The sequence below is a fragment of the Vibrio aerogenes genome (assembly GCF_024346755.1).
Taxonomy (GTDB): Bacteria; Pseudomonadota; Gammaproteobacteria; order Enterobacterales; family Vibrionaceae; genus Vibrio; species Vibrio aerogenes.
Genome location: NZ_AP024861.1, coordinates 2,306,361 through 2,364,031 on the forward strand (window position 1 = coordinate 2,306,361; position 57,671 = coordinate 2,364,031).

Annotated in this window: 50 protein-coding genes, 1 tRNA gene and 1 pseudogene (2 of these 52 cut by a window edge); 17 read left to right on the top strand and 35 right to left on the bottom strand. The window is 48.1% G+C overall.

Going from position 1 to position 57,671, the window contains the following annotated elements:
• Nucleotides 1–189 carry the 5' portion of a hypothetical protein gene (locus tag OCV29_RS10225; RefSeq protein ID WP_073603930.1) on the bottom strand. The gene continues 147 nt to the left of window position 1, outside the view, so only the first 189 of its 336 coding nucleotides appear in the window; its start codon is at nucleotides 187–189; the stop codon falls past the left edge of the window.
• Nucleotides 186–1,649: a type VI secretion system tube protein TssD gene (gene tssD, locus OCV29_RS10230; RefSeq protein ID WP_245796852.1), complete on the bottom strand. Its 1,464-nt coding sequence runs from the start codon at nucleotides 1,647–1,649 to the stop codon at nucleotides 186–188. Before tssD ends, OCV29_RS10225 begins: the two co-directional genes overlap by 4 nt.
• A gap of 836 nt (nucleotides 1,650–2,485) precedes the next feature.
• On the opposite strand from tssD, the gene OCV29_RS10235 reads away from it, so the two are divergent.
• The gene (locus tag OCV29_RS10235; RefSeq protein WP_073603979.1) at nucleotides 2,486–2,902 is read left to right on the top strand and encodes a BLUF domain-containing protein; all 417 of its coding nucleotides are present in this window, start codon (nucleotides 2,486–2,488) and stop codon (nucleotides 2,900–2,902) included.
• Between the two features lie 61 nt (nucleotides 2,903–2,963).
• Here OCV29_RS10235 and OCV29_RS10240 read toward each other — a convergent pair whose 3' ends face one another.
• The 17 genes from OCV29_RS10240 to OCV29_RS10320 form a co-directional block, all read right to left on the bottom strand.
• Entirely contained in the window at nucleotides 2,964–4,214 is a 1,251-nt protein-coding gene (locus OCV29_RS10240) for an allantoate amidohydrolase (RefSeq protein WP_073603927.1), read from the bottom strand.
• 27 nt (nucleotides 4,215–4,241) lie between these two features.
• Nucleotides 4,242–5,534, bottom strand: a complete 1,293-nt coding sequence (locus OCV29_RS10245; protein WP_084193320.1) for a pyridoxal-phosphate-dependent aminotransferase family protein — start codon at nucleotides 5,532–5,534, stop codon at nucleotides 4,242–4,244.
• Complete coding sequence (locus OCV29_RS10250; protein ID WP_073603926.1) at nucleotides 5,531–7,132, bottom strand: gamma-glutamyltransferase family protein; 1,602 nt, start codon at nucleotides 7,130–7,132, stop codon at nucleotides 5,531–5,533. The genes OCV29_RS10245 and OCV29_RS10250 overlap by 4 nt, the downstream gene beginning before the upstream one ends.
• Nucleotides 7,129–8,358: an amidase gene (locus OCV29_RS10255; protein ID WP_073603925.1), complete on the bottom strand. Its 1,230-nt coding sequence runs from the start codon at nucleotides 8,356–8,358 to the stop codon at nucleotides 7,129–7,131. Before OCV29_RS10255 ends, OCV29_RS10250 begins: the two co-directional genes overlap by 4 nt.
• A gap of 2 nt (nucleotides 8,359–8,360) precedes the next feature.
• On the bottom strand, nucleotides 8,361–9,377 hold the full coding sequence (locus OCV29_RS10260; RefSeq protein ID WP_073603924.1) for a bile acid:sodium symporter family protein: 1,017 nt from the start codon (nucleotides 9,375–9,377) through the stop codon (nucleotides 8,361–8,363).
• A gap of 46 nt (nucleotides 9,378–9,423) precedes the next feature.
• Entirely contained in the window at nucleotides 9,424–10,245 is an 822-nt protein-coding gene (locus OCV29_RS10265) for a MurR/RpiR family transcriptional regulator (protein ID WP_073603923.1), read from the bottom strand.
• Between the two features lie 79 nt (nucleotides 10,246–10,324).
• Nucleotides 10,325–11,053 (bottom strand): amino acid ABC transporter ATP-binding protein, encoded by a 729-nt coding sequence (locus tag OCV29_RS10270; RefSeq protein ID WP_073603922.1) that lies wholly within the window; start codon nucleotides 11,051–11,053, stop codon nucleotides 10,325–10,327.
• Entirely contained in the window at nucleotides 11,040–11,690 is a 651-nt protein-coding gene (locus OCV29_RS10275) for an amino acid ABC transporter permease (protein WP_073603921.1), read from the bottom strand. Before OCV29_RS10275 ends, OCV29_RS10270 begins: the two co-directional genes overlap by 14 nt.
• A gap of 11 nt (nucleotides 11,691–11,701) precedes the next feature.
• Nucleotides 11,702–12,370, bottom strand: a complete 669-nt coding sequence (locus OCV29_RS10280) for an amino acid ABC transporter permease (protein WP_073603920.1) — start codon at nucleotides 12,368–12,370, stop codon at nucleotides 11,702–11,704.
• A 15-nt stretch (nucleotides 12,371–12,385) separates the two neighbouring features.
• On the bottom strand, nucleotides 12,386–13,177 hold the full coding sequence (locus OCV29_RS10285; RefSeq protein ID WP_073603919.1) for a transporter substrate-binding domain-containing protein: 792 nt from the start codon (nucleotides 13,175–13,177) through the stop codon (nucleotides 12,386–12,388).
• Between the two features lie 488 nt (nucleotides 13,178–13,665).
• Nucleotides 13,666–15,192 (bottom strand): M28 family metallopeptidase, encoded by a 1,527-nt coding sequence (locus OCV29_RS10290; protein ID WP_073603977.1) that lies wholly within the window; start codon nucleotides 15,190–15,192, stop codon nucleotides 13,666–13,668.
• Nucleotides 15,193–15,348: 156 nt separating this feature from the next.
• Nucleotides 15,349–17,706: a methyl-accepting chemotaxis protein gene (locus OCV29_RS10295; protein ID WP_261887318.1), complete on the bottom strand. Its 2,358-nt coding sequence runs from the start codon at nucleotides 17,704–17,706 to the stop codon at nucleotides 15,349–15,351.
• A 117-nt stretch (nucleotides 17,707–17,823) separates the two neighbouring features.
• Nucleotides 17,824–19,755 (bottom strand): M14 family metallopeptidase, encoded by a 1,932-nt coding sequence (locus OCV29_RS10300; protein WP_073605447.1) that lies wholly within the window; start codon nucleotides 19,753–19,755, stop codon nucleotides 17,824–17,826.
• Nucleotides 19,752–20,600: an ABC transporter permease gene (locus tag OCV29_RS10305; RefSeq protein ID WP_073605448.1), complete on the bottom strand. Its 849-nt coding sequence runs from the start codon at nucleotides 20,598–20,600 to the stop codon at nucleotides 19,752–19,754. Before OCV29_RS10305 ends, OCV29_RS10300 begins: the two co-directional genes overlap by 4 nt.
• Before the next feature lie 5 nt (nucleotides 20,601–20,605).
• Nucleotides 20,606–21,529, bottom strand: coding sequence for an ABC transporter permease (locus OCV29_RS10310; RefSeq protein ID WP_073605449.1), 924 nt, complete (start codon nucleotides 21,527–21,529; stop codon nucleotides 20,606–20,608).
• Nucleotides 21,530–21,575: 46 nt separating this feature from the next.
• Nucleotides 21,576–23,120: an ABC transporter substrate-binding protein gene (locus OCV29_RS10315; RefSeq protein WP_245796965.1), complete on the bottom strand. Its 1,545-nt coding sequence runs from the start codon at nucleotides 23,118–23,120 to the stop codon at nucleotides 21,576–21,578.
• Nucleotides 23,121–23,162: 42 nt separating this feature from the next.
• Complete coding sequence (locus OCV29_RS10320) at nucleotides 23,163–24,998, bottom strand: ABC transporter ATP-binding protein (RefSeq protein ID WP_217653337.1); 1,836 nt, start codon at nucleotides 24,996–24,998, stop codon at nucleotides 23,163–23,165.
• A 221-nt stretch (nucleotides 24,999–25,219) separates the two neighbouring features.
• Between OCV29_RS10320 and OCV29_RS10325 the strand changes: the two genes are divergently transcribed.
• Nucleotides 25,220–26,122: a LysR family transcriptional regulator gene (locus OCV29_RS10325; RefSeq protein ID WP_073605451.1), complete on the top strand. Its 903-nt coding sequence runs from the start codon at nucleotides 25,220–25,222 to the stop codon at nucleotides 26,120–26,122.
• 363 nt (nucleotides 26,123–26,485) lie between these two features.
• Here OCV29_RS10325 and OCV29_RS10330 read toward each other — a convergent pair.
• Nucleotides 26,486–26,562, bottom strand: a tRNA-Arg gene (locus tag OCV29_RS10330).
• A 274-nt stretch (nucleotides 26,563–26,836) separates the two neighbouring features.
• Between OCV29_RS10330 and folD the strand changes: the two genes are divergently transcribed.
• Complete coding sequence (gene folD / locus OCV29_RS10335) at nucleotides 26,837–27,697, top strand: bifunctional methylenetetrahydrofolate dehydrogenase/methenyltetrahydrofolate cyclohydrolase FolD (RefSeq protein ID WP_073605453.1); 861 nt, start codon at nucleotides 26,837–26,839, stop codon at nucleotides 27,695–27,697.
• An 865-nt stretch (nucleotides 27,698–28,562) separates the two neighbouring features.
• Here the strand turns inward: folD and OCV29_RS10340 are convergent.
• Nucleotides 28,563–29,537, bottom strand: a complete 975-nt coding sequence (locus tag OCV29_RS10340; RefSeq protein ID WP_073605455.1) for a lytic murein transglycosylase — start codon at nucleotides 29,535–29,537, stop codon at nucleotides 28,563–28,565.
• Between the two features lie 9 nt (nucleotides 29,538–29,546).
• Nucleotides 29,547–29,837, bottom strand: a complete 291-nt coding sequence (locus OCV29_RS10345) for a YcgL domain-containing protein (protein WP_073605456.1) — start codon at nucleotides 29,835–29,837, stop codon at nucleotides 29,547–29,549.
• Between the two features lie 253 nt (nucleotides 29,838–30,090).
• Between OCV29_RS10345 and minC the strand changes: the two genes are divergently transcribed.
• Genes minC through minE form a run of 3 tightly spaced genes read left to right on the top strand, consistent with a single transcriptional unit; the run spans nucleotide 30,091 to nucleotide 31,869 of the window.
• Nucleotides 30,091–30,753, top strand: a complete 663-nt coding sequence (gene minC / locus OCV29_RS10350) for a septum site-determining protein MinC (protein WP_073605457.1) — start codon at nucleotides 30,091–30,093, stop codon at nucleotides 30,751–30,753.
• Nucleotides 30,754–30,783: 30 nt separating this feature from the next.
• Nucleotides 30,784–31,596: a septum site-determining protein MinD gene (minD, locus tag OCV29_RS10355; protein ID WP_073585769.1), complete on the top strand. Its 813-nt coding sequence runs from the start codon at nucleotides 30,784–30,786 to the stop codon at nucleotides 31,594–31,596.
• Nucleotides 31,597–31,602: 6 nt separating this feature from the next.
• Entirely contained in the window at nucleotides 31,603–31,869 is a 267-nt protein-coding gene (gene minE / locus OCV29_RS10360; RefSeq protein WP_073605458.1) for a cell division topological specificity factor MinE, read from the top strand.
• A gap of 147 nt (nucleotides 31,870–32,016) precedes the next feature.
• Here minE and rnd read toward each other — a convergent pair whose 3' ends face one another.
• The 7 genes and pseudogenes from rnd to OCV29_RS10395 all read right to left on the bottom strand — a co-directional run bounded on the left by rnd (nucleotide 32,017) and on the right by OCV29_RS10395 (nucleotide 39,701).
• Complete coding sequence (gene rnd, locus OCV29_RS10365; protein ID WP_073605534.1) at nucleotides 32,017–33,138, bottom strand: ribonuclease D; 1,122 nt, start codon at nucleotides 33,136–33,138, stop codon at nucleotides 32,017–32,019.
• Nucleotides 33,139–33,235: 97 nt separating this feature from the next.
• Nucleotides 33,236–34,936 carry a long-chain-fatty-acid--CoA ligase FadD gene (gene fadD / locus OCV29_RS10370; protein WP_073605459.1) on the bottom strand — a complete coding sequence of 567 codons (1,701 nt, stop codon included), beginning with the start codon at nucleotides 34,934–34,936 and terminating at the stop codon, nucleotides 33,236–33,238.
• Between the two features lie 135 nt (nucleotides 34,937–35,071).
• Entirely contained in the window at nucleotides 35,072–35,953 is an 882-nt protein-coding gene (locus OCV29_RS10375; protein ID WP_073605535.1) for an alpha/beta fold hydrolase, read from the bottom strand.
• A 140-nt stretch (nucleotides 35,954–36,093) separates the two neighbouring features.
• Nucleotides 36,094–36,411, bottom strand: a complete 318-nt coding sequence (locus tag OCV29_RS10380; protein WP_073605460.1) for a chromosome partitioning protein ParA — start codon at nucleotides 36,409–36,411, stop codon at nucleotides 36,094–36,096.
• A 61-nt stretch (nucleotides 36,412–36,472) separates the two neighbouring features.
• Nucleotides 36,473–37,174, bottom strand: coding sequence for a tRNA (adenosine(37)-N6)-threonylcarbamoyltransferase complex dimerization subunit type 1 TsaB (gene tsaB / locus OCV29_RS10385; protein ID WP_073605461.1), 702 nt, complete (start codon nucleotides 37,172–37,174; stop codon nucleotides 36,473–36,475).
• A 212-nt stretch (nucleotides 37,175–37,386) separates the two neighbouring features.
• Nucleotides 37,387–39,294 (bottom strand): annotated as a pseudogene (locus tag OCV29_RS10390) (ATP-dependent DNA helicase); the annotation flags it as partial.
• 206 nt (nucleotides 39,295–39,500) lie between these two features.
• Nucleotides 39,501–39,701: a hypothetical protein gene (locus tag OCV29_RS10395; protein WP_073605462.1), complete on the bottom strand. Its 201-nt coding sequence runs from the start codon at nucleotides 39,699–39,701 to the stop codon at nucleotides 39,501–39,503.
• 384 nt (nucleotides 39,702–40,085) lie between these two features.
• On the opposite strand from OCV29_RS10395, the gene purU reads away from it, so the two are divergent.
• The 3 genes from purU to ansA all read left to right on the top strand — a co-directional run bounded on the left by purU (nucleotide 40,086) and on the right by ansA (nucleotide 44,098).
• Complete coding sequence (purU, locus tag OCV29_RS10400; RefSeq protein ID WP_073605463.1) at nucleotides 40,086–40,919, top strand: formyltetrahydrofolate deformylase; 834 nt, start codon at nucleotides 40,086–40,088, stop codon at nucleotides 40,917–40,919.
• Between the two features lie 180 nt (nucleotides 40,920–41,099).
• Nucleotides 41,100–42,965 carry a signal peptide peptidase SppA gene (gene sppA, locus OCV29_RS10405; protein WP_073605464.1) on the top strand — a complete coding sequence of 622 codons (1,866 nt, stop codon included), beginning with the start codon at nucleotides 41,100–41,102 and terminating at the stop codon, nucleotides 42,963–42,965.
• A 119-nt stretch (nucleotides 42,966–43,084) separates the two neighbouring features.
• The gene (gene ansA, locus OCV29_RS10410; RefSeq protein WP_073605465.1) at nucleotides 43,085–44,098 is read left to right on the top strand and encodes an asparaginase; all 1,014 of its coding nucleotides are present in this window, start codon (nucleotides 43,085–43,087) and stop codon (nucleotides 44,096–44,098) included.
• A gap of 82 nt (nucleotides 44,099–44,180) precedes the next feature.
• Here the strand turns inward: ansA and OCV29_RS10415 are convergent, their stop codons facing one another.
• Nucleotides 44,181–44,486 carry a YeaC family protein gene (locus OCV29_RS10415; protein ID WP_073605466.1) on the bottom strand — a complete coding sequence of 102 codons (306 nt, stop codon included), beginning with the start codon at nucleotides 44,484–44,486 and terminating at the stop codon, nucleotides 44,181–44,183.
• 101 nt (nucleotides 44,487–44,587) lie between these two features.
• Between OCV29_RS10415 and OCV29_RS10420 the strand changes: the two genes are divergently transcribed.
• Complete coding sequence (locus OCV29_RS10420) at nucleotides 44,588–45,436, top strand: DUF2989 domain-containing protein (protein ID WP_073605467.1); 849 nt, start codon at nucleotides 44,588–44,590, stop codon at nucleotides 45,434–45,436.
• Between the two features lie 82 nt (nucleotides 45,437–45,518).
• Here OCV29_RS10420 and msrB read toward each other — a convergent pair whose 3' ends face one another.
• The gene (gene msrB / locus OCV29_RS10425; protein WP_073605468.1) at nucleotides 45,519–45,923 is read right to left on the bottom strand and encodes a peptide-methionine (R)-S-oxide reductase MsrB; all 405 of its coding nucleotides are present in this window, start codon (nucleotides 45,921–45,923) and stop codon (nucleotides 45,519–45,521) included.
• Between the two features lie 402 nt (nucleotides 45,924–46,325).
• Here msrB and gap point away from each other — a divergent pair, with 402 nt between their 5' ends.
• The 4 genes from gap to OCV29_RS10445 all read left to right on the top strand — a co-directional run bounded on the left by gap (nucleotide 46,326) and on the right by OCV29_RS10445 (nucleotide 49,827).
• Entirely contained in the window at nucleotides 46,326–47,321 is a 996-nt protein-coding gene (gene gap, locus OCV29_RS10430) for a type I glyceraldehyde-3-phosphate dehydrogenase (protein ID WP_073605469.1), read from the top strand.
• 175 nt (nucleotides 47,322–47,496) lie between these two features.
• A complete protein-coding gene (locus tag OCV29_RS10435) occupies nucleotides 47,497–48,387 on the top strand; it encodes a D-hexose-6-phosphate mutarotase (RefSeq protein WP_073605470.1) in 891 nt (296 codons plus the stop codon).
• Between the two features lie 96 nt (nucleotides 48,388–48,483).
• Entirely contained in the window at nucleotides 48,484–49,332 is an 849-nt protein-coding gene (rlmA, locus tag OCV29_RS10440; RefSeq protein WP_073605471.1) for a 23S rRNA (guanine(745)-N(1))-methyltransferase, read from the top strand.
• A gap of 138 nt (nucleotides 49,333–49,470) precedes the next feature.
• On the top strand, nucleotides 49,471–49,827 hold the full coding sequence (locus OCV29_RS10445) for a hypothetical protein (RefSeq protein WP_073605472.1): 357 nt from the start codon (nucleotides 49,471–49,473) through the stop codon (nucleotides 49,825–49,827).
• An 81-nt stretch (nucleotides 49,828–49,908) separates the two neighbouring features.
• On the opposite strand, the gene OCV29_RS10450 is transcribed toward OCV29_RS10445, so the two are convergent.
• The 3 genes from OCV29_RS10450 to OCV29_RS10460 form a co-directional block, all read right to left on the bottom strand.
• Nucleotides 49,909–51,489, bottom strand: coding sequence for a bacteriohemerythrin (locus OCV29_RS10450; RefSeq protein WP_073605473.1), 1,581 nt, complete (start codon nucleotides 51,487–51,489; stop codon nucleotides 49,909–49,911).
• A 148-nt stretch (nucleotides 51,490–51,637) separates the two neighbouring features.
• Nucleotides 51,638–52,252, bottom strand: a complete 615-nt coding sequence (locus OCV29_RS10455) for a Yip1 family protein (RefSeq protein WP_073605474.1) — start codon at nucleotides 52,250–52,252, stop codon at nucleotides 51,638–51,640.
• A 179-nt stretch (nucleotides 52,253–52,431) separates the two neighbouring features.
• Nucleotides 52,432–54,498, bottom strand: coding sequence for a starch-binding protein (locus OCV29_RS10460; RefSeq protein WP_073605475.1), 2,067 nt, complete (start codon nucleotides 54,496–54,498; stop codon nucleotides 52,432–52,434).
• 554 nt (nucleotides 54,499–55,052) lie between these two features.
• On the opposite strand from OCV29_RS10460, the gene OCV29_RS10465 reads away from it, so the two are divergent.
• From OCV29_RS10465 to OCV29_RS10475, 3 genes are all read left to right on the top strand, one after another.
• The gene (locus tag OCV29_RS10465; protein ID WP_073605476.1) at nucleotides 55,053–55,532 is read left to right on the top strand and encodes a hypothetical protein; all 480 of its coding nucleotides are present in this window, start codon (nucleotides 55,053–55,055) and stop codon (nucleotides 55,530–55,532) included.
• A 61-nt stretch (nucleotides 55,533–55,593) separates the two neighbouring features.
• Nucleotides 55,594–56,097, top strand: coding sequence for a hypothetical protein (locus OCV29_RS10470; RefSeq protein ID WP_073605477.1), 504 nt, complete (start codon nucleotides 55,594–55,596; stop codon nucleotides 56,095–56,097).
• A gap of 313 nt (nucleotides 56,098–56,410) precedes the next feature.
• Nucleotides 56,411–56,893, top strand: coding sequence for a hypothetical protein (locus tag OCV29_RS10475; RefSeq protein ID WP_073605478.1), 483 nt, complete (start codon nucleotides 56,411–56,413; stop codon nucleotides 56,891–56,893).
• Nucleotides 56,894–56,966: 73 nt separating this feature from the next.
• Here the strand turns inward: OCV29_RS10475 and OCV29_RS10480 are convergent, their stop codons facing one another.
• A protein-coding gene (locus OCV29_RS10480; protein WP_084193477.1) for a LysR family transcriptional regulator crosses the window boundary here: on the bottom strand, nucleotides 56,967–57,671 show its 3' portion. 180 nt of this gene lie beyond the right edge of the window; 705 of the gene's 885 nt are visible here — the last part of the coding sequence; its start codon lies off the right edge, out of view — the gene reads right to left on this strand; the stop codon is at nucleotides 56,967–56,969.

Here is a 57,671-nt window from a genome sequence, read left to right on the forward strand (position 1 = left end):
TAAAAACAGCATGAACAAAGCAAGACCAATAGGTATTATTCCTCCAGATGAGTTTGCTGGCGTATTATCTGGATTATCTGCAACATCAACGATTAAACCTAAATCAATGCCAAATATAAAATGACACCATACGTATACAAACCAGATAAGAGGAAGTATCAAAATCAAGTTTTTTGCGGCACTCCTCATAGAGTAAATCCTATTTTAGTAATAAATGTTTGATAATTATAATCTTTATAATGCTGTAACAAATACCATGAACGAAAACCATCCAGTAGTTCAAATGGTTTACTGGATAAACTCAGGCCTTGATGATTAATATCTTTTGGATCTAACCCAAAGTGATCCTGAATCTTATACTGGAATTTCCCCCTGATTTGATTGCCTTTATATTCTAATTTTGTTGCGTAAACCTGCATAGACCAGATTCCGTGAACCGTTAACACTGTTCCATCCAATAAAGAATCAAATTGAGGAAGTTTCGTACCTTTACTTGATTGCATATACTGACTTGAAATCTGAACAATATCACTGTCCAATGTGCCGTTTTTTACATGCTCACCAAGACAGTTCATTAATACCTGATGGAAATTTTTTGTCGTTTCATGGTTTTTCAGTGCATTATCGAGCGAGGTATTGGCATATTCTCCACCTTCATTCTGTTCAAATTTGTCGACCATTTCAGAAAAAATACCAGACGTTTGGCTACCAATGCGCTGATCGATATTCATCCATTGCGGTGAAAATAGGTTAGCCAGCGATCGCATTCGCTTAAAATGTTCTGCTGCTGGTAATGAGAACTGATCTTCACCGTACATCGTATACCCTTCTCTATGAGAGGTGTATTGAGACTGTTTAAACGGTTTCATGAATCCGTAACCTTCAATAGTTTCTTTGGATTCATCACCATGAATCATGTCTGGTGCGTTAAAGTCGTCCATCTGGTTTTGAGTCTCATAGATCAAAATCGGATAACTGCCGGGTACAGGCTTCCAGTCTTCTTCTTCCTTCGCATCAGATTGTTTACGCTGCTGCTTACTTTGTTTTTCTTTTTCTGCCTGTTTTTCGGCGGCTTTTTCAGCCTGCATATTTTCCTGAATCTGTTTTGCATATCGTTCCGCGCTGGTGAGTGGCGGTGCCGTTTCGGTAAGGATGGCTGCAATGCTGTTTGCATCACTCCAGCCATCATAAGCCAGCGTTCCACATGGAAAATGCTCCCACTGCACGCCTTTATAGCTGAAAGTAATCATTTCGTGCATTTCCTCAACGGGGCTGTGAATCACATGGGGTGTGACATCACTGACACCGGAAATCACCGCTTGCTGAAACGCGATCGAATAGAATTTTTGATAATGGCCTTGCTCGTTCGTCCGGTAAAAGTCGATTGTTCCTTCTAAGTGCTCCTGTTTTGCAAAAGCGGTTGCTAACAATGGGGATGATTTATCTTTTAGTTTCGTAATTTGAATCCCATCGTGATTGATACCGTGTTGATGTGGCAGTTTTGACAGTGAATACTGACAAGCCAGTACAGTGATTTGATCGGTATGTGTTTCCTGATAGCGGTTTCCCATTGAATCTTTGGTATTGCAGCCACCGGAAATTAAACCTTGTGTTTCTCCTTTGAGTGTCAGATAGGCTAAATGAGCCATGTTGATTCCCTTTAATCAAGATGCATAATGAAATGCACTTTATATCATACTTTTAATTAACTCAGATGCATATTTTTAATATTTCTTTTTGCTATATGTCTGTGCTTACAATCCCGACAATCAATAACTTACAGAGAAGCAGTTTTAATGTGGGAGCTGATACAATCAAGTGGTATCTGAAACCTGAAAACAAGCCATATCAAATGCAATATTTCAAATCCGGATTTCTAATCATTTACAATCCAAGTGGTTTCGATATGGAATCTGACATGCAATCAAGCGGTATCGGAAGCCTGAAAATCAGGTGAATCTTAAATCAGACATGTTTTTGGTGTTCATGTAAGTTCATGATTATTCAAAATAATTGCGTGTAGCAATGTGTGTCTAATTTTGGTTTAATTTGAAGTGAAATATTGATTAAATCATTTAAAATCATGTAGTTATATAATTATCATATAATTTCAGGGAAGAATTTTTAGATTTTTCAGCACAGGATGTGTGTAAAAATCGTTCCTGACCAACGCCCGCAAGAGCCAAAGAAAAAGGAGTTTTGGTTACTTTTCCTCCGTGAAAAGTGACTGGGGCGCGTGCACCAAATGCCGCTTGAACCCACAAAACTAACCCGCGCACCAAACCCGCCACGAAAGCCGGAATCTTCCGGGAAAAGTTTCAACAAATCACTGGTTTTAAGCCTCGTATGCATGACCACGCAGGAGCATGGTCACGAGAAGAAATAGAGATTAGACAGAAGCCCCCCGGAAACAAGGAATTTGTCTATTCCCCAATCACTCGTCTACATTAAAAACTACAGCCCAAAAAGGAAAATGGATAAAACAATGGCAACAATCAGACTGGTTTACTACAGCCAAACCTCCGACGACATGTCGCAGAGCGAACTGAAACATATTCTGGAACAGGCCCGGACGAATAATCAGCAGCATGATATTTGTGGCATGCTCTGCTACGACAATCATTACTTTTTGCAAATACTGGAAGGTGACGCCGCTGAAGTGACGGCGCTGTTCCTGACCATCGCCGCAGACAAACGCCACCACTCTGTGGTGATTACCGGCGTACAGGAAACAGAAAAGCGCATTTTTCCCCACTGGAGTATGGGTTACGCCGGTGGTGGCGATGAGTTACTTGCCATGATGAAAGAACTGGGGTGTGACAACTTTGACCCGACCCAAATGAGCTTTATTGAAGCCGCAACGCTGCTGCATCAGTTGTCGAAATCACAAACAAGACTGTAACGACCCGTGCCCGGAATGAACTTGCTTCAGCTCATTCCGGCACATCAGAAAATAGCCGGTCTCAATGACCGGCATCAAACCCGGTAACCATTTCAGCCAAACACGCAAGTGCAACCTCAACATCTTCAGCGGTGACCTGCTCTGCCGGATGATGGCTGATACCTTTTTCACAGCGCACAAACAGCATCCCGACACTGGTCAGTTCTGCCATTGCCAGCGCATCATGCCCGGCACCGCTGGGCAGAAACCGGGGCGGCTTGCGGGTGACCGTCTCGACCGCAGAGGCCCACTGCTGCTGAAGGGTTTCATCACAGAGGACTGCCGGTGCCTGATAGAGATTTTCATAGTCCAGCTCCAGCTGACGCTGATGGGCAATGTTCTCAAGCCGGGAGAAAAGCTGCTGTGTACACTGCTCCAGCTGCGACTGAGACAAGCTGCGGATATCAATGGTGAAGCGCACATCATCGGGAATCACATTGACCGCCCCCGGCAGCACATCGCATTTTCCCACTGTGGCAACGATCTCATGCTCACGGGCAAATGCTTCAATGCAGCTGATCATTTCCGCCGCACCACACAAGGCATCATGGCGATAAGAGACCGGAACCGTGCCTGCATGTCCGGCTTCCCCCCGAACCTGACACTGAAACCGCTTTGCTCCGGCAATACCGGTGACCACACCGACCGGCAGATTTTCCGCTTCCAGCACTGGTCCCTGCTCGATATGTACTTCCAGATAGGCCAGTGTATCTTCCGGCTTACGGGCATCTGAGCCGGCTTTGTCCGGATCAAGACCAAACTCCCGCATTGCCTGTGCCATGGTCACCCCATCGGCATCTTTCACATCCAACCATCCGGACTGAAAACAACCCGCAACAGCCGCTGAACCAATCAGCGTGGTATCAAACCGGGTGCCTTCTTCATCAGCAAAAGCAACCACATCAATGTGAAACGGAAATACCTGTTCACGCAGCAAGGCCAGCGTTTCAATCGCCAGCAATACTCCCAGATTACCATCATACTTTCCGGCATTGATCACGGTATCACTGTGAGAGCCAAGAATTAACACCGGCGCGTGTGGATCGGCAGCCGGTTTTCTTCCCCACTGATTTCCTGCACTGTCTTCCCATGTATCCAGCCCGGCGCTCTGCATCCATTTTGCCAGTTGATCATGCGCAGCCCGGTGCTGCGGGGTTAAATAAGCACGGGTCAGTTCAGTCTGACTTTCACTGTAACCCGCCAGAATATCAGCCTGTTCCATCAGGCGTGTCGCCCGGTTCTTCATCGTCACCCGGCTTTGTGTTGTTATCATTGGCGTTCCTTCCTGCTTAGCCAAAACTTAGCCAAAATAGTCCATCGCAGCGGCTACCGCGACGCCCGGTTCAATCCGGGCTTTATGCTTGATCAGCATCGCTTCCAGCGCGGCTAAGGTCGCTAATACACATTCCTGACGGGCGTTGTAACCCATGGTGCCAATCCGCCAGATTTTACCGTGCAACGGCCCGAACGAAGTGCCGATCTCAATACCGAAACGTTTTAGCAGTTCAAGGCGAACCGTGTCGCCATCGACTGTCTCCGGAATATAGACCCCAACCACATTATTCATCCGGTATGCCTGATTACCAAACAGTTTCAGACCCATTGCCTGTAATCCGGCTGCCATCGCACCACCAGCCTGTTTGTGGCGGGCGATCACCTGCGCTGCACCTTCTTCAAGGAAAATCCGGGCACATTCGCGCGCCGCGTATAACATGCTGGTCGCCTCGGTATGATGGTTCAGACGCTCCGGCCCCCAATAATCCATCACCATCGCCAGATCAAAGTAGTTCGACTGAATCATCGTGTCTTCGCCCTGCGTATGGTGATCGGCACGAATCCCGGCTTCCACATGTTTACGACGGTTGATCACCTCTGCACACTGGTCGCTGAGCGTGATCGGTGCTGAACCGGAAGGCCCGCCCAGACACTTCTGTAATCCGACAGAAACCGCATCTAAATGCCATGCGTCTGTCTTCAATTCATTCCCTGCTACCGAGGCCGTTGCATCACAGTAAAACAACACACCATGCTGATGACAAATCTCACCCAGTTCAGCCAGTGGCTGGTTCATGGTGGTGGATGTATCGCCCTGCACCGTCGCCAGCAGTTTAGGCTGAAAGGCTTTCATCTCAGCGGCTACTTTTTCCGGCGGACAAACTTCCCCCCATGGGATATCAATAGTTCTGACTTCCGCGCCGACCCGCCGGGCAATTTCACACAGCAAGTGCCCGAAGCGACCAATAACGGGGATCAGTACTTTGTCACCGGGCTTGAGCACCGAAACCAGTACCGCTTCAATCCCTGATCGGGCCGTACCATCGATCAGCATTGTCTGCTGATTTCGCGTCTCAAACACGCCCCGATACAGCGACTGCACCTGATTCATATACCCGGTCATCACCGGATCGTACTGACCAATCAGTGACTGGGAAATCGCCTGATGCACACGTGGATACGCATTAATCGGTCCCGGTCCCATCAACATCCGTTGTGGTGGGTTCAGTGTTTCAAATAGCTGGGTTTCAACTGACTGATTTTCAACTAACCCAGTTTTAATTAACCCGGTCTTAATAAGCTTAGCCTGACTGGTCATTGGTTCTCTCCGTTTAAACTGACTCCGGTATCCTCAGAACCGGAAAAGCTGGTCCCGTCACTGCGCGGGTCACTGGTTGCTGTCACCGCGCCCTGCGCATCCAGTACAATGGCACCGGCGTGTCCCATGAGTTCATTGCGATCGGCCACAGCAATCACATCGTGGCCCCGTTGTTTGAGTGCGTCAGCACACTGGTCATACAACGCCTGCTCGAGACGCAGATGATGTGTGTCATCGCCCCAGGTTCTGCCCAGCAGCCAGCGGGGGGCTGCCACGGCATCCCGGAGCGGATAATTCTGATATAAATAGCGGCTGAACAGGCAGGACTGCGTCTGCGGCTGTCCTTCTCCGCCCATAGTGCCATAAACCATCCGCCGTCCGTCAGCCAGCTCAGCATAGGCCGGATTCAGGGTATGAAATGGCTTTTTACCCGGAGCCAGAACATTGTGATGTGCAGCGGAAAGTGAAAAGCTTTTGGCGCGGTTGTTCCACACGATCCCGGTTTCCGGCAGCAGCACACCGGACCCGAATTCCCAGTACACACTTTGAATAAAGCTCACCATAGTGCCATCTTTATCTGTCGCCCCCATCCAGACGGTATCGCCGGGCTGTGCCTGATGCGGCCATGGCAGCGCGCGGGTCAGGGAAACCTGATCAGTACATTGTTCAACCACGCTATCATCCAGCCAGTGTTGCAGCGGTCGGGTCAGGCAGCTTTCATCACCCGCTTCACGATCACGAATGATAAATGCCTGCTTGGTGGCTTCCACCAGCAGATGAACGTGGTCGGTTTCCGTTTTGGCCTGCGCTGCCAGACGATCATAAATTGCCAGAATCAGCAGCGATGCGATCCCCTGCGTCGGAGCGCCCAGATTATATAATTGACCTTTGGACGTCTGTACCGTCAGTGGCTGCATCACACGGGCCTGATGATGATGAAAATCCGCCAGTGTGATCGGGCTGCCAGCCGCTGCCAGATCCTGCGCCATACGTTGTGCCAGTCCACCGCGGTAAAAATCATCCAGCCCTTGCTCTGCCAGCGTGTTGAGCGTTTTGGCCAGCGCCGGGTTCACCACAGTATCACCGGGCTGAAGCAGATGACCCGAAGGTAAAAAAGTGTGTGCGAATGCATCCAGTCCGCGAAAACGGGGCCGGGTTTTCTCACTGGCCGCCGCCAGACTTTGTGTCACTTCAATGCCCTGCGCTGCCGCAACAGCCGCCGGAGACAATAACTCCCCCAGTGTCTTCCGGCCGGGATTGATCGCCAGTGCTTTTTGCCACGCAGAGACTGTCCCCGCCATAGTAATTGCAGCACTGCCGCCAGACTCAGGCAGCGCATCACCACCGGCGCGATACGCATCGACATCGATTGCCAGTGCCGCCGCGCCACAGCCATCAATCGCCACCGGAGGCTGGCCAGGTTTGGCAATCAGCCAGAAGCTGTCGCCGCCAAGACCGTTCATATGCGGATATTGCACCGCAATCATCGCCGCCGCAGCCACCATCGCTTCACAGGCCGTTCCGCCCGAATCAAGGATCTGTTGTCCGGTTTGGGCCGCCAAATGATGGGGTGCGGTGAATGCTGTCTGATAACTCATGAGACCTCTCCCTGGCGCTGTGCTTCTTCAGCAGTCAGTTTGACTCCGGTTGCGATTAAATCTTCTTCCTGACCCGCCTGTCCCAGTAAAGACATTCCACACGGTCCTTCAGGTAAATCATGCATCGGTAAATGCAGCTGAGGCATACCACTGAGTCCGGCAAGGCTGGTCAGCCCCATCAGCTGACTGCGATACACCGCTAATTCATCCACAGGCATGGTTAATGCCGGTGGCCCGGAAGGTGTGGTCGGTAATACCCACAATGCATTGACCTGTTTCAGATGATCGGTCAGCTGAAGTTTGAAAATCGCCTGCTTTTGCAATGCAAAACCGAGTTGTTCCTGTGTCACGGAACGGGCCCATATCACCCGCTCCCAGATAGCCGGATCCAGGCTTGCGCCATGCCGGGTCAGCCAGGGGTCGTGTTTCTGAATAATTTCGTGTCCCTGTATGGTGCGAAACAGCAGACTGAGTTCACTCAGCGTCCAGCCCTGTGCGGTCAGAAAATCCCCATGCACCAGTGAAACTCCGGCCGCACGACACCACTGTTGCAAGCGCTGAAACCGTGGTTCGCTCAGATATTCAGCACATTGATTGTCCAGATAAAGCGCCGAACAAGTGACAGTGTCACCACTCTTTTGCTTCTCAGCTAATGGCAATGTTGTGGCAGATAACACTTGCCATACCTGACGTAATAGCGACAGATCACGGCTGAGAATGCCCGCTGTATCAAAACTTTTTGCCAGTTCAAAGCAAGCGTTCAGATTCAGGCTGCCCAGCGCAGGCCGCAACCCGAACAACCCACAATAACTCGCCGGTACCCGTACCGAGCCGCCGGTGTCTGTCCCGATGGCAAAGTCGCAGTCTCCGGCCGCCACAGCGACAGCGCAGCCGCTGGATGAACCACCGGGCAGACAATCGGGTGCTGCCGGGTTGACCGGCGTTCCGTAGTGAACATTCTGCCCGTTCAGGCTGTAAGCCAGTTCATCGGTCTGCACCCGCCCGACGCACTCAGCGCCATGGCGAAGCAGAGCAGAAATCAGCGGAGATGTTGCGTCTGCCTGCGGGTGTGTCGCCAGCCACTGCGGATTCCCGGCACCGGTGGTATAACCGGCAACATCAAACAGATCTTTGAAGACAAACCCGGTACCGGACAACTCACCGCCCTGCATTGAGGGCAGATAATCGGGTCCCTGATGGCAATATATCCGGCTATCTCTTTTCATCACTATCCCCTTACGGACGTATCCGCTGATGCACCCTCAGATATTTCACTCTGCCGCGCATAGCGGTTCGCTAAAATCGCACAATAAAAAATCTGCAGCGGGTGATACAGCATAATCGGCAGCAATATCATTCCCAGCGAAGGGTCAGCCCCAAAGATAACTTTAGCCATCGGAATTCCGGCTGCCAGCGTTTTTTTCGTACCACAGAACACGGCGGCAACTTCGTCGGGTAAATCAAAAGGTAATCGACGGGCCCCCCACTGAATCAGGTGCACCATCAGAAGCAGCGTGACAATACAAACCCCGACCGACAGCGCCAGCAGGCTCACCGAAAATTCATGCCAGATGCCTTTTTCCACTGAGTCGCAGAATGCGTTGTACACAATCAGCAGAATGACAATTTTATCCACTTTATTGACGACTTTTTTGTGTCGTTCGGTGAATTTCACCAGATATGGCCGCAGTAACTGACCGGCAATCATCGGCAACAGCAGCAGTTTGGAAATCGAAATCACGGATGCAAGTAAGTCCAGATGAACCCCGGCAAAGCCCATAAAAAACTGAATCAGGAACGGCGTGATGAACACCCCGAGAATACTCGACAACGACGCATTAAAGATCGCTCCGGGCACGTTGCCTTTGCCGACACTCGTCATCGCAACAGAAGAAGAAATCGTGCTTGGCAGCACCAGCAGATAACAGAAGCCAAACGCCAGTGCAGAGGGCATTGCACTCAAAAACGCTTTGCCGAAAATGACCCAGATCAGCGGATAAACCACAAAGGTCGCCATCTGGATGTAAATATGTAAACGCCAGTTGGTTACACCGGCTTTAATCGCTTTGGGAGAGAGACCTAATCCATGAAGGAAAAAGACAATCGCAACCCCGATACCGGTGAGTTTATCGAGATAAATGACGCCTCCGGTCCGGCCAATATCAGAAGTGACTGTGGCCAGCAAAATTGCAGCGACCATCCCCGCCAGAAACCATTCTTTTTTTATTTTTGCCAATATATTCATTGTATTATTTATTTCCTGCTGTGATACACCCGTCTCGTCCGGGAATTTATGAAGACTCCAGTTCGTCCAGTTCCGAATAACTCCGGGCAATATTCCGGCTTAGTTTCGCCGCCTCCGGCCCAACATGGCGGTAGACCTGATTGACCAGATAAGAGATCAGGCTCATTGGTACGGCATAGCTGTCCAGAGGCGCCTGATTATTCATATGGCAGAAGATAACATGTGTCACCCGGTCTGCGTACTTTTGCCCGGACTGATCGGTAATGAGCAGACACGGTTTGCCCTGCAGCTGCGCAATCAGCTGCTCAAAATGGCTGATCCGGCGGCGAATACCAAACAGCACCACGAAGTCATCTTCCGTGACAGAAACCAGATCTTCTCCGATGGTCTGCCCCGGCAGTGGCAGTAAATCAACATCTGTTCTGCACTGCATCAGTTGCTGGCGAAAGTGCATCGCCAGCGGATAGCTGTTGCGGTAACCAATCACTTTGACCCGTCTGGCACGAACCATTTGCTCAATCAGCTCAGATATCTCCATCGCCGCCAGTTGTGCTGACAGTTGTTCCAGTGCCTGTATCTCATGCTGGATACCCGGATCATCCACACCAGAAGTCAAAACCGGCACGCCTTGCTCTCTTTCCTGCATCAGCTCTCTGCGCAGGGCTGGATGATCATCATACCCCATTTGCCGGATGAAACGGCTGACGCTGGTCTTGGAAACGGCACAGGCTTCTGCAATTTCAGCCGTTGAAAGCATCAGTATTTTTTCCGGGTTAAACTGGAGAAAATCGGCCACCCGGCGGCTGCTTTCCGTCAAACGGGAATAATGTTGAGTGATTCGTTCACTTAATGAATGATGATTTGTCATCAGAACTCCGTTACCAATTCCATTTGTTTTCTAATCAGGTATTCAATACGGTTGGTATCAATCCAGACGAAAGCCAGGCTTAACGTACCGCCGAAAGAAAACTTTGCAGCTCAGGTGTTTGCGGCGCAGCAAACACGTCTTCGCTGACGCCGGTTTCCCAGACTTTGCCCTGATTCATAAACACCACGCGATCACCGACATCACGGGCAAAGTTCATTTCATGGGTAACCAGAATCAGAGTCATCCCTTCTGCTTTGAGCTGCTCCAGCACTTTCAACACCTCCCCGACCAGCTCCGGGTCAAGTGCGGAAGTGATTTCATCACACAGCAGAACCTTCGGGTTCATCGCCAGTGACCGGGCAATCGCAACCCGCTGTTGCTGTCCGCCCGATAAATTGGCCGGATATGCATCAAACTTATCTCCCAGCCCGACTTTTTCCAGCAGCGCTTTGGCCTGCGTTTCACAAGCTTCCCGGCTCTGTTTCAGCACCAGCTCCGGTGCCAGCATAATATTTTCACCGACCGTCATATGCGGAAATAAGTTAAAACTCTGAAACACCATCCCCACGCTGCGGCTGAGCAGGCGTAATTTATAGTCGTCATTTTCAACCGCCTGATTATCAACAATAATCACGCCGTCCTGATAATCTTCCAGCCCGTTCATACAACGCAACAAGGTACTTTTACCGGACCCGCTGCGGCCAATAATCGAGACCACTTCACCCTGATTGATTTTCAGATCAACCCCTTTTAATACATGATTTTCGCCATAAAATTTATGGACTTTTTCAACACTAACGACTGACATGATTGCGGGCCTCCAGATAACGGGCGAATGCAGAAAGCGGAAAACAGATAGCAAAATAGATCACCGCCACCAGAGCGAAGACTTTAAAGGGCTGAAATGTGGCGTTATTGAGCATGGTTCCGGCCTTGGTTAACTCCACAAAACCAATAATTGAGGCTAAAGCCGTCCCTTTGACGATCTGAACGGAGAAGCCAACAGTTGGCGCAATCGCCGTTCTCGCAGCTTGCGGGGCAATGACATAACGCATGGTTTGCAGGTAAGTCAGCCCGAGTGTCCGGCAGGCTTCCCACTGTCCTTTGGGCAGTGATTCAATACAACCCCGCCAGATATCGTGAAAAAATGCACTGCTGAATAACGTCAGAGATAATCCGGCAGCCGTCCAGGCACTGACTTCAATGCCCATCAGCGACAACCCGAAAAAGGCCAGAAACAGTTGCATCAGCAGCGGCGTGCCCTGAAACAGTTCAACATAGCATTGAATGATGAAAGTGAACGCCGGATTGCGGGTACTGCGCAGCAGGGTCAGCACCAACCCCAGCAAACCGCCACCGATAAATGCGATCAGTGACAACGCCAGTGTCCAGCGTGCGGCCATCAGTAAACTGGTCACAATATCCCAGTCCGTAAATTGCATCATAATCGGCGCTCCTAAAGCGAGGGATTTTTAAATATCATACGTTTGACCAGTGCAAAGACCTGACGCATGACAATCGCTAACAGCAGATAAATCACAGCGGTCAGCATGTAAGATTCAAAGCTCAGAAAGCTTCTTGACTGCACAAAGTTCGCGGCAAAGGTCAGATCTTCCACAGAAATCTGTGAGACAACGGCCGAACCAAGCATCACAATGATGCACTGACTGACAATCGCCGGATACACCCGCTGATAAGCCGGTGGCAACACAATCCGGGTAAAAATCTGCAACCGGGTCAGGCCGAGCGTTTTACCGGCTTCCCACTGGCCTTTGGGCGTGGCATCAATCCCGGCGCGGATAATCTCGGCAGAATAAGCCCCCAGATTGATGACCATTGCCAGCAGCCCGGCCTGCCATGCCGTCAGCTTGAGCCCGATGGCCGGCAGACCGAAAAAGATAAAAAACAGCTGTACGATAAACGGAGTATTCCGAATCACCTCCACGTAACAGGTACAGAGAAAACGCAGCCATTGCACCCGGCTGGTTTTTGCTGCGGCACAAAGCGTGCCGAGTAGCAGGCCGCTGACCGTTGAAATCACAGTCAATCCAATGGTGGTTTCCAGCCCTGCCACAAACTGTGGCAGGTAAGGGGTTAATCCGCTAAAGTCCAGCTGATAACTCATCGTTCATCCTTCCGCTTATGCGCCTAAATCAGCCGGGAAAGGTGCTTTCAGCCATTTCTGGGAAAAACCTTCCAGCACACCGTCTTTTTTCGCTTCGGTGATCAAAGCGTTCACTTTCTCCAGCAGCGCTTTTTCTCCTTTCATCACCCCAACGTAGCAAGGTGAGTTTTTCAGCATAAACTTGGTTTGTGGTGCTTTGCCCGGATAACGGGTCGCGATTTCAGTCACCACCAGATTACCGGTTGCAATCAGGCTCACCTGTCCGGACAAAAATGATGACAAGGTTGCGTTATTATCTTCAAAACGTTTGATTGTGGTATCTGAAGGAGCCAGTTTGCTCAGCTCCAGATCTTCAACCGAACCACGGGTCACACCGACCGTTTTACCGCTCAGGTCCGCAGCTTTGGTCACTTGCTCACCCGCCGAGCCAAATACGCCTAAATAGAAAGGTGCGTATGCCTGCGTGAAGTCGACGACTTTTTCACGCTGTGGGTTTTTCCCCATACTGGAGATCACCAAATCCACTTTACCGGTTTGCAGATATGGAATCCGGTTAGCACTGGTTACCGGCACCAGCTTCAGTTTCACATTCAGTTTTTTCGCCAGATAAGCGGCCATGTCGATATCATATCCGTGAGGTTTGAGATCAGTACCAACTGAACCAAATGGCGGGAAGTCCTGTGGCACCGCCACTTTAAGCACACCGCTTTTTTGTACCGAGTCGAGTTGGTCGGCCTGCGCAGCAGAAATACCTGTCAGCAGACTGACAGACATCAGCATCCCTGTAATTGCAGCAAATAATTTCATCTGTATCTCCTTATCAGCAATGAAATATAAAACAATGAAACGCATGAAACACTGATATAACTATCTGCAACGAATGTGCCAAAGATAAAAATAAAAATAACTCATTGAAAAATATGAGTTATCTATCTTTCTTACTATCACCTTACTCAGGGAAAAGCGCTGATCGTGAAACTTTTGGTGCACAGATCGATCATTATGGTGCAATCGTTACAAAGCGCTCTGATTGAATGCGCTCCGTGATTAAGCTGTATTTTAGAAACATCGTCTGTCCGGGAACCCGGTTGAAAGGCATCGTAAAAAACCAGCGGCAATCACCTGAAGGCAATCACCTGAAGGCAATTACCTGAAAAAGGAGCGCGAACGCTCCTTCTCTTGAACTAAAAGACACATGATGTCAGAGGCTGTTCTGAATGCCTGTTTCTCATCATGGGCCACTCAGGCAGATATCAAACCGAGACACGCATGACCCCATCCCGGGGCTCTGCCGCTCAGTTTGTCGCCTTTAATGTCACGCCAGCGTAAGACGAGTAACCCCGCAGCATGATGGAGTAAGTCCCGGCTTCTGCCTGACTGATAGTACAGGTTTCATTGTTCCCGCTGCGATAAGGACGGCAATCATAGTTACTGGTACTGGCTTTGCTGCCATATTTAACATACAGGTCTGCATCACCAGAGCCACCGGAAATCGAAATGGTGACGGAGCCGGATGATGGCAGCTCCAGATTATACCAGCTCATCCCCGATGAACTGCCACTCAGGCCGGTCAACGGTGTGCCTACTTTCAACACCGGCGTTTGATCCGCTTTTACGGCTGAATTCGCCATCTCAATGATATAAGCGAGCCCGAGCCGGGCGAATTTCTGCGCGTGTTTTCCCTCTTGGTCTGAATTTGACAACGTGTCATTTGAGGTGTGAATTCTTGGGTTATCCTGATTAAATTTCGCCTCAAACGGCATCGTTGCTGCATACCCTGACTGATGCCATGAAGCATGATCCGAACAACCGTAACCACACTGATCAAAGCCATACTTCAAATCCGGCAGATATTCATCCAGTAAGGTCGTCATGAATGTATTCAGGTTGCTGTCCGTATAGTCGGACATAAAGACGATATCTTCATCCGAACCATGATAGTTGGTCATATCCAGCTGCATCACAGACAGTACATTTTTCCCGTCTGACTGATATTGACTGGCAATATCCTGCGACCCTCTCAAGCCCACTTCTTCAGCAGCATAGGCCATAAATGCAATAGTTCGCCTGGGTTGAAAGTTGTTTTCTGACAACACCCGGATAATTTCTGTCACGCTGGCAATACCCGACGCATCATCGTCGGCTCCGGGCGCAACACTCTGCTCATTGGTCCGGGATCCGACCGTGGAATCCAGATGCCCCCCAATCACAATGATTTCATCTGGTTTTTCAGACCCTTCCACGGTCAGAATGACCGATTTCTGATCATAGCCTGAGTGACTGAACTGAGTAACAGACGCGGCTTTCCAGCCGGAAGTCAGCGATTTCCAGTCATTCATAATCCAGTCAGAGGCTTGTTTGCCGGATGTGGTGGTATAAAACCGGTTGGTGAAGCCTGATAAGCTGCGAATCGTATCGGTAATCTGATCGGCACTCACCATGGGTAATAACGGTTTAACCGTGGCCTGCTGACTCAGTTCAACACCGCTGAATGAGCTGCTGGTCAGTGCCATCCTGCTGGCCGCCACAGCGCTTTGCTCCGAGTCATGCACCATATACCCGCCACACCGGTGATGATCTTCGTGCATGTTATGAGATAATTCAGCCAAATCCTGTGTATCAACCTGTCCGACCCAAACCAGCGGATTGTCCACGGCAGATTGTGTTTTCACCGGCTGGCTGAGTGATTTCAGTAATGTCTCTTTTGCATCAGTCCCAATCGAAATCCAGACTTTGTCATTTTCTGCTGCTTTCATTTTCTGCGGTGCCGGCGAGGCTGATGATGGTGAACTCAGCAAAGCCAGTATCACCGCCAGACTGATGTGATTTAATTTCATAGGATCTCCCTGTCGATGTGTTTTTATCGGTTATCAGAACGCCTAACCTATCAGAACACATTCAAAATAGGGATCGATGTAACAAAATTAATTCATATGCCAAATGTAAGAAACAATTGGCACAATATTGTTAATAAAGTGTTAACCTTTATCCGTCCGGACCGATTCTCTTCTGCCAGTCAAAAATTCCTTCTGCGACACGGTAAAGGTCTTGGTCAGGTCGTGAAGTTTATCTCCGAGCATAGTAATGTCCTGGCTAATCACACCATTGAGTTTGATCGATTCACTGGTGGCTTCAAAGCTTTGATCCATATGACGGAAATTGTCGGAAACACCATCGAGCTGGGCGATCTGCTCCCGGATCACCGAATCAATTTGTTGCACGTTCTTGCCAATCGCATGCATGACCTGTTCGATATCTTTCCAGCTTTCTTCTGTTTTCATCACATCACCGGTACAGGCCTTCGTCGTCACCAGACTTTTCTCCATAATCTCGACCACATGAGACGTACTCTGGCTGATCGTCTGCACAATTGAGGTCACATCTTCGGTGGAATCATGGGTACGTGCGGCAAGCTGGCGCACTTCATCCGCGACGACGGCAAAACCACGTCCCATATCCCCGGCTCTTGCGGCTTCAATGGATGCATTCAAAGCGAGCAAATTGGTCTGTTCAGCGATGCCGTTAATGACATCGACGACACGAACAATTTCGTCAGTATCATGTTTCAGTTTACCAATCGCACCCGATACCGCTTCAATTTCCCCGGCCAGTGACTGAATCCGATCCACCGTGGTTTTCACCGTGGTCCGGCCGGTCCCCAGCTCTCTTGCCGATTCTTCCGCTGAAATTTTAATCTCGCTCAGCACATCTTCCACTGACTGGCTGGTTGCCACAGAGCGCTCGAGTTGCTCACGCACCAGATGCGACTGACGTTGTGTTTCCTGCGCATGATGATCCAGCTGATGGTTGATGTCTCTGACATCGTCCGATAACGGCTTCATCCGGAAAATCGAACCCAGCAGGTTGGCAAAGGTGCCATCTAAATAATTAACAAAATAGTTGATGCCTTTTGCCAGTACTGTTAATTCATCATTGCCTCTTTCTTTCAGGCGGATGGTCAGATCACCGTTGCCGGATGAGAGTTGTTGAATCGTATCCAGCATATAGGTAACCGGACGGGTAACCGACCGGGCAAGCACCCAGCCAATCAGGATACTGGCCAGAACGGCAAGAACTGTAATCTGCCATAACGTCGTCATGGTTTTACTTTCCAGCCGTTGCGCCAGGATTAACGCTTCCTCCGTCTCAATTTCGCTGATAATGGCCCAGTGCAATCCCAGAATATTCAGCGGCCTGTAAGACGAAAACACATCTTTCATCTGGTAACCTTTCGACTGCATAAAACCGTCCTGATTATTTAACGCCGCGCGGCTTACCTGTGTCTTCACCGGTTGCAGGCCAATGGTCGTGTGGTGAGCCTGTATTTGTGTTAATACGCTCTCCGGAAGACCGTTCTGCCGCATGATGTCAATATAGTGCGTCTCATCTTCGACAAACATCCGGGCATCGGAACGCATCAAGCCATCGTCACCAACCAGATAAGTTTCTCCGGTCCGGCCCAGCCCCTGATTGGCCCAGTCTTTGTCATGGGTCATAATTTTATCCAGTTTGTCGATGGGCATCTGATAAATCAGTACCCCCAGTAACTGGCCGTTTTCAGTCAGGGGGGCGCCGATAAATGCCGCCTGATTGTCGTAAGACGGCAAATAAGGTGAAAAATCTCCCATTTCTATCTGACGGCTTTGCATCACACGCTGAAAGACCTGACCGATCCCCGTATTGGCATAAGGGCCATCTGTCAGTGATGTTGCGAAATCGAGTTCTTTAAAGACCGAATACACAATATGCCCCTGCTTTGGTTCAACCAGAAAGATGTCATAAAAGCCAAAGTCATTCAGATACTGGCGAATCGCCGGATGATATTTGCTGTGCATGCGGGCATAAGCGGATGACTCATTCAGGCTGACCAGATTATCTTTTTCTCCAAGCGCGGCCGGGTTGTCAGCAATAAACGTCTGCTGAAATGCATTGGTCCGCGCCGATAAGCCAGACAGCATTTCCGTGACCGGAGGCGCTTTACCGGCATTGTGTTTGCTGTATTCCTGAGCGAAATCCTGCTGATAATATTGCCCGAGGGATGAACGCGGCACCGAAGGCACAGGTCTTTCGAAAAAAGCCTGCGTAAAATCTTTCATGGCCTGAATATACATCAGATTCTTTGAGGCACTGTTTATCTGGCCACGAATGGTAAGAAAATAATTTTCCACCTGCTTGGCGGTTTGATTCCGGCTGGCAACCAGTTGATTTTCAACATTAGCCAGCAGCAGCTGTTTTGCTTCAGTGGTAGTCAGCCATCCCAGCGTTAAACAACTGGCAACCACACACGTGACAGAAAGCGCGATGGAGCTGACTAATAGCTTTGTCTGTAATCTCATATCATCCCTAACCGATTTGTTGCGTAATGAGGGAAGTATAGACAAAGATAACAGGATACGGGGTTGAGGTGGGCGCTTCGGGGTGGTATCACACCACTCCGAAGCAAACATCGCTCATCACTTCCACACAAAAAGCGACTGATGCACCTCATAAGCCGCCAGCACTGTCGCCATCTGAATCTCATGGGCAGCAATAAATTCGCTGTCATAAATCGTCTCATCCGGATATTCGGTGATCAGCTGTAGCGGTACATCCGGGTCACTGACCGCAGAAATCAGGCAGGGATATTGATTGACCATCCGGAAGCCATGCTCTCCGGCATGCTGCTCATATAACGTGATCTGACGCTGGTTGATTGCCATCACAGCGGGATAGTCGTTGAGCTTCAGGGTCAGCGCCTGAATAAAGCGCTCTGCATACGCAGCCCATTGTGGTGAATCCTGATGGCGAATGATTAAAAAGAACCCTTTCGGAATCGTCCACATGTCAAATCCCTGCGGAACATAACCTGATAGCGGGCGGATCCATTCATGGGACGGGTAACCATGTAAATTGATATGCAGCTGCGCCTGACTGACTGCCAGCGCCTGCCGGCGAATCGCTTTTTCATACCACGGCGCTTTGGTCCGGTATTCGAGGTCATCACCAAGCGCTGTATATCTCGCGGCATGATGCATGTGGTGTGGATTGTCCTGAATCAAGCGCTGATGGAGCGCATAACCATCAGGGTTTTCCAGTGGTGAAATCACAAAATGGGCATCCGGCTTCGCCGCCAGCACGTGGGCAGCCCGCAGTGCACCGACCACACCAGACGTTTCATTGGCATGCTGTCCCCCGCTGATCAACACCGGCTGATCAGAGCCCTGAATGTACCGGGCACAAACCTTCCGGCCGGTACGGGTTTCTGCCTGCAGTGGCTGACCGGCAAATGATGCCAGCTCCTGTGTGACCTGAAACAGGGTCAATGGTCGTTCAGCTGCTGATAAAACCTGAGTGGTTTGATCCCAGTCTGCGACCGCATAAGAACCCGTTGCCACTTCCAGATAATAGTTCCCGGTGACTGAATGGGTAATATCCGGCACAATCTGTCCCGGCTGACTATTACGTGCAGACTCAGATTTTCCTTCCCGGTGCTTAAACCATGCCTGAAGCGAGAGGTACAGATCTTCATGCAATGCCTCTTTCAGACTAAGCCGTTCCTCTGCGTAACCCACAGCTTCATCCGCAACCGGAACCTGTATACTGATCAATAACCGCTCAAAGCAGGGGCCCTGATCCGGCCACCCGGCGGATGAGACAGCACCCATTACTGCCTGATACGCCTGCTCGTAATCGGTGATTATCCGTTCATCCCGCAGAGACTGCCCATCTTCAGCGAAAACCTTAATCCAGCCGGTCGGGCTGAGCTGTCGGGCGCCGGTGATGGAACGGTGGCGGTAATTGGGTGCAAATACCGGAATAATTTCACTCTCACCGCCGGTTAAATGAAATCTGACCTGATACCAGAGATGATGCGGCGCTGCCATGACCTGCGCTGTAACGGTCGTGGATGCTGCGGTAAAACAGAGCCGTTCATCCATGGCTGACAGCGGGTAAGCTTCCAGTAAAAACCGTCGTGGCGATGCACACGGGCTCTGCGGATAAATCACTTCAATCTGCTGAATGTCAGAGGAACTCAATTCAACAATCTGGCCGGTCTCATTTTTCAGCCGGTAAACTTTGGGACCGCTTTGGTTGCCTGGTTTATAACAGGAAACAGGTTCATGGCTGGAAACAGGTTCATCACGGGAAACAGGTTCATGGCGAAGCATCAGCTCATGACGAATAATCAGTTCATGACGAAGAAAAAAGTCCAGCAGGGGTTTACAGGCACTGAACACTTCAGCCTGAATTCCCTGTGCGAGCAATGCCGTTTCCACCTGACACCGGGTTTTCCTGTCTGCAAAAAGCCATAACTGAATATGGTGGCGGTGATCATAAACGGCCGGTAGGTGCTTTATCATCATCCCGGCGGTCGATGGAATGGTTTGAGACAATAAATGCTTCATCGGCTGGTTCTCCCCGTTGGGTCAAGCATGTCCCGCAGCCAGTCACCCAACAGGTTCAGCCCCAGAACGGTCAGCAAAATCGCCATACCGGGAAACAGGCTCACCCACCAGGCCGTCTGAATATAGGTTCGCCCGTCAGCCAGCATCCCGCCCCAGCTGGGCGTCAGCGGGTCGACGCCCAGCCCTAAAAAAGTCAGGCTGCTTTCCAGCAAAATATTATTCGCCACATTGAGCGTCATCAGTACAATCACCGGGCCCATTAAGTTCGGCAGCAGATGGCTGAAAATAATCCGGAGATGACTGACACCAATCGCATGGGCAGACTGAATAAATTCCCGATCCCTCAGCGCCAGCACCGAACTGCGGACCAGCCGGGCATACTGCACCCACTGGGACACAATCAGTAACATGATCATGTTCGTCAGTCCGCCGCCAACAATCGCAATAAAGGTAATCGCCAGCAGGATGAATGGCATGGCAAGCTGCACATCCGCAAAACGCATGACAAACATATCCCAGAATCCGCGAAAATAGCCGGAAACCAGTCCCATCACCACACCGAAAATCACCGCACCGAGCACAGAAAGTATGCCAACCTGTAAAGAGACTGCGCCACCGGAGACCACACGGGCAAACACATCCCTGCCCAGCGGATCGGTGCCCAGCGGATGAGCCATATCCGTCAATGGCGCTATCAGTCGCGCAGTCAGATTAATTTTGTCTGCCGCTCCCTGAAAAATGACATCGGACAGCAGCACCAGCAGCACCATGCCACCGGTGAACAACAGGCCAATCACAAATTCAGGATTCATATAACGCAATCGCAGTGAAGAAGGTGTTGTCATCGTTGTTACTCCGTCCGGATACGCGGATCAATCAGGCCATAGGCAATATCAACCAGCAGATTGATGCCGACAATCAGCATCGATAATACGGTAATCACCGCCTGCAAAACCGGGTAATCCCGGCTGCTGACAGCATCAAAAGCGAGCGTGCCAAGGCCCGGCCAGTTAAACACCCGCTCAATCACCACAATGCCGCCCAGCAAGCCACCAAATTGCAAACCAAAGTAGGTGATCAGCGGCACCGCACAATTACGCAGCGCATGTTTGTACAGTACTTTCGTTTCACTCAGCCCCTTCGCCCGCGCCACCATGACATATTGTGCCTGAAGGGTTTCCAGCATGGAGGAACGGACCAGACGCACATTGGTGGCAGTCAGAATCACCGCCATGGTCACCGCCGGCAGAATAAAGCTGGCCGGATCACTCATGCCGCTTGGGGGAAGCCACTGTAACCAGATGGAGAAGCACAGTACTAACATGAGTGCCAGCCAGAAATTGGGAAAAGAGAGCCCGATTAACGACGTCACACGAATCAGCTGATCAACCCATTTTCCCCGGCTGACCGCCGCCTGAATCCCCAGAGGAATGGAGATCAGCGAGGATACAATCATCACAATCACCGCCAGCAGCAGCGTAGCAGGCAGAGCCTGACCAATCAGCTGAGAAACCGGCGTACCACCCATAAAACTGAGGCCAAAATTGCCGGTCAGAACACCGTGGAGAAAATCTGCATACTGCACCAGAAACGGCCGGTTCAGCCCCAGCGATTCCCGGATTAAAGCCAGATCCGCTTCCGTCACACTGCCTGCTCCCTGTGTGAGCATCAATGCCGGATCGCCGGTTAACCGGATGGCATAAGCCACCACCAGAGTGATAGCGAAAAAAACAAAGACAGCCTGAAACAGCCGCTTCAGTAAAAAATTAAGCATGAAATCTCCTTTCCCCGAAAATTGTCGCGGTCGCCATCAGGGACGACTATTCAACCGTCACTTTATTTAAGCGCAGACGGCTGTCCGGAACAGGCGTAAAATGTTTCACCCGTTTTGAAAGACCAAAGATTTCATTGATGTTGTACAGCGGCATTTCCAGCGCACGGTCGGCAGCATAACGGGCCACAGACTGCAAAATTGCTTTGCGTTTCGTTTGATCGGTGATGGAACGCTCTGATTCAAGCAATTGATCCATTTTCGGATCGCTGTCATAAGGGTTCCATTTCTCACCGGTGTGATACATAAAGTATGCGGTATTGTCATAATCAAACGTCCAGCCCCCCCAGGATTGCTGGAACATCGCACCGGTCTTCCCGGACGGAATAATGTCATTGAGCAACACATTTGTTTCATACGGCTTAATCGTCGCGTTCAGACCGATCATTTGCAGATAGCTGGCAACCGCCTGAGCGACTTCGTTAAAGGTGGCATTATTGCCACGAATATCGATCTGAACTTTTGTGCCCGGCCTGACACCAGCGGCTTTCAGCAGCTGCTTCGCTTTTGCCGGGTCATAAGGCAGGGGTTTCATCGCCGGATCATTTCCAAACGAAACAGCACTTTGAAAACTGGCAATAGCAGATGCCTGTCCGCCTAAAATCGAGTCAATAATCGCCTGACGATCAACCCCGTAAATCATGGCTTTTCTGACCCTGACATCTTTGGTAATACCCGATCGGGTGTTAAACCGCAGCGCATAGACAGCGGGCCCTTTCGTCGTCACAATATCCAGCTTTGGATTCGCCTGAATAGCCGGAATCATCGCAATCGGAATCGTCGGCGGGATCACCAGATCGACCCGGCCAGCCTGAAGCTCCGCAACCGCGGTTGATGGTTCCGGAATAAAGCGATAGTTCAGCTCAGAAAGTTTTGCTTTTTCACCCCAAAATCCCGGATAAGCTTTCAGCCGGATGCCGACTTTAGGCTGATAATCAACAAACTGAAACGGACCGGTACCGACAGGATGGGTATTGAAATAGGCATCTCCCTTTTCCTGAATGTATTTGGGCGGTACGATCATCGCACCGTAACCGGCCAGTTTGGTCAACAATACCGGGTCGGTCTTTGTGAGGAAGAAGTCGACGGTATCATCATCGACCACGGCAACATGGTCGATCGCCGAATAGTTCGAACGTTGTGGTCCTTTTTTCCCTTCTTCACCCAACAGACGATCAAAGGTAAATTTGACGGCCTGCGCATTGAAAGGTTCGCCATTATGAAATGTCACATGATGACGCAATTGAAAACGAATCCGTTTCCCCTGATCAAGTTCTTCCCATGAGGTCGCCAGACCCGGCTGCAACCTGAGATCAGGTCCGCGGTAGATTAAAGCATCGTAAATGTTGGTCGACACCGATGCCCAGTTCACCAGAAACGTATCAATCGGGTCCCAGCTACCGGGATCCTGCGGTGACGACACAGTCAGTGTACCGGCAGCCATACTCCATGTGGAACAACTGAGCCCGGCGGCAAGCACCAGCGATTGCAGGACATGTGTGGGTTTGATTCTGATCATTGAACGACTCTCCATATTTGCGTCTCCCATCCATAGGGGCTGTTGGTTGATTCTGATTTATTCAGACTGCCTTGCCACCAGATGTCCGGGGCTCACTTCGTCATAAGTCAGCGCCTGCGGCGGCTCACCAACCGGGCGGACCGGGCTGGGAATATCACCACTGAGTAATTCACGCTGCCGCTGACAGCCCGGATCAGCAACCGGGACGGCACTCAGCAGGCGTTTGGTATAAGCATGTTGCGGTGTATCGAAAACCTGAGACCGGAAACCCATTTCAGCAATTTGTCCGAGGTATAACACCACAACGCGATGGCTCATTTTTTCCACAACAGCCATATCGTGGCTGATAAACAGGCAGGCAATCCCATATTCCTGTTGTAATTCCATAAACAAGTTGATGATCTGCGCCTGAATGGTGACATCCAGCGCAGACAAAGCTTCATCAGCAATAATCAGTTTGGGCTCAGAAGCCAGTGCTCTGGCGATGCAGATCCGCTGACGCTGGCCTCCGGAAAATTCATGGGGATAACGCATTGCGTGTCCGGCCTGTAGCCCAACCCGCTCCAGTAATTCGCTGACGCGTTGTTCAATTTCAGCTTCGGTGGCCAGCAGCTTGTGGGTACGAATCGGTTCGGCAATGGAGAAACCCACGGTTTTTCGCGGATCAAGGGAGGCAAACGGATCCTGAAAGATATATTGAATATCGCGCTTCAGTGCCCGAAGCTCTGCTTCAGACATATTGCTCAGAGAACGGCCATGAAAACAGATGGAACCGCTGGTGGCTTTTTGCAATTGCTGAATCGTACGGCCAATGGTCGACTTGCCGGAACCGGATTCTCCCACCAGAGCGACCGTTTCTCCCGGATAAATATCAAAACTAACCTGCTCCACGGCGTGGACGCGGTGCGTCGCCCTGCCCCAGAAATTTTTCCGGGTATCAAAGCGTGTCACCAGGTTTTCAACCCGCAATAGCGGCGCATCATCATAGCGTGCCGTATTTTGCTCAGCTTCCTGACCGGTCACGACCGGACGGCCATTGTGCATCACGGTCACCGGGAAACGGTAAGGATTGCGCCGCCCCTGCATGCAACCCAGCCGGGGAACAGCTGACAACAGTGTCTGTGTGTAAGCATGCTGCGGCTGCCGGAATACATCAGCAACTTTCCCCTGTTCGACTTTCCTGCCCTGCCACATCACCACCACATCATCTGCGATTTCGGCAACAACCCCCATATCATGAGTGATAAAGACCACCGCCATATTCAGTGAAGTTTGTAATTCTTTGATAATCGACAGGATTTGCGCCTGAATGGTGACATCCAGTGCCGTGGTTGGCTCGTCGGCAATCAGAATTTTGGGCTTGCAGGCCAGCGCCATCGCAATCATCACCCGCTGCCGCATTCCGCCGGAGAGCTGATGCGGATAGCGGGAAAGCATGTCACGGGCATCCGGCAGCCGGACCAGTTCCAGTAAACGCTGACTTTCCGCCAGAGCCTGTGATTTGGAGAGCTTTTCATGGAGAAACAACGATTCACACAGCTGATCGCCAATCGTAAAAACCGGGTTCAGCGATGTCATCGGTTCCTGAAAAATCATGGCAATTTCTTTACCGCGAAAACCACGCATCTCCTTCTGGCTCAAGGCCAATAAGTCGACATCACGCCCTGTGCCGTTATACACAATATCTCCCGAGGTATAACGGGCACCATTGATATCTGCCAAACGCATGATCGACTGAGACGTGACCGATTTACCTGAACCGGATTCGCCGACAATCGCCAGCGTGCGACCCGGCATCACAGAGAAACTGAGGTGCTCAATCACACGCGTTCCGCCAAAAGCGACCGAGAGATTATTGACGGTGAGAATAGGCGTTTTCATTCTGTCTGCCACGGCTGCATCCTTGTTTTACAGTCAACTGATGACATCAGACCATCCCGGTGTGGTCACTTCCCTGTCACATGATAAAGACATATTGCAAACTAACCCTTATGCGATCAACTTATATTAACGCATAGTTCATTAACAAATGTTATACATATAAGTCACTTCAAGAGGTATGATTCAGCGATGCAAAACCATCATTCACTGCATGATCAGGGGAATCTTTTGAGATGAAATTTCGTCAGTTAGAAGCCTTCCGCCATATTATGTTACGGGGCACAACTTCAGCGGCTGCGGCAGAAATGCATGTCACCCAGCCAGCGGTGAGCCGGCTCATCAGCGATCTGGAAGATTCGCTTGGATTCAGTTTATTTGAACGTAAAAAGGGACGTCTGTTCCCGACGCCGGAAGCCGGGGAATTTTTTCGTTCTGTGGAAGAGAGCTTTCTCGGCCTTGAGAAACTGGAATCCGTTGCAATGCAAATTCGCGACAGGAATCCCAAAGAACTCTGTATCTCAGCCACTTCAGCAATCGCCAGCACATTGCTGCCCATCGCACTCAAAGAACATGGTCACTTTTATCCGGATGAGCGGGTGGTCATGCACACGGACAGTATGTCTGAGATCGTGATGCGCTTGCAGACCAGCGCCGTGGATCTGGCCATTGGGCTCCAGCTTCCTCAACTCAGCGGGATTGAACAGGAATTTATCGGCCATGCGCGGTTTGTCTTTGCAGCCAGAGCCGGTCATCCATTACTGGAAAAAACGGTGATTACCGCACCGGATTTAGCCGGTGAGTCAGTCCTGACCGTGCAGGACTCTTATCTGAATTACTGGAGTAAATTAGAACATGCGCTGGATGCGGTAGAATCGCAGTTGATGAAACGGCTGTATATTGATACCTCGCACACCGGATATGCCATGGTTGCCTCCGGTTTAGCCGTGGGTGTGCTGGAGCCCTTTGCGGCCCGGGTCTGGGCCGGGAATGGCGTCGAAACCCGCCCATTTGAGCCAGCCATTTATTATCCGTACAGTTTCTCTTATCCGACCAATATCCGCCACCAGCCATCACTACATCAGTTTAAACAGTCGATCAGAAACGCGGCACAGTCGATGGCAGAGTTTGCAGAGTGAAATCGTTGAGGAGTGAAAATGATGATGAGGGTTGCATTGACGTTACTTTACGTTCTTTTACACGAACAAAACTTAGTGAGCGGCCAGAATATGTTAGATTAAATGTGTTGATCTTTGGTGGATATTGTATTCACTCTGAATGCACTTTCATCACGTTACGGGTCGCTGAACACATCACCTGTAACCAAGAATAACGGTGTTCAGATAATACCTTCGGCTGCGGTAACTCCCGCAGCAACAACCAGGCACCAAAGATCAACCCCTCCGGCATCAAACCATTCCAAGTTATTTTCTGATCGGATATATCTGGTTCCGCAAACAAAAAAGCCCCAGCACCAAATGATGCTGAGGCCTCAGAATAAGTGGCGCACCCTACAGGATTCGAACCTGTGACCACCTGCTTAGAAGGCAGGTGCTCTATCCAGCTGAGCTAAGGGCGCGTTACGGGAGAGAATTATACGAGTTAAAAAACGTAAATCAACGAATTTATTCTGATAAACTATCTAAGTGACTAAAAATCTAGCATTTCTGATATGATGTGCGAAAAAAATACACAGGCAAACGTTTGCCTGTGGATGTTATGCTAAAGATCTGCGACAATGCGCGCGTTTCTACCCAAGAATAGAACCCCAATAACCGCCAAAATGCAGGTTTCAGTGGTTTGGGTATAAACCCGAGAATGTTTCTTCCTGATAAAAATAATGATGGATACTTATGACTGCACAGATTATTGATGGAAAACTGATTTCCCAAACTGTTCGCTCTGAGGTTGCTGCCCGTGTGAAAGCCCGGACAGAAGCAGGGTTACGCGCACCCGGCCTCGCTGTAATCCTGGTCGGTGATGACCCGGCATCTCAGGTCTACGTTGGCAGTAAACGACGCGCCTGTGATGAAGTCGGTTTTGTTTCCAAATCATTTGACCTGCCATTAAATACATCTCAGCAAGATCTGCTGAATCTGGTTGATCAGCTCAATGCTGATCAGGAGATCGATGGCATTCTGGTTCAGTTGCCTCTCCCCGCCGGGCTGGATGCAACTCAGGTGCTTGAACGGATTCTCCCTGAAAAAGATGTGGATGGTTTCCACCCTTATAATGTCGGACGACTGGCACAACGTATTCCAAAGCTTCGCTCCTGCACGCCTAAAGGGATTATTACCCTGATGGAAAGATATAACATCGAACTACGGGGCAAGCATGCGGTTGTTGTCGGCGCATCGAATATTGTTGGCCGCCCGATGACAATGGAACTGTTGCTGCAAGGTTGTACCACCACCACCTGCCACCGGTTTACCCGTGATCTGGAGAGCTATGTCCGTCAGGCTGATATTCTGGTTGTTGCCGTCGGTAAACCGAACTTCATTCCGGGAGAATGGATCAAAGCAGGGTCAATTGTCATTGATGTTGGTATCAACCGGCTAGACAACGGTAAACTCTCAGGGGATATTGAATATGATATTGCCAGCGAGAGGGCAAGCTATATCACACCAGTTCCCGGCGGTGTCGGGCCAATGACGGTTGCAACATTGATTGAAAATACGATGCTGGCCTGTGAGCAATATCACCATAAAAACTGATCTTTAGTTTTTCTGTACACCTTCACAAGTCTTTCGTCCTGTCTTGCCGGCTTTCAGCCGGCAAAATAGTATCAACCTTCCCCGCCATCACAATCATCAATCATCCCTGACAGTTGACCAAACCGGTATACTCAAATTTCAGACAAAAAAAACCACCGTCTCACAGAAAAACGGTGGTGGTGTTAAAATAAAAAAAAGGTAATAACCGACCACATAAAAATGTGGCTTCATTGCTAATGGATCCTGAATATTGTGTGAGGATTCAGAATCCAACAACAATTCAAGTATAGCCATTGCCATCAATTCCAGGAGGAGGACTATCCGGTTCTGACTAATCTGGCATATGAATTCGTTATCAGATGAGGCTTTTAACGAACCACTATTCCAGTGCGCAACGAGATGGTGTCAATATAAACAACAATATAAACAACATGTCTGCCAAAACAATATCGCATGATGACCGCATAAAAAAAACCGACCTTACTTTTCTTTACTTTCGCCTTTACCTTGCTTTACAAAACCCCATTCAGTATCAGTTATAAATATAATATATAAACAATATATTCGCATTATTATTCAATAAAAGTCCTATTCAATCTGTCGATGAAAGTCTGATACCATTCTAAGTAACTTTCTGATCTGGATATATCTGGTTCCGCAAACCGCTCAAGCCATCCCCTTTTTATTGATAAGAAAGGCGCTTCAACAAGGGCATCCATGCCCTTGTATGTTTGCTCCACCAGACACATCCAGATGATCAGTTTATTTTCCAGATTGGTCTGATACCAACATGATGGGATGACCTGAGACATAAAAAAGCCCGTCAAATCTGACGAGCTTTTGAGAAAGAGCAATCATGAACAGATTAACGGCTGACAATCCGGTCCGCCAAATGACTGACTGCCAGCGCAAAATAGTGCGAGCGATTCCACTTCATCAGCACATTGTAATTATTGTAAATCAGATATGCCCGGCCTTTTTCATCATCCGGTGCAACCAGCCACGCTTTAATATCCTTCGCCGGTGCAGGCAGTGGCTGACCGTTGTAACGGGTCACCCCCAGGCGTCGCCACTCCCTGAGTGTTTTCGCCTTACCCTGATGGCGACCTTCCAAAGACATATCAAATCCACGTGGCAAATGCACCTGCCGTCCCCAGCGGTATTGATTATCCCACCCGGAACGGTGCAGATAATTAGCGGTCGAAGCAAATACATCCGCCTTGGTTTTCCAGATATCAATCTTACCGTCATGATTGCCGTCGACTGCAAATGTCAGGAAAGAACTGGGCATAAACTGGCACTGTCCCATTGCCCCGGCCCATGAGCCTTTCATGTCGTGCGGGTCAATATGGTCATCTTCAATGATTTTCAGGGCAGCCATCATTTCCTTACGGAAGAAAGCTTCTCTGCGGCCATCATAGGCCAGAGTCGCCAGCGCACTCATCACATAATGACGACCAGTCAGGGCACCAAAGTTACTCTCCACCCCCCATAACGCCACAATATACTGTGGCTGCACACCATACTCACGACTGACCTGCTGCAGTGCAGCATAATGTTGGCGGTAGAGTTTCTTAGCCTTTTTCACTTTCCAGTCCGGTACCGCCCGCGGAATATATTCATCCAGCGTCAGCTTCTTTTCAGGCTGGTTTTTATCGGCCACAACGGTACGGTGTCTGTATGTCACATCACGAAATGCGGCTTCTACAGTCTCATGTGAGATACCGGCCTGTTCGGCCTGCTGTTTAAATGCATCAATATACGCTTCAAATGAAACTGTCCGGGCACTGGCCGTGAGGCTCAGCATCATCCCTAATCCGGCTAACCATAACCTCTTCATCTTATCTCCCTACTCTGTGTGCGACTGAATCTGCGCGGCTTTCATCGCTTTATACGTTTCCAGTACATTTTCCGGCGGTGGCGGCAGCTGAAGAAAAAAGCCATCGGACTCCAGCGATGCTTTCACCTTATTGACATCCACATTCGCTAGTTTTCTCCCTTCCAGATTGATTGTCATCATGAGCGAAGGCGTGCCGAACATAGTCATCAACTGTTCAGGAACCTGAGAAAAATCCCCTTTCTTCATCACGTACAAATACGCACCATCTTTACGAATACTTTTATAAACAGAGCACAGCATGATTTGCCTTTTTCTTCAAGATTTCAGTTGACCGGATTTATCATTTTATCAATCACACGCATATCAATGACCTTTACTGAACATAAAATTAACAATAAAAACGTCAATGTGTGGATAAGATAACTTGCCGAGTTAAGTCAGTGAATATAACATGACGAACCTGAGCAATGTGAAGCTTTCTGTACTTCATCAGAAACGCTTTATTTCAGAAGTACCTTTCTAAAATACTTAAAGACTGAGGTCCGGCTTATTTATGTCATTATTACCTGACTTAAAAGGTAGCAGTTTTACTTTGTCAGTACTACATCTGACCGATAACGATATTTCAAAAACCCTGAACCTGCTGAAAGAAAAAATAACTCAGGCACCGGCTTTTTTTGCGTCTGCTCCGGTGGTGATTAATATCTCTCAGGTGAAGGAAGATATCGATTTCAGTGAGTTAAAACACTGTATCCATGAAGTCGGAATGGTTCCGGTCGGCATTACCGGTACAAAAGATAAACGCACACAAAATCAGGCAACCGCGGCCGGTTTCGCGGTGATGACCGCCAGTAAGTCCCCTGCTCAGGCTCCGGCAGAAATGCAACCGGCAAAAGTGGTCAGTCATCCGATCCGTTCAGGTCAGCAAATTTATGCGAAAGATGCAGATTTAGTCATCCTCAATCATGTCAGCCCTGGTGCTGAAGTGATTGCTGATGGCTCGATACATATTCACGGTAACCTGAAAGGTCGTGCAATTGCCGGTGCAAGCGGACAAAAAGAAGCTAAGATTATATGTAATAACTTGCAGGCAGAACTGGTCTCAATCGCTGGTAATTACTGGCTCAGTGATCAGATCGCCGAAGAGTTCTGGCAGCAAAAAGTTATCCTCAGCTATAACGATGAAACACTTCACGTTGACAAGCTAACAATTTAACAAACAGATAATTAAAGGAAAGCAAAACCAATGGCACGTATTATTGTTGTGACGTCCGGGAAAGGCGGCGTAGGAAAAACAACTTCAAGTGCAGCAATTGCGTCGGGATTAGCCCTGAAAGGGAATAAGACTGTGGTGATCGATTTTGATATCGGGTTGCGCAATCTGGATCTGATTATGGGATGTGAACGTCGGGTTGTTTACGATTTCGTCAATGTGATTCAGGGTGAAGCCACGCTGAATCAAGCCATGATTAAAGACAAACGCACTGAAAACTTATTTATCCTTCCCGCGTCACAAACCAGGGATAAAGATGCGCTGACCCATGACGGGGTGAAACGTGTTCTTGATGAACTGAATGATATGGAGTTTGACTTTATTATTTGTGACTCCCCGGCAGGTATCGAGCAAGGTGCACTGATGGCACTTTATTTTGCAGATGAAGCCATTATCACCACGAACCCGGAAGTTTCATCGGTCAGAGACTCAGACCGGATTTTAGGAATTCTCGACTCGAAATCACTACGTGCAGAGCAAGGACTGGAGCCGATCAAACAGCATCTGTTACTGACCCGCTATCATCCTGCGCGGGTAAATCAGGGAGAAATGCTGAGTATTCATGATGTTGAAGATATTCTGCACATTCCGCTGATGGGCGTGATTCCTGAAAGCCAGGCGGTGCTGAATGCTTCCAACAAAGGGATTCCGGTGATTTTCGACGAGCAGTCAGATGCAGGTCAGGCATATCTGGATACCGTTGATCGCCTGCTGGGTAATGCGGTTGAATTCCGTTTTCTGACAGAGCCGAAGCGCGGTATATTTCAGCGACTATTCGGGGGCTAAACAATCATGTCATTACTTGAGTTTTTCCGCCCCAAAAAACAAACATCGGCCAGCATGGCAAAAGAACGGTTACAAATTATTGTTGCCGAGCGTCGCAGTCATGACGACCCGGCTCCGAACTATCTGCCACAGCTGAAAGAAGATATTCTGAAGGTCATTGCCAAATATGTCGACGTGAACCCGGACATGGTTGAGTTATCTTTTGAGCAGAAAGATGACGAACTGGCCGTTCTGGAACTGAATGTCAAACTGCCTGATGATGAGAAAGAGTGATCATCGCCGTGGTTGATAAGCAAAGCCGGTAAAGAAAACCGCTGACGATGCGATATCATCACAACAGTAATATCTTTACATAATCAGTGACTTGATTAGAAAAAACGCCGTAATAATCACGGCGTTTTTTTATTGAAAGCCGGCTGTTTATGCTTTAATCATCTGATACAGCGTCTCTCCCAACAACGGCTTTCTCCAGCCCTGCATCAGATCCGGAGTTTTACATTCAGCTTCCTGATGCTTCCATATCCAGCTAATCAAATCATTCAGCTGTTTGCGCGATGCCACAAATTCATTGGCCAGATTATGCGCTTCAGCAACCGAAGTGACCTGTGTTTTCAACGTTTTAAACAGCTGCTTGTAACCCGGATAATCGGAAACAGGCACGATGGGTTCCGGATAATGTTCTGCTTCAAGCGCCTGGGCTTTTCTGACCAGCTGACAAAGGTGGTTGCCGTGACGTTTGACCAGCTTCGGATGAATCCCTTCTGCCAGCATACGCTTCGATCCGTTCAACCCTAACCGGGCAATCGTCAGCAGTTCTGCTTCTTTTATAACAAAGTTTAACGCCAGATCCCGCTTCATCGCTTCTTCAAGCCGCCATGAGGCAATCAGCTTTAAAACCGCAAGTTGTCTGGGTCTGAGCTGCCAGGCACCTTTCACGCTCAGATATGCTTTCTCAACGTCTGGTGCGACAACCCTCTTCTGAGACTGAAGTTGTGACTCTTCATACGCAGCATCTTTCCATGAGGTTGTTTCCAGACGCTCAGATAAATGCTGATACACCGGCATGAGATAAAATACATCAGCAGCAGCGTAGTCAAGCTGTCTGGATGACAGAGGCCTCGCCATCCAGTCTGTGCGCGATTCACTTTTATCCAGTTCAAGTCCGACAATATCACTGACCAGCGCGGCAAATCCCGTTGATAAGCCATATCCAAGAAAGGCCGCCATAATCTGTGTATCCAGCATGGGTTCCGGAACACAATTGAATTCATGGTAAAACACTTCCAGATCTTCGCCACATGCATGTAAGACTTTCAAAACCGCTGGTGCTTTGAGCAGACTGACAAACGGCGACATATCTTCTATGGTCGTGGGGTCAATCAGTGACAGCGTTTCACCATCATACAACTGAATCAGTCCCAGCTTTGCATGAAACGTTCTGATTCTGACAAACTCAGTGTCCAGCATTACAACCGGATGCGCCATGGCTTGTCTGCATACTTCTGCCAGTTCTTCAGAACCAGTAATTATTTGATATTCCACTAATAACCTGCTTATTTTGTTTTTTATACTCAGGGCCTGCCCCGGACAAATAAAAATGCCGACATGAGCGCCGGCACTTTCAGAGTCCATCAGACCTTTAAGCCTGTTCCATCGTTTGTTGTGCTTCCAGCGTCATATTTTGTTCTTTCAGTGCCCGGCGCAAAATTTTACCGACATTTGTTTTCGGTAGCTCATCCCGGAACTCGACCAGTTTCGGAATTTTATAGCCGGTCAGATATTCACGACAGTGCGCGATAATTTCTTCTTTCGTCAAAGATAAATCACGTTTTACAACCACAACTTTGACGATTTCCCCTGAGACATGATGCGGCTCGCCGATAGCGGCCACTTCCAGCACCTTATCATGCATAGAAACCACATCTTCAATCTCATTGGGATAAACATTAAATCCGGAAACCAGAATCATATCTTTTTTGCGATCAACAATATAGAACATGCCCTGCTCATCGCACCGGACCACATCCCCGGTTGAAAGCCAACCGTCTTCAGTCAGGACTTCGCGGGTGGCCTGCTCATTCTGCCAGTACTCCTGCATCACCTGCGGACCGCGAACCTGAAGTTCACCGACCTGATCAAACGGCAACACTTCACCGTCATCATTGACGATTCGTACATCGGTTGACGGGACCGGAATACCGATCGCGCCGGTATACTCTGTTTCATCATACGGATTACCGGCCACCAGCGGTGAACATTCTGTCAGGCCATAACCTTCAAGTAAATGTTTACCGGTGACCTGTTTCCATTTTTCTGCAACGGCGCGCTGAACGGAAGTTCCGCCGGCCACAGAAAGTCGCATATGAGAAAAATCAATCTGACGGAATGCCTCATGATTTAATAATGCATTAAACAATGTATTCACACCGGTAATTGCAGTAAATGGATAACGTTGTAACTCTTTAATAAATCCTGAGATATCACGCGGGTTCGTAATCAGGAGATTCTGCCCCCCCATTTCAATAAACAGCAAACAATTCATACTCAGTGCAAACACATGATAAAGCGGCAGTGCCGTCACAACCAAATCACGCCCTTCGGAGAACAGACTATTGTAAGCAGCTTTCGCCTGCATCACATTTGCAACCACATTGCTGTGAGACAGTACCGCCCCTTTTGCGACACCGGTTGTTCCGCCCGTATATTGCAGAAAAGCAATATCATCTCCTTCAACCCGCGGTTTCACGTACTGAAGACGACGTCCACGGCGAATAGCCTGACGCATCGAAACCGCTCCGGGAATATTGTAGCAGGGAACCAGACGCTTGATATATTTCACAACGAAATCAACCAGCGTTCCCTTCGCCCGCGGTAACATCTGACCCAGACTGGTAATGACGATGTTTTTCACCGGCGTGTTTTTCAGTACTTTCTGCAACGAGCTGGCAAAATTGGACACAATGACAATGGTTTCGGCACCGGCATCTTTCAGCTGGTGTTCCAGCTCTCTGGGTTTGTAGAGCGGATTCACATTAACAACAACTAACCCGGCCCGCAGAACACCAAATAATGCCACCGGATATTGCAGTAAATTGGGCATCATCAGTGCAACCCGATCCCCTTTTTTCAGGTGCAGTTCATTTTGCAGATAAGCAGCAAATGCACGGCTTCTTTCTTCCAGTTTACGGAATGTCATGACCGTGCCCATGTTGACAAATGCAGGTTGGTCAGCAAACTTTCTGACCGAATTCTCAAACATCTCAATCAGAGATGAATATTCATCAGGATGAATCGTATTAGGCACATCGTTTGGACGACGCGCCAGCCAGGGCTGATCCACTTAAGATACTCCTCATATATGCGGTCACCTGCGGTGCAAATGGCCGCTACTATTTATTCTTTCTATCGACAACCGGCATTCCGGCCGGAGCTGCCATTGTCATGGCCGGGTCATTCCCTGACACCTCGTCCGGACTTAATATAAACCGGAGAGTCTTTGTCGTTTTCTAATCACACCATCAATGATCTCAGCTATCTGTTCCGGCTGCTCGAGATGGCAGTGATGTCCACCGGATAAAGTATGCATGGTGAGATCGGCCATCAAACTCATCCGTTCAGGTAATATCAGAGACGCATAACCTTCTGTCCCGCGAATCAGGGTCGCCGGACATTGAATCGCTTTGAGAATCGCCGTTGCATGAGATTCTGCCATCCGGTACAACGAGTCTGCGGATAACATGGGGTCAGCACGCCAGTACCAACGATCATCACGCTGCACCAGTCCCCGTTCAACAAGGGGACGGATATGCTTTTCCGCCACGCCGGAACGGTGGGCTCTGAGTGTCAGCGCCTGCTGAAAACTCCTGAACCCTTTATTCACGGTTTTCCTGCGAATCCGCTCCCGGCTGAGTATGCCGGTTCTTAATCGTTCGACCCCGTTATCCGGCGACTCAGCCAGTGGCCCAAGCGCCTCAATGAGTATTATATCACTTATCTTTTCCGGAAAAGCGGCACTATAGCAACTCGCAATTAATCCACCAAGAGAATGACCGGCTAAAATCACAGTTTTCGCCGGGATGTCTTCCAAAACTTGATGAACATCATCTATGTAATCATGGAACGTGTAATAATTCCCGGTGGATTTATGACCGGAAAAGCCATGTCCGGGCAAATCAAGCGCACAAAAATGAACACCGGGTGTCTCTGTCTCCAGACGGGATAATAACGGACTAAAACTGGCAGCATTATCCAGCCAGCCATGTAAAAAAACGACTGAAATACCTGTTTCGGAAGGAGAGCCGGATTCAATTGCGGCCAGTTGATTCCCATAAATAGGGTAGGTTTTTTGCGTTAGCATGATGTTACATTTAAGTGCCAGCTCATCAGAACAGATCATACCACCCGTGATCATCAGAAACGGGTGGAAAAAGAGAATATTACAACAAGATGACCGTAACATCACGAATAAACTACAGCGGTGCTGGTTCAGCGCCGGGCTCAGATGTAAATATCCACACCCATCATCTGTGCCAGTTCTTCCCGGCGGGTCTGATTCATGACATCAAAATATTCTTCCAGTGCTTTTCTGGCACGGCCTTCCGGCAAGTCATACTGCAGATTATTCTGATAACTTTCTGCATTTTTAATTGCTTCTAAAGAATGAGAAACAGCGTGGGCAACCGGTGTCGGTTGGCGGGCACTATCAACCGCAGACTTTGGTTTTCCGGCACCCTGCTTCTTGCCCGCCTTCGATGTTTTCGATGATTTTCCTGTCCCCGAAATACCCGGTGGCGGTAATCCCTGAATCGAAACCATATCACTCCTTTAGTCTGTTGACTTTGTCTGTTGAGAATAGCCCTGTTCTGAGAATAGTCGCTTATGTGCGACCCGGCAGTTTTTTCCAGGCCACCTGATCCCGCAGATAAACCGGACTGGCTTCCTCTGCTTTCACCGTTTCGCCCCGTTGCCATGCCAGTGTGGCCAGAAAAGCAATATCTTCTGCATCAGGATAAAGCACGTCACCGGGATCAACCCTGAACGGCAGACCGGACAACTCACCCTGATATGCCTGCCAGCCGGTTCCGGCACCATACCATGATTCCGGCTCTGAATTCATCTGTGAGACCAGGATTTCTGGCGCAATCACACACTCGGATTCAAGTGCCTGCCAGCCACCATCTTCCTGACGGCGATAACGCCCCCAGTAAACTTCACTCATCCGGGCATCAATTGCGGCTGCAACCAGTGTCGCCCCGGCCTGCCGGTATGCACCCTGTGCCATTGCTTCGAGCGTTGAAACCGGAATCACAGGCAAAGCCGCCCCAAACGCCAGCCCCTGTGTAATCCCGACACCAATCCGGACACCGGTAAAACTACCCGGTCCGCGGCCGAATGCCAGTGCGTCAAGTTCGTTCAGTGTCATGCCTGACTCTTTCAGCACTTCATCAACCATCGGTAAGATCTTTTGTGCATGCCCTCTGGGTGACACTTCCCGGCGAACAAACCATTGGCTATGAACCACCAGCGCCACAGAACAATGTTCTGTTGACGTATCAATCGCAAGAATTTTTACGCTCATTTAACTCTCTAATTTCACTCTCAAATTTATTTGCTGTCAGGAATGATCAGACATTGTTTTCAATTCAGGGTTTTCAGTTCAGGCTCATCCTGATTTTCAATCACCATTTCAACGTCTTCAACGTCTTCAACGTCTGAACCCATGTCTTCCACTTCTGAACCCATGTCTTCCACTTCTGAACCAACGTCATTTTCAGGGTGCGCTTCAGCAGTGATCTGCTGCAAAAACTGCTGCACCCGACTCAGGTCTCTGGTTCTCGGAATCGGCGGTAAACTGGCAAGAAATACGCTGCCATAGTCACGGGTTACAAGCCGGTTATCACAGATAATCAGCGCCCCTTTGTCCTGCGTATCCCGGATCAGGCGACCCACCCCCTGTTTGAGGGTAATCACGGCTTCCGGTAACTGAACCTGCTCAAACGGGTCTCCCCCTTGCAGGCGGCAATCTTCAATCCGGGCTTTCAGCAGCGGGTCATCCGGTGCAGTAAAGGGTAATTTGTCGATAATAACACAGCTTAGCGCATCGCCTCTAACGTCAATCCCTTCCCAGAAAGCGCCGGTTGCGACCAACAAAGCATTGCCCAGTGACATAAACTCAGCCAGTGTTTTCCGTTTGCTGGTTTCTCCCTGAAGTAACACCGGCAGTTCAAGTACATCCCGGAAGCGCTCACCCAGTTCACGCATCATATGATGGGAAGTACAGAGGAAAAAACAACGCCCCTGATTTTGCCGGATCACAGGCGTCAGCATTTCCACCAGTTTATCAGCCATGCCCGGAGAATTGGGTTCAGGCAAATACCGGGGCACACATAAACGAGCCTGAGCCAGATAGTCGAACGGACTGGGCAGGGAAAATTGCTTCTGAGGTTCCAGCCCCAGACGATGACTGAAATGACTGAAATCATCATTCACCGCCAGCGTGGCGGAAGTAAAAATCCATGCACCCGACTTCATTGCCATCTGCTCACGAAATTTTTCAGCCACAGACAATGGTGTAATATGCAAACCGAAATGACGCTGCGTGGTATCAAACCAGTAAGAATAACCGGGGACAGAGACATCACATACCCGCTTTAACCGGGCTTTAATCAGCGTGGTCCGTTCAAATGCACTATCCAGCAACTGACTCCGTCCCAGCGCGATTTTCAGAACTTCATCCGCAAACTCAAGGCTCTCTTCCAGTCGTTCCACAGCGGCTTTAACCCGCGGCTGGGCAACCATATCGCGCCAGTTACCCCGCTGTCCGGTTTCTCCCAGACTAACCCGGATATCCAGTGCTGTGTGTGTCAGTTTTTCACTGACCTTTTGCAACTGACGCATGTCTTTGGCTTCGGTGCGATAACCTATCTCTATATCCTTAGCCAGTTCCGTCACCTGCCTGCTGGTCAAAGACTGACCGAAATACTGACTGGCAATATCCGGCAACTGGTGTGCTTCATCGAATATAAAGATATCAGCCTCAGGAATCAGTTCACCAAACCCTGTTTCTTTCAAAGCCAGATCAGCCAGAAAAAGATGATGGTTGACAACCACAACATCGGCATCCATCGCCTTCTTTCTTGCTTTGGATACAAAACAGTCCTGATATGACGGACATTCCCGGCCGATACAATTATCATTGGTCGAAGTAATGGTTGAAATAACCGGGCTGTCTTCCGGCAAAACCTCGCACTCACCAAGATCGCCGGTTTGTGTCGCAGAAGCCCATTCCCGGACCTGAATTAACTGAGAAAAGCGCTGTTCATCGACTTCCGGGCTGTGACTTTCCATAATTTGCCGGTTCAGTCGTTCAAAGCACAGGTAATTGGCCCGGCCTTTCAGCAAAGAGATCTGGCCGAAGAAAGACAGAGCCTTCACCATCAGCGGTAAGTCACGGTGGAATAATTGTTCCTGCAAATTTTTCGACCCGGTACTGACAATCACTTTTTTGCCGCTCATCAGGGCCGGAATCAGGTAGGCGAAGGTTTTTCCGGTGCCGGTACCGGCTTCAACCACCAGTTGGGTTTGATCTGTAATTGCCTGTTCGACAGCTTTAGCCATATCAATCTGGGCTTGTCTGGCCTGAAAGCCCGGAATCGCCTGACTCAGAGCCCCACCGGCAGAAAAAATCGTCTCGGTCATGATATCAAGGGAAAATGAATAATAGGCGATTATGGCAGGTTTCAGCACAGAGTGCGATCTCTTCCGGAGGCTGTGTTGAAGACCTGAAACAAGCCGTCAGAAATCAACCATGACTCTTAAGAAAAAGAGATGATACAGAAAGGGTGTCCGGCTATCAGGCGCAACAGCCGGATAATGCAATCCGATAAAAGTTACTGAAAAACAGCTCACCTCCGGTTCAGGTAACGATGTAACCAGGGAGAAGCTTCAACGCCATTATCCCGCGTGGCGATCATTTTTGCTGCATCCGCTGGCGAAACCCGGTTTTCCCACATTTCTTCCAGTACCTCTTCATCGACGGTATTTTCCCCGAGAATTTTATTCACGCGTTCGCTATACAAACGCCGGGCAAGCAGATCTTTGTCCATGGCAACTACCTCAACTATGTTTAACAACACTCACAAGTCACAACAGTTATATCCAGGCAACCTCAGCACAGTATCTTCAGGTTGTTTGGCTATCAAAATTCAAAAAACCATTCCAAAATCATAAACCTGTCATTTCAACTGAAGGAAATGATTATTCATCCATTTTTACAGTGGTATTGTCAGACAAACGATTGCTTTTCTGACGCATGCAAATAAAACCATTTGCATACCTGCTGCCATTCCGGAAATTCCGTTTATTTATTTTGTTGAAACTATCTTAAGAATAGATTAATTATATCCGTTACGCCGTGGGATCTGTCATTATTGAGGCAATCCTGAAATTGTTTTTAGCTCAAAAAAATTCGTCGGAAACTATCAGTCATTATGGAAAGAAAAACACTCCTCACCCACTGTGTGGATGAGCCCGGATTAATCGCCAAGATAACCAATATCTGTTACAAGTATCAGCTGAATATTATTCATAATAATGAATTTGTTGATAACACCTGCGGCCACTTCTTCATGCGTACCGAACTGGAAGGCAATTTTAATGATGAAACACTGCGCGATGATCTCAACCATGCACTGCCGGAAGGCGCTCAGTACAAGTTAGTGGATTCTTCCCGCAAACGCATTGTGATCATGGTGACCAAAGAAGCACACTGTTTGGGTGATATTCTGATGAAAAGCTTTGATGGTGCGCTGGATGTGGAAATTGCTGCGGTCATTGGCAATTATGATCGGTTGCAAGGCCTGACAGAACGATTTGATATTCCTTATCATTGTATCTCTCATGAAGGGCTGGAACGTGAAGCACACGAACAGCAAATGACAGAAGTCATCGATCAGTATCAGCCTGACTATATTGTACTGGCAAAATACATGCGGGTCCTGACGCCCTCATTTGTTGAAAAATATCACCACCGGATTATCAATATCCACCACAGTTTCCTGCCGGCATTTATCGGTGCTAAACCCTATCTTCAGGCTTATCAGCGTGGGGTGAAAATTATTGGTGCAACAGCTCATTTTGTCACCAACGATTTAGATGAAGGGCCAATCATTAAACAGGATGTGATTCCGGTTGATCACACTTTTAGTGCTGAAGATATGGCTCAGGCCGGACGGGATGTTGAAAAAAATGTTCTCAGCAAAGCACTGAACAAAGTGCTGAATGACCATGTTTTTGTTCACGGCAACAAAACCGTCATTCTGTAACAGCCTCCATCACGGCAGCAAACCTCTGAATGCTGCCGTGCTTTTCCCCCTTTTTCCGGGAACCCCGTTCAAAGTTTATGATTGTTCCTGCTAAAGTTATCACGTAGGATCAAAAACGATTCACACGGGCTTGTCGCCTGAATCAAAAAACTTCAATCCATCCAAAGCAGCCGGAAAGCTATGAAAGCAATATTTAAATTTATCGGAACTCTCTTTAAGTGGATTTGGAAGTGTATCACTTTCATCCGTGTCACTCTCATGAACCTGGTGTTCTTAATTCTTCTGCTGGTCATTTATGGCGCCTATTTACAGTCAGTTGATGAAACGGAAGTTTCTGCGCCACGCCAGCCTTCTGCACTGGTCCTGAATTTATCCGGTCCGATTGTTGAAAAGGCCTCTTATCTCAAACCGATCGATTCCATCAGTCACTCTGTACTCGGTGAATCCTTACCAAAAGAAAACGTGCTGTTTGATATTGTCGATACCATTCGTCATGCCAAAGATGACAAGCAAATCACCGGTCTGGTACTGTCTTTACAGGAAATGTCTGCCACGAATCTGACCAAGCTGCGCTACATTGCCAAAGCAATTAATGAATTTAAGAGCAGCGGTAAAATGGTATTCGCGGTCGGTGATATTTATACACAAAGTCAATATTATCTTGCCAGTTACGCCGACAAAATCTATATGTCCCCGGACGGTCTGGTGATGCTGAAAGGTTACAGTGCTTATGGGATGTACTACAAAACCCTGCTGGATAAACTTGATATCAACACACATATTTTCCGGGTCGGGACGTATAAATCCGCCGTTGAACCCTTTATCCGTAATGACATGTCTGAAGCTGCACGCCGGGCCAATTACCGCTGGGTCAACCAGTTGTGGGACGGCTACCTGAAGGATGTGGCAACCAACAGACGTATCTCCAAAGATGATCTGAATCTTTCAATGGACGAATTCCTCAGCCGTCTGAAGTATGTGAAAGGCGATGTTGCACGTTTATCCCGGCAAATGGGACTGGTTGATGAGCTGTTATCCCGCAAAGCCATCCGGGATAAACTGGCACAGATATTTGGCAGTGACGGAAAAGACGGTTATATGTCGGTTGACTACTATGATTATCAGGCCTCACTGCCGCAGAAAGTAACCTATAAAAATAATCAGATTGCGGTTGTCGTTGCCTCCGGCACCATTATGGATGGCAAACAATCTCAACGAAATGTGATCGGCTCTGAAAACATCACCGCACTATTGCGGGAAGCGCGTATGGATGATCAGGTGAAAGCCGTCGTGCTTCGGGTGGACAGCCCCGGAGGCAGCGCATTTGCTTCCGAAGTCATCCGCAATGAAATCGACGCCCTGAAAGAAGCCGGGAAACCCGTGGTGGTTTCAATGTCCAGCCTGGCGGCCTCCGGGGGATACTGGATTTCGTCCAGCGCAGACAAAATTATCGCCCAGCCAACAACCCTTACCGGTTCTATTGGTATCTTCAGTGTCATCACCACATTCGAGAAAAGTCTCGATCGTATCGGGGTTTCTACCGATGGTGTCGGTACAACGCCCTTCTCTGGTCAGGGCGTCGTAACCGGTTTTTCTGACGGGGCGAAAAAAGCGCTGCAAATGACGATTGAACACGGTTATCACCGCTTTATTTCTCTGGTCGCAGACCACAGGCATATGACGCTTCCTGAAGCCGATAAAATTGCGCAGGGCCGGGTATGGACCGGAAAAGATGCACTGGACAATGGTTTGGTTGATCAATTAGGTGATTTTGATGACGCCGTCCGCGCGGCCGCAGAACTGGCGAAACTCAAACCACATCAGTATCAGCTTGACTGGATGGAAGAACCCCTTTCACCGATGGAAAAAATACTGATGGATGTGGTTTCTGAAACCCGCGCCTCTCTGGGACTGAATATTGAATCGCTGGTACCAGAGTCGCTCAGACCTGTCACCCAACAAATGATCAGTGATTCCTCATTCCTGAATGCGCTGAATGATCCACGGGGCCAATATGCTTTCTGTCTGAATTGTCAGGTGAAATAACGATAAGCATCACACACAGAAAACCACTTCAGGGGATGATTCTTTCATCCCTTTTTTTATTGTTAAACAAATGTATAATCAGCGGCCTTATTGAACAGGAAATAAAGTAAACTTCAGTCATGGAAAAAAAACATATCTACATCGCCTACACCGGTGGCACCATCGGTATGCAGAAGTCATCTCACGGCTATATTCCTGTGGCAGGTTTCATGGAAAAACAGCTGGCGGCCATGCCGGAATTCCATCGTCCTGAAATGCCTGAATATACAATTCATGAATATACGCCTCTGATTGATTCATCAGATATGACCCCGGAAGACTGGCAAACAATTGCAGATGATATCCGGGAAAATTATGACCAATATGATGGTTTTGTCATTCTCCATGGGACAGACACAATGGCCTATACCGCATCAGCGTTGTCTTTTATGCTGGAGAATCTGGGTAAGCCTGTGATTGTGACCGGCTCGCAAATCCCGCTGGCTGAACTTCGTTCAGACGGTCAGGCAAATCTGCTGAATGCACTGCATATTGCAGCAAATTACCCGATCAATGAAGTGACCCTGTTCTTCAATAATCAGCTGATGCGGGGAAATCGCAGTACCAAATCTCATGCAGATGGTTTTAACGCATTCACTTCGCCGAATCTGCCGCCATTGCTTGAAGCGGGTATCAACATCAAGGTCAGCAGCGATGTTGTACTCAATCAGCAACCCGAAGGCGAATTTCGTGTCACGAATATCACGCCCCAGCCTGTCGGTGTGATCACTATGTATCCGGGCATCTCTCATGAAGTGATTCGCAATACTCTGCTTCAGCCAGTCAATGCCATGATTCTGCTCACTTTCGGGGTCGGTAACGCACCTCAAAACAAACCACTGCTCGAGCAACTCAAAGATGCATCAGACAGAGGTGTGATTGTGGTCAATCTGACGCAATGTCTGGCCGGAAAAGTTAACATGAGTGGCTATGCCACTGGCTGTGCACTCGCTGATGCCGGTGTCATCAGCGGGTTCGATATGACCCCGGAAGCGGCACTGGCTAAACTTCATTATCTGCTGAGTCAGGGGCTGACTTATCAGGAAGTGAAAGCTGAAATGCAAAAAGTATTGCGGGGAGAAATGACCCTGTAAATACAGATCATTTTCACCGGCTTTCCCCGGAAAGCCGGACTCTGTTCATCTCACCAGAGTCTGCCTCTGATAAGCGGCACGGTTATTCATCACTATCCGGCATCGAATCACTGGTTTTAACCCGCAAAATCTCATGCTCATCTTTTAATTTAAACTGTTGCCTGAGTTCAGATTTCGGCTTCAGACAAACTTCACCACCTGCTGCAATTGTCATATGTTCAGGTTCTGTATTATGCTTAGACTGAAACAGCATCACCGCCTGAATACAGGCATCGCGCTGTTCCTGAGAAAGTGTTGTACCTTCAGGCCATTTGCCGGTTTCGACTGCATAAAGCAAACGCTGGTATGCTTCGGGTGTAATAATTTCTGTTAATTGTTGAGCATTCATAGGATTCTCTGTTTGAATCATTCACTGAGAATACACATAATGGTTGCCTCACATTCAACGTCAAGAAATACGCAATCAATACGAGTATTTGATCACAAGCCATGTATAAACAATTTCTGAAATATCTGACCATTGCCGGCATCCCTATCATTATCAGCGGCTGCCTGGAAAACCGAAATGACACAGACCAACTGTGTAAAGACAATCCGGGATTGCGTTGTGAAGAACTCAATATGCATGACGGACAATGCCGTCTGACAAGAACGAATCTGGTCTGGCATCGCCGTGATGTCCTCAGAGATCCAACGGACATCAACAAAATAGAAGAATATAAACTGACACAGGAATACAAAAAGTGTCTTGAAACCGCGGCCCAGATTCAACCGATCAATCAAGCTGAAATAAAGAATAAACGGGCGATGGCTTATGTGAATGCCGGAAAAAGTATGGAGGCACTTGAAAAAGAGTTACTCAAATACAATACGGCAGAATCCTTATACTTCCTGTGGAGCCAGACCGGCAACAAACACGCCCGTCGCCAGTTTCTTCGTATGGAAGGGACGCCTGAGCTGGATACGGCAAGAATGCAATATGCACTGGCCACCTTTTATATTGATAAAGACCGGGAGAAAACACTCAAACTGTTAAACCGGGCACTACAGCTGAGTGAACCGAAAACCCTGAATATCAGTATCCTCGAATCACTTGCCAGCTTAAACCGGCTGCTAAAACACAATGAAGAGTCCTATATCTGGGCGATTGTCGGCAAAGAGTTCGGCGTTCCGGTTGCTTCAGAGCGGGATCTGAAAATTATTTACGGTTTTCCGGATGAAAAATTCAGCCAGCTTGATGACATCGCGGATCAGGTCACCAGTGCGATTAAGAAGAAACAGTATAAACCATCTCTGATTGCTGAGGCGATGAATCCGCCGAAACCCGCTGAAGAGTAATTCCCCTGCTCCGCCGGTCAGAATAAAAATCCCTGTACAACTGCTGTTGTGACAGGGATTTTTAATGAGAAGATGGGGTCAGTTATGACACCGAATCACCCCGAAAATATAATGAAACGGAGTTCACGCAGTAACGTTCACCCGTGGTTGCTGCCGGGCCATCTTCAAAAACGTGACCGAGGTGGCTGTCACAGGCGGCACAGCGGATTTCTGTTCGCTGCATCCCATGACTGTCATCCGGTAAATAACGAATGACATCCGCGGAGAGTGGCGCATCGAAGCTGGGCCAGCCACATCCCGAATCATACTTATTCTGATGAGAAAACAGCGGCGTTTTGCAACAGGTACACAGGTAATTTCCAGATTCCCTGTGGTGTAATAATGTGCCGGAAAACGGAAGCTCCGTTCCCCGCAGACGACAAATATGATACTGCTCATCGGTCAGATGTTCTTGCCAGTACTCATCCGGTTTGTCGATTTTTTTCATACATTTTCCTTGCTTGACTGATACTTTTTTATGCTGACGTCAGATGATCTGAACACGAATTATCCAGCGTCATTCTGATGACTTTATTTTATGAGTTTTTTTTTCGAAAAACTTGCACATCAACTATGTTGTAGCACATACTTTAACACCTTAAAGCCTGTTAGGACGAAAAACCGGACCAAAATAAACCCTGAAGTTTATGTGTCCGCGTCAGGTTTTGAATGTATCCCGGAGATGTTGGAGAGGTCATCACCGGTTCATGGATACACTGTCACGGAGATTGTGCTTTTTTGACTTTAAACAAGTTAAATCCGATTATCTGTTGCAGAACAAAGCCGCTTTCTGTAATTTTACTACCAATTATTTTTAACCAAGAAATTAATAAGTTGTGGAGCAACTATAATGACTATTAAAGTAGGTATTAACGGTTTTGGCCGTATCGGTCGTTTTGTATTTCGTGCAGCACAAGAGCGTAATGACATCGAAGTCGTGGGTATCAACGACCTGATCGATGTAGAATACATGGCTTACATGCTGAAGTACGATTCAACTCACGGTCGTTTCAACGGTACAGTTGAAGTAAAAGACGGTTCTCTGATCGTTAATGGCAAGACAATCCGTGTGACTGCTGAGCGTAACCCTGCCGACCTGAAATGGAATGAAATCGGTGTTGACGTTGTTGCTGAAGCAACTGGTCTGTTCCTGACTGACGAAACTGCACGTAAGCACATCGAAGCTGGTGCGAAGAAAGTTGTGTTAACTGGTCCTTCTAAAGATGCAACGCCAATGTTCGTTATGGGTGTTAACCATGCTTCTTACGCAGGTCAGGACATCGTTTCTAATGCGTCTTGTACAACAAACTGTCTGGCACCTATCGCGAAAGTTCTGAACGATAACTTCGGTATCGAATCAGGTCTGATGACAACAGTTCACGCAACAACTGCAACTCAGAAAACTGTTGACGGTCCTTCTGCAAAAGACTGGCGTGGTGGTCGTGGTGCTTCTCAAAACATCATCCCATCTTCAACTGGTGCTGCTAAAGCTGTTGGTAAAGTACTGCCTGAACTGAACGGCAAACTGACTGGTATGGCATTCCGCGTTCCAACAGCAAACGTTTCTGTTGTTGACCTGACTGTGAACCTGGAAAAAGCTGCATCTTACGATGACATCAAAGCTGCAATGAAAAAAGCTTCTGAAGGTGAACTGGCTGGTATCCTTGGCTACACTGAAGACGCAGTTGTTTCAACTGATTTCAACGGTGACACCCGCACTTCAATCTTCGATGGTGCTGCTGGTATCGCTCTGACTGACAAATTCGTGAAAGTTGTATCTTGGTACGACAACGAAATCGGTTACTCAAACAAAGTTTTGGATCTGATCTCTCACATCTCTAAGTAAGATCAGTTTTCCACACTGAAAATTCCCGAAGGCGGCCATTGTGTCGCCTTTTTTCATTTCTTCAACACATGACCTTGTATACCTGTATTACTCGTTATACGGTTTGTATATCCCCATCTATCGGGCATATTGCAAACAATGATGAAAAACAAAGCATACTCAGAGGACAAACCGCATGGAACTACATAATTTACCTGTCATCGCAAATCTTTCAGATAACATCACGATTGTAGAAAAAGAAAAAATTAAAATTGTTCGTGTTGTACACCCTAAAGCAACAGCAGGTATCGCTTTGTTTGGTGGTCATGTTCTTTCTTATCAACCGGCGGGACAGCCTGATTTACTCTGGATGAGTGAAACATCACTGTTCGATAGCGAGCACCCGATCCGGGGCGGTATTCCGGTATGCTGGCCATGGTTTGGGGGTATCAGCAGCCCTAATCATGGCTTTGCCCGGATTCAGGAATGGCAGCTGCTTGAGCACAGAGAAAGTGAAGAGGGTGTTGTCGTGAGCCTTGGACTGAAGAGCGGTGAATCAACGCTGCATATCTGGCCGTATCAGTTTGAACTGCGATTGCATATTGCGGTTGGCAGTGATCTGAAAGTGTCACTGGAAATCATCAATACCGATGAAAAAGTCTGGAATTTTTCCGGCGCTCTCCACTCCTACCTCAATATTGGTGATATTCAAAAAATCAGTACAACAGGCATGGGCAAAGAATACATCGATAAACTACAAAATAATCAAATCTGTCAGGGTGAGCCAACACTCACACTGACCGAAGGTATTGATCGCATCTATACCGCGCCTGACGCACAGGTTCAAATGGCCGATCCGGCTTTAAACCGGACCATCACAGTCGAAAATACCGGGCACAATTCAGCCGTTCTGTGGAATCCATGGGCAAGTCTGGCGCAACAGATCAACGACATGCCCGACGACGGCTACAAAACGATGTTCTGTATTGAATCTACCATTTTTTCACCCTGCCTGTCTGCTGGCATCACATTACAGCCAGGTGAACAACATACACTCACGACGGCAATTTCCTCACAGAATTGTTAACAGAGTCGCAAAGCAGTCAGCGCTGGCTGCTTTGCGATTTACAGATGAACCCGGTAAACTTGCGCCTTTTTATCATCTCAGTTTTCAGGAAATGTCATGTCCTATCAGTGTCCGATTTGTCACGCGCCCCTGCACCAAAACCAACAACGCTATTCCTGTGTGAATAACCATCAGTTTGATATTGCAAAAGAAGGGTATGTTAACCTGATGCCGGTTCAGCACAAACACAGTAAAGATCCAGGTGATAATAAAGAGATGATGCAAGCCAGAAGACGTTTCCTGGAGCAGGGATATTACAACCCGATGCGGGAAAAAGTCGCACAGCGCTACATTGAGTCACTCTCGCTGAACCACGGCGACGAGCCAAAAATTCTGGATATTGGATGTGGTGAAGGATTCTATACCAACCATATCGCGGAACGGCTGACAGCGCTGCATCCTCAGGCCGGTATTTATGGTCTGGACATCTCGAAAACCGCTGTACGCTATGCAGCTAAACGCTATAAAAACTGTCATTTCTGTGTCGCCTCCAGCCATCGCCTGCCCTTTGCTGATGAAAGTCTGGACGGTGTATTGAGAATTTATGCGCCATGCAAACCAGAAGAATTACAACGTTGTATTCGTCCCGGCGGCCTGTTGATGACTGTGACACCTGCAGCCAGACATCTGTATCAACTGAAAGAATTGATTTATCAGGAAGTTCACCTGCATACCGATCCGGATGAATCAGGCCACGGCTTTGTATTAGAATCGCGTGAAAACCTTCATTACACGATGGATATGCGTGGCGAGCAGGCACATGACTTGCTGCAAATGACACCTTTTGCCTGGAGAGCCAGTGAGTCTGTGAAAGCAGAGTTACACAGTCGCACATCATTTCAGTGTGAAGCTGATTTTACACTCACCATCTACCGGAAAACGCAGGATATCCCGGAACAGGCATAACTTTTGCTTTAAATTTTTGTGAATTGTTCAGCTGAATAACCATATTGTGTCGTGTGGGATATGGCAAAACTGAGAAAAAACACTCAAGTTTTACGTTCAGCCTCCGCTAACATAAGCAGAACACGGCAGGAGAGTTTTATGGACCCAATAAAATCAGGTGCATCGGTCTATTCATCTCAGGCGATGAAAGCAAAATCCGCAACTCCGGCAGCGCCACAAGCTCAAAATGATGTGCCAGCAAAAGCTTCAACCGATAAAGTGACTTTATCTGATGAAGGCAAAGCTTTGTTGGCAGCCCTGAAAGAAATTGATCATGAAAGCAAAAAAGCCGCTGAAGAAGATAAAACGGTCAGCGACAAAGTTGAGTCTTTCACCTACGGCGCACTGGGTATGGAACACCCCGATAAGCTGGAAGAAGAAAATGATAGTTCCTATTCTGCGGGGCAATATCTTTCCGCAGCGGCAACAGTTGGTAGTCTTTTATTGCTCATCTGATTGTCTGCAGCAAAAATCAAAACCAGTTTTCACCTTCAGACTCTGAGGTCTGAAGGTTTTTTATTGTAAAAAGCGATATATTTACTTCATCCCATGCTGGTGAAAACATTCAACATAAGCGCGGTCTTCCTGCTGTATATGCACTGTCAGCCAGTCCTGTAAAAATTTCATCAGTTCAGGTCCGACCTGCTCGCCTCTTTCCACTCGTTGCTGGAATTCAAGCACACTCTTCACCAGATTCTGATGTTTTTTCACATGGGCGGCTTCATCCTGATAGCCAAACTGTGAAAACAGGACTTCTTCATATTCAAAATGGTTGGCTGTATAGTCGATCAGTCCCTGGACCACACGTTTTACTGAAGCCAGACCATAATGATGAGTCAGCAAATGATTCAACTCATTCACCAGATGGACTAATGTCTGATGCTGGCGGTTAATTTCTGCCAGATTCAGGTCAAGCCCCGGTCCCCACTGAATTAATTTCTGCCGGCGCTGATCTTCCTCCGCCAGCTGGCCGGGATCAATAGCAAACCGATGGAGCAGGGATTTGATTTCACCTGAAATATTCTTCACGGCAACACTGGCCATCAGCGTTTCATTCGTGACCTGAACATTTTCCTCAGAGACAGCAGAAATATCAGCCAATCCCTGTAGCAGACGTTCATTCGACCCGACCTGCTCATTCAGCAAACCGGAAATCTGCTCGCTCTGTCCGGTGATTGCCACAATTTTCTCTGAAAGCCGGAAGAATGCCTGACTGACATGCCCAATGACTTCCATCGATTCATCCATACTTGCTGCATTCTTGCCGATTGCTTCAACAACCTGCTGAATACTCTCCAGCAACGTTTCTATTTTTTTCTGAATATCATCGGTTGCCACCCGGGTGCGGGTTGCCAGTGTTCTGACTTCATCGGCCACTACGGCAAAACCGCGCCCCTGCTCTCCAGCCCTGGCCGCTTCGATGGCCGCATTTAATGCCAGCAGATTGGTCTGGTCAGCAATATCACTAATCGTTTCCAGCACCTGGCCGATGCTGCTGCTTTCACTTTCAAGTTCCTGAATATGAGATTTGGAGCCTTCCATTTGTTGACTGGCATTTTTCAGTGCAGACTCAAGCTGCTGCATATATTGCCCGCCATCCTGTGCCTGTTGCTTTGCATCCACAGCAGACTCAGCGGTTGATTCTGTAAACCGTGCGACCTGATTGGTAGATTCAGACAATTGCTGAATCATATCCAGAGAGGCGGCTATTTCTGTACGCTGTTTTAATGCACCAGCCTCTGCTGTTTCAGAATTTTTTTTCACTGATTCAGCAACCTGCATGAGTATATCAGAGGTTGAGCCTAAAGCGCCCACAGTTCGCGAAACATCAGAGCCAATCCGGTTAAAGGCATAAAACAGCGGATGACCTTTTCCTTCCGTGATATCAATCCTGACCCTTAAATCACCTTCGGACAGACAGGCAGCCGCCTTTCGGGTCTGACTCAGTATCTGGTGAAACATCTGAAAAACCACATACAGCACCCCGCAAAACAACGCCAGCCACAAGCACCAGCCCCATAAACCCGCAGATAAGAAGTGATAAAAAAAAGGAAGCAACAACACAACAAAAACCAGCCACCACTGCAACGGCTGTAACTGACTTATTTTCTCGTTCATTCAACACCACCTGTCACCTCTGGGTTTGTGTTGTTAAGCATAGAAAGAGATACTGAAAAAGGAGCAACCGATTGTTCAAAACATGATCGAAAGAAAAAAAATACGGAGCATGGCTCCGTATTTGATCAATTTCATTCAGAAAACTGTTTCAGGACTGGAAAAACTGCCAGACCACACTATGTTCAGAGCCCATACTCCACAGCAAAACCACCACTGCCAGCATAAACTCAAGAATCAACACCCCGGCACCAAGCGTGACTCCGGACAAGATAAAACCCCGTTTATTGCTGATCCCTAAAAAGTTAGGTGTTCCCCGGTAGAGCAGATATCCGGTATAAATGATACCCCCGATCATGGCCAGCAAACAGAGCCAGAAGACCGGATACAAAGCAAAGATACCGCTGAGAAACAAAGGTGTCGCCGTATAACCGGCAAAGATAACACACTCACCATATTGCGGACGATTCGGTACCCGGCGCGCCAGCCAGTGAATCAGACCGCCAACGCCACCAACCGCCATCAGAATCAGCACATAAAAAGCCATCCCCAGAATTAATCCGTCTCCCCACGAGACGATATACGTTGTCTCTCCGCCGAACGTCCAGCCAAACTGAGTCGTGCCGATGTAAGAGCAAATAACCGGGATAGCAGCCATCCAGAGTACATGGTGCAGATACAAGTGACCAATTGTTTCGTGTTCAACGCTGATTTCACGCCACTCCCGATCCGGATGGTGCAATAAACCCCAAACATGATTAATCATACTTCCGTCTCCTTTACTGGTATTGATTGTTGGCCTTTACCAATCTGAACAAAAATTGACCAATATCAAATTTAAGTATAGCGGAAGAATAAAATTATACCTGCATCACAATTCAGGCCGGACACTGCCCGGCCTGATTGCCTCCTTCATACACCTTACTGAGCGGTGTTTCGTCAGATTCATTGATTGATACAGAGACTCAGGTCTTGCCAGCTGCCATTGAGATAACACAGATCCGGACTAAAAGCCGATAAATCAGCCGTCTGCCCGCTGCCGTTATCACTGAAAATCACATTCAGGGAAGACAGCTCAGTGCCAAAATCATAACAATAGCTGTTTCCGTCAGCGCTCATGGCTACACCCGGCCAGGCAACTGTATTAACAGCTGATGCCGCGGCAACATTCCAGAAATAAAGATAGGGAGAAGAAAAGTTCTGTGCATTATCGTAGCAAACCCGGGTGTTTTCGCTGGCTTGAGGGTCATCCGGCTCATCAGTGAGACTGAACCCGCAATCACTCAGACTTTTCCACGCACCATTGAGATAGCATGAACCGGATGAAGCGGACAAATCTTCCGTTTGCGATGCACCTTGATCAGAGAAAATCACGTTTACAGAGGTCACTTCAGCCGCCGGATCATAGCAGTAGAAATCTCCGTTTTTCTCCATCGCCACTCCGGGCCAGGCGACAGAGCTCATGGCGCTGGCCGGAACAGGTTTCCAGTAATAGAGGTAAGGCGTCGTGAAACCGGCACTTTGATCGTAATAACACATGGCCGTAGAACGCACCGCTTTTTCCGGCTCAGGCCCGGTGACAGGCGGGATCACAATGCCACCCAGACTCGCACCGACATGGATCGCGGCAGCGCCCTGATAACCAACACTGAACTGCGCATTGCCCTGTCCGTCGACATGGATGGTTTCACCACTACAGGTTTTGGCTGTGCTGTCAAAATCACCGTCAATAATATTACAGTAATCCCCTTCCGGCATTCCGGTGCTGAACGTATGTGTTAGCGTACCGGAATCAGCCCGGTTAATCACGACAAAGCCAAGTCCGCCACGGCCAAATGCAATCTGATTGCTGCCATTATCCCACCAGTTGGTCACTTTCCACTGTGCGGCCGTATAATTACGGAATGCCACCATATTACCAACACCACGCCATTCGTGGGTACAAACCCAGTCTCCACCGTTAAAATCACAGGCATTGCCGCTATGAACCCCGGCAGATGGTGGCGCGTCATCACTGCTGTTAAATTTGTAGCCGGACATAATTTTCGGGTAGCCGTAAGGATATGCCAGCATAAATACATGCCCCAGCATATAAAGATTGCCCTGATCTTTATAAGTCAGCTCATTGCCGGCATTGCCCCGCTCATCATCATGATTGGTCACAAAAACAACGGCTTTATCACTCGGTAGCCAGCCACTCCACTGATTGAGGGATTTGAGTGTATTGATCTTGCCATTCTTAAATGCAGAACCAATTGTGCGGGCGAAATTAAACTCTGTCACCCCGCCATTGTCTGTGTATTCTGACGGCTGAACCGGCTCACCTGACGCACCAATCACTTCCTGAAAAATATAGGGCGGATTACCGTCAGCTAATGTGTGCAGCTTACTCTTAATTGCCGCAATGTCAGTCGCCGGAATATGTTTCGCCGCATCAATCCTGAACCCGGCCACCCCCATACTGATTGCGTCATTCATGTAATCTGCAATTTTCTGGCGCACATATTCCGACTCAGTTTTCAGGTCATTCAGTCCAACCAAATCGCAGTTTTGTACCTGCCAGCGGTTACTGTAGTCAATATTATCGCGACAGTTATGGAAATCCTCCGTGCTGTAGGGCACATCAGGGAAACTCCGGTTCCAGGCCGCCATATGGTTAATGACCGCATCAAGATAAATTGACACACCTGCGGCATTACAGCGCTGCACCATGTCTTTAAACTGTTCCCGGTTACCGCTGCGGCTGTCAAACTGATAACTCACCGGCTGATAACGGGACCACCATGCCGCATTATCAATGCTTTTCTGCGGCGGGGAGATCTGCACAGCAGCAAAACCTTTCGGCCCCAGAAAATCTTCACATTCCGTGGCAATATCAGACCAGTGCCACTCAAATAAGTGCACAAATGCCGTTTTGGGCACTTCCGCAGCCGCCTGTACGACCGCGGCAGAATATGCCCAGAGACCGGCACAGAAAATAAACCCGGCAGAGAGTTTATGTGTTATTTTCATATCAGTACCTTTAACGTTGGAATCAATATTTATTATCCTTAATCAGTTCCGTTATATTTATTATGTCAAAAAGTCAGACTGAAATATAAATTTAACCATCGTTTCATTAAAGCGAAAAAATAATTTCTCAGGCATATTTCAGCCAGACAGAATAAATCAGAACCTGACAGAATTTATTCTCTTTACCGGGATAAATCAGTACATCTCAGACAGGAACGTGAGAAAAATCAATGATTGTCGGGGGGATAAAACACACAATTACAACAGCATCACACTCTGTATATATCTGGTCATGCAATATCAGGCGGGTCATGTCAATCACAAAAAGTGAGTCCCTGCACAAAAAAAGAGCAAAAATAAGAACAGACACTCAATTAACACATCAGGCTATCATAATATATTTATCAATACGAGGCGTGTTGATGTTTTTCAAAGTATACAAATCATAGTTGCTACACGACAGACAAAAAAGAAATATTCAGATTCTGAAAGTGAACTTTCAATGATAATTTTTTCATGATTTTTAATGTAAATTCAATGTCAGGAGTTACTTCATGAAAAAACTGATTGCACCATTATTACTGTTGCCATCGCTGGCCTTCGGCTATACCAATACAGTGACGATTCCAAGCGATGCTAAATGTTACAGTACCAGTTCTAATGTCGGGATGAATATTAAGGTATTAAACTTAAGCTCACGCGCCACGACGTTCAAGTTTGGTATGATCACCCAGACTGGCAGTGAAGCCAGCAGTATCAATTATAAGTTCAGACTGAACAATGGCGGCCATGAATACGCTTCTTTCACACCAGAGACTGAAATCACGGTGCCAGCCAATTCCGCCAAATATATGTATATGAAGTTTAACTTCGAATCATCGGATAATAAAAATGAAAACAATAGCTGTGATGACCTGCCTGAAATGATCAGAGTCACACATATGGATGCAAACAGTCAGATTGTGGTCTCAGGATATAGTATGAGCTCAAACCTGAAGTTTGACCTTAAATTTAATGAAGGCAAACCATTCTGAGCCGGTTAATTAACAAGCATTCTTTCTATTTTAGTTTTCATGTGATATCAGGAGTATTCCGATGAGAAAATTTATTGCACCTTTATTATTATTGCCTTCTCTGGCTTTTGCACAAACAAATTCTGTTGATTTTCCGGTTCAGGCGAAATGTGATTCTGATAATCAGGTAGTTAATCTGAGTTTCAGAGTGACAAATTTAAGTCATTACAGAACCACTTTTAAGATCAATTTTGTGGGTAACTCTGGCACCAGTCAGAAAACATCCGTGGGAATTGTCAACGGAAATAGCACCTCTTACTCAAGTATGACAGAAGATACCGTCACATCAATTTATGCCAATTCAACCATCACGGTCCAGGCCCAGTATATTCACAATTACACCGGCTCTAACTCGCGTGGAAAAAATACTTGTTCGTTACTTCCTGTCATGGCCAATATCACGCATATGGATACAAACAGCCAGATTCTGGTGACAGGCTATACATATAGCACAGATAGCCTGACTTCCTCAGCAGATCCCAAATTTAAATTCGACCTCAACATCAACAAGGGCAAACCTTTCTGATTTCCATTTATTCAGCGCAATGATGTTGCACAAACACCGGGCAATCCCGGTGTTTTTATTCAATTTTCACAGAAAACACTCTAAAATAAAAATTAATCAACAAAAAAAATAGCCGAACAGTAAAAATACAGATAGAACCCCAAATAATAACATTATAGTTTTATCAATAAAATAAAAATATTACAATTTCATCAAGTTCATTTAGTATTTGCACAGCAATCGACAAAAATAAAATATCAATGTGTCGTCATCATCTACGCAATGATAAATTCCCCATGATTTTTAATCTGTATTTAACGTCAGGAGTTTCCCAGTGAAAAAATTAATTTCACCGTTATTATTATTGCCTTCTCTGGCTTTTGCGCATACAAATGCTGTCGATTTTCCAATACAAGCAGCATGTTCAACCGCTGATAAATCTGTAACAGACTTCAAACTGGAATTAACAAATTTGAGCGACAATGCAACTAGTGTAATTGTTGACCTTTGGAATCAATCAGGAAATACCCTAACTTCAGTGAATACACTTTATGAAGGTGATGGCTATACAAATCTCACTCTAGGTAGTGCATTTTCGATACCCGCGCATACAACTGTCCGTTTTTATACATCGTATGCATATAATTATGCAGGTTTCAGTGGTGTTAATATTAATCTACATAACCCATGTAGTGTAAGTCCAGTTATGGGAAAAATTACTCACTTAGATGCAAATAGTCAGATTATTGCGAATGGTTATTCTGGACCAAGGGAGAAAATATTCAATCTCAACATTAACAATGGCCAGCCATTTTAATTCATTTCGAATCAATTATTATCGCTTGCACCGGATGGCCTCACATCCGGTGTTTTTATTACACACCATTGATTCACCCCACTATCTCCCTGACACAATCAATAAACTGCGCCATCAGTGGCTCTTCCCGGTCATGGCAATACGCCAGAGAAATATCAATTTCCTCAGTGAAATCAGCCAGTGGGCGAAACACCAGCCCCGGTTGTTTCAGGCAGTGCTCAATGGCAGACGGCACCACGGAAATCCCCACCCCGGCACTGACCAGTGACAGCACCATCATCATGTCTGAAGCCTTATAAGTCACTTCCGGCTCATACGCTAAAATATGCCGGATACCGGAAGTTCCCTGATCAAATTCAGAGCCGGCATACACGACAAAACCTTCCTGTTGCAGCATTTGCCGGGTCAATGGCGTCTTTGCGGCCAGCGGGTGACTGGCTGACATCACAACCCGCACAGCCCACGTTTCCAGACGCAGCAGAGAAAGCTGAGGCACCGCCTCAAAAGAGAATGCCGGATAAATCCCGAAATCTAACGACTGGTTCTGCACCCCTTCCATCAGCCGGTACGGGTCCTGCTCCTGCAATTCAAACTCCACTTTGGGGCGGATTTGTCTGAAATGATGCATAATCCGCCCCAAAATACCGGCATAAGCCACACTGGCAGAATAACCGATTCTCAGGACTCCCAATTCACCCTTCAGTGCACTCCTGCCCACTTTGACCGCCAGCTCATAAGCATTCAAAGCGGCCTTCGCTTCCTGATAGAACAATTTACC

Coding starts and splice junctions, on each gene's coding strand:
- OCV29_RS10235 (WP_073603979.1), top strand. CDS start 2,486: ATGGCAACAATCAGACTGGTTTACTACAGCCAAACCTCCGACGACATG.
- OCV29_RS10245 (WP_084193320.1), bottom strand. CDS start 5,534: ATGACCAGTCAGGCTAAGCTTATTAAGACCGGGTTAATTAAAACTGGG.
- OCV29_RS10300 (WP_073605447.1), bottom strand. CDS start 19,755: ATGAAGCATTTATTGTCTCAAACCATTCCATCGACCGCCGGGATGATG.
- OCV29_RS10340 (WP_073605455.1), bottom strand. CDS start 29,537: ATGAAGAGGTTATGGTTAGCCGGATTAGGGATGATGCTGAGCCTCACG.
- OCV29_RS10255 (WP_073603925.1), bottom strand. CDS start 8,358: ATGAAAAGAGATAGCCGGATATATTGCCATCAGGGACCCGATTATCTG.
- sppA (WP_073605464.1), top strand. CDS start 41,100: ATGAAAGCAATATTTAAATTTATCGGAACTCTCTTTAAGTGGATTTGG.
- OCV29_RS10305 (WP_073605448.1), bottom strand. CDS start 20,600: ATGACAACACCTTCTTCACTGCGATTGCGTTATATGAATCCTGAATTT.
- OCV29_RS10250 (WP_073603926.1), bottom strand. CDS start 7,132: ATGAGTTATCAGACAGCATTCACCGCACCCCATCATTTGGCGGCCCAA.
- OCV29_RS10470 (WP_073605477.1), top strand. CDS start 55,594: ATGAGAAAATTTATTGCACCTTTATTATTATTGCCTTCTCTGGCTTTT.
- rlmA (WP_073605471.1), top strand. CDS start 48,484: ATGTCCTATCAGTGTCCGATTTGTCACGCGCCCCTGCACCAAAACCAA.
- OCV29_RS10455 (WP_073605474.1), bottom strand. CDS start 52,252: ATGATTAATCATGTTTGGGGTTTATTGCACCATCCGGATCGGGAGTGG.
- OCV29_RS10420 (WP_073605467.1), top strand. CDS start 44,588: ATGTATAAACAATTTCTGAAATATCTGACCATTGCCGGCATCCCTATC.
- OCV29_RS10380 (WP_073605460.1), bottom strand. CDS start 36,411: ATGGTTTCGATTCAGGGATTACCGCCACCGGGTATTTCGGGGACAGGA.
- OCV29_RS10315 (WP_245796965.1), bottom strand. CDS start 23,120: ATGGAGAGTCGTTCAATGATCAGAATCAAACCCACACATGTCCTGCAA.
- OCV29_RS10460 (WP_073605475.1), bottom strand. CDS start 54,498: ATGAAAATAACACATAAACTCTCTGCCGGGTTTATTTTCTGTGCCGGT.
- OCV29_RS10465 (WP_073605476.1), top strand. CDS start 55,053: ATGAAAAAACTGATTGCACCATTATTACTGTTGCCATCGCTGGCCTTC.
- OCV29_RS10450 (WP_073605473.1), bottom strand. CDS start 51,489: ATGAACGAGAAAATAAGTCAGTTACAGCCGTTGCAGTGGTGGCTGGTT.
- OCV29_RS10435 (WP_073605470.1), top strand. CDS start 47,497: ATGGAACTACATAATTTACCTGTCATCGCAAATCTTTCAGATAACATC.
- OCV29_RS10345 (WP_073605456.1), bottom strand. CDS start 29,837: ATGCTGTGCTCTGTTTATAAAAGTATTCGTAAAGATGGTGCGTATTTG.
- OCV29_RS10260 (WP_073603924.1), bottom strand. CDS start 9,377: ATGAATATATTGGCAAAAATAAAAAAAGAATGGTTTCTGGCGGGGATG.
- OCV29_RS10275 (WP_073603921.1), bottom strand. CDS start 11,690: ATGATGCAATTTACGGACTGGGATATTGTGACCAGTTTACTGATGGCC.
- minD (WP_073585769.1), top strand. CDS start 30,784: ATGGCACGTATTATTGTTGTGACGTCCGGGAAAGGCGGCGTAGGAAAA.
- OCV29_RS10395 (WP_073605462.1), bottom strand. CDS start 39,701: ATGGACAAAGATCTGCTTGCCCGGCGTTTGTATAGCGAACGCGTGAAT.
- tssD (WP_245796852.1), bottom strand. CDS start 1,649: ATGGCTCATTTAGCCTATCTGACACTCAAAGGAGAAACACAAGGTTTA.
- OCV29_RS10285 (WP_073603919.1), bottom strand. CDS start 13,177: ATGAAATTATTTGCTGCAATTACAGGGATGCTGATGTCTGTCAGTCTG.
- OCV29_RS10415 (WP_073605466.1), bottom strand. CDS start 44,486: ATGAATGCTCAACAATTAACAGAAATTATTACACCCGAAGCATACCAG.
- folD (WP_073605453.1), top strand. CDS start 26,837: ATGACTGCACAGATTATTGATGGAAAACTGATTTCCCAAACTGTTCGC.
- OCV29_RS10270 (WP_073603922.1), bottom strand. CDS start 11,053: ATGTCAGTCGTTAGTGTTGAAAAAGTCCATAAATTTTATGGCGAAAAT.
- minC (WP_073605457.1), top strand. CDS start 30,091: ATGTCATTATTACCTGACTTAAAAGGTAGCAGTTTTACTTTGTCAGTA.
- OCV29_RS10325 (WP_073605451.1), top strand. CDS start 25,220: ATGAAATTTCGTCAGTTAGAAGCCTTCCGCCATATTATGTTACGGGGC.
- purU (WP_073605463.1), top strand. CDS start 40,086: ATGGAAAGAAAAACACTCCTCACCCACTGTGTGGATGAGCCCGGATTA.
- OCV29_RS10445 (WP_073605472.1), top strand. CDS start 49,471: ATGGACCCAATAAAATCAGGTGCATCGGTCTATTCATCTCAGGCGATG.
- OCV29_RS10280 (WP_073603920.1), bottom strand. CDS start 12,370: ATGAGTTATCAGCTGGACTTTAGCGGATTAACCCCTTACCTGCCACAG.
- gap (WP_073605469.1), top strand. CDS start 46,326: ATGACTATTAAAGTAGGTATTAACGGTTTTGGCCGTATCGGTCGTTTT.
- tsaB (WP_073605461.1), bottom strand. CDS start 37,174: ATGAGCGTAAAAATTCTTGCGATTGATACGTCAACAGAACATTGTTCT.
- ansA (WP_073605465.1), top strand. CDS start 43,085: ATGGAAAAAAAACATATCTACATCGCCTACACCGGTGGCACCATCGGT.
- msrB (WP_073605468.1), bottom strand. CDS start 45,923: ATGAAAAAAATCGACAAACCGGATGAGTACTGGCAAGAACATCTGACC.
- OCV29_RS10310 (WP_073605449.1), bottom strand. CDS start 21,529: ATGCTTAATTTTTTACTGAAGCGGCTGTTTCAGGCTGTCTTTGTTTTT.
- OCV29_RS10240 (WP_073603927.1), bottom strand. CDS start 4,214: ATGATAACAACACAAAGCCGGGTGACGATGAAGAACCGGGCGACACGC.
- minE (WP_073605458.1), top strand. CDS start 31,603: ATGTCATTACTTGAGTTTTTCCGCCCCAAAAAACAAACATCGGCCAGC.
- OCV29_RS10375 (WP_073605535.1), bottom strand. CDS start 35,953: ATGCTAACGCAAAAAACCTACCCTATTTATGGGAATCAACTGGCCGCA.
- OCV29_RS10295 (WP_261887318.1), bottom strand. CDS start 17,706: ATGAGATTACAGACAAAGCTATTAGTCAGCTCCATCGCGCTTTCTGTC.
- OCV29_RS10265 (WP_073603923.1), bottom strand. CDS start 10,245: ATGACAAATCATCATTCATTAAGTGAACGAATCACTCAACATTATTCC.